At 54.1% G+C, this 56,752-nt stretch carries 56 protein-coding genes, 1 pseudogene and 1 riboswitch (2 of these 58 only partly in view); of the genes and pseudogenes, 41 read left to right on the top strand and 16 right to left on the bottom strand.

The window, feature by feature from the left end:
* A protein-coding gene (locus MKX63_RS01680; protein ID WP_341014837.1) for an ABC transporter permease crosses the window boundary here: on the top strand, positions 1–1,263 show its 3' portion. Its footprint begins 27 nt before the window's first position; the window shows 1,263 of its 1,290 coding nt (coding positions 28–1,290); its start codon lies beyond the left edge, outside the window; the stop codon is at positions 1,261–1,263.
* A gap of 40 nt (positions 1,264–1,303) precedes the next feature.
* Positions 1,304–1,504, top strand: coding sequence for a hypothetical protein (locus MKX63_RS01675; RefSeq protein ID WP_341014836.1), 201 nt, complete (start codon positions 1,304–1,306; stop codon positions 1,502–1,504).
* Between the two features lie 78 nt (positions 1,505–1,582).
* Here MKX63_RS01675 and MKX63_RS01670 read toward each other — a convergent pair whose 3' ends face one another.
* Positions 1,583–2,521, bottom strand: a complete 939-nt coding sequence (locus MKX63_RS01670) for an AraC family transcriptional regulator (RefSeq protein ID WP_341014834.1) — start codon at positions 2,519–2,521, stop codon at positions 1,583–1,585.
* Positions 2,522–2,615: 94 nt separating this feature from the next.
* Between MKX63_RS01670 and MKX63_RS01665 the strand changes: the two genes are divergently transcribed.
* Together MKX63_RS01665 and MKX63_RS01660 are read left to right on the top strand one after the other, a co-directional pair.
* Positions 2,616–4,274: a family 43 glycosylhydrolase gene (locus tag MKX63_RS01665; protein ID WP_341014832.1), complete on the top strand. Its 1,659-nt coding sequence runs from the start codon at positions 2,616–2,618 to the stop codon at positions 4,272–4,274.
* Between the two features lie 18 nt (positions 4,275–4,292).
* Complete coding sequence (locus tag MKX63_RS01660) at positions 4,293–4,499, top strand: hypothetical protein (RefSeq protein WP_341014831.1); 207 nt, start codon at positions 4,293–4,295, stop codon at positions 4,497–4,499.
* Positions 4,500–5,057: 558 nt separating this feature from the next.
* Here MKX63_RS01660 and MKX63_RS01655 read toward each other — a convergent pair.
* From MKX63_RS01655 to ytxJ, 4 genes are all read right to left on the bottom strand, one after another.
* Positions 5,058–5,510: a hypothetical protein gene (locus tag MKX63_RS01655; RefSeq protein ID WP_341014830.1), complete on the bottom strand. Its 453-nt coding sequence runs from the start codon at positions 5,508–5,510 to the stop codon at positions 5,058–5,060.
* A gap of 135 nt (positions 5,511–5,645) precedes the next feature.
* Positions 5,646–5,815: riboswitch (cyclic di-AMP (ydaO/yuaA leader) on the bottom strand.
* Positions 5,816–6,051: 236 nt separating this feature from the next.
* Positions 6,052–7,383, bottom strand: coding sequence for a WD40 repeat domain-containing protein (locus MKX63_RS01650; protein WP_341014828.1), 1,332 nt, complete (start codon positions 7,381–7,383; stop codon positions 6,052–6,054).
* A gap of 110 nt (positions 7,384–7,493) precedes the next feature.
* Positions 7,494–7,736, bottom strand: a complete 243-nt coding sequence (locus MKX63_RS01645; protein WP_341014826.1) for a glutaredoxin family protein — start codon at positions 7,734–7,736, stop codon at positions 7,494–7,496.
* Positions 7,733–8,059, bottom strand: a complete 327-nt coding sequence (ytxJ, locus tag MKX63_RS01640) for a bacillithiol system redox-active protein YtxJ (RefSeq protein WP_341014825.1) — start codon at positions 8,057–8,059, stop codon at positions 7,733–7,735. The genes MKX63_RS01645 and ytxJ overlap by 4 nt, the downstream gene beginning before the upstream one ends.
* Positions 8,060–8,239: 180 nt before the next feature.
* Here ytxJ and MKX63_RS01635 point away from each other — a divergent pair, with 180 nt between their 5' ends.
* Together MKX63_RS01635 and MKX63_RS01630 are read left to right on the top strand one after the other, a co-directional pair.
* The gene (locus MKX63_RS01635) at positions 8,240–9,010 is read left to right on the top strand and encodes an SDR family NAD(P)-dependent oxidoreductase (RefSeq protein ID WP_341018475.1); all 771 of its coding nucleotides are present in this window, start codon (positions 8,240–8,242) and stop codon (positions 9,008–9,010) included.
* Between the two features lie 48 nt (positions 9,011–9,058).
* Positions 9,059–9,694 carry a ThuA domain-containing protein gene (locus MKX63_RS01630; RefSeq protein ID WP_341014824.1) on the top strand — a complete coding sequence of 212 codons (636 nt, stop codon included), beginning with the start codon at positions 9,059–9,061 and terminating at the stop codon, positions 9,692–9,694.
* Between the two features lie 97 nt (positions 9,695–9,791).
* Here the strand turns inward: MKX63_RS01630 and MKX63_RS01625 are convergent, their stop codons facing one another.
* On the bottom strand, positions 9,792–10,691 hold the full coding sequence (locus tag MKX63_RS01625; RefSeq protein ID WP_341014823.1) for a CHAD domain-containing protein: 900 nt from the start codon (positions 10,689–10,691) through the stop codon (positions 9,792–9,794).
* 224 nt (positions 10,692–10,915) lie between these two features.
* On the opposite strand from MKX63_RS01625, the gene MKX63_RS01620 reads away from it, so the two are divergent.
* Complete coding sequence (locus MKX63_RS01620; RefSeq protein ID WP_341014822.1) at positions 10,916–11,839, top strand: lipoate--protein ligase family protein; 924 nt, start codon at positions 10,916–10,918, stop codon at positions 11,837–11,839.
* 502 nt (positions 11,840–12,341) lie between these two features.
* On the opposite strand, the gene MKX63_RS01615 is transcribed toward MKX63_RS01620, so the two are convergent.
* On the bottom strand, positions 12,342–13,124 hold the full coding sequence (locus tag MKX63_RS01615; protein WP_341014821.1) for a carbon-nitrogen family hydrolase: 783 nt from the start codon (positions 13,122–13,124) through the stop codon (positions 12,342–12,344).
* A 107-nt stretch (positions 13,125–13,231) separates the two neighbouring features.
* Here MKX63_RS01615 and MKX63_RS01610 point away from each other — a divergent pair, with 107 nt between their 5' ends.
* From MKX63_RS01610 to MKX63_RS01580, 7 genes are all read left to right on the top strand, one after another.
* Complete coding sequence (locus MKX63_RS01610; RefSeq protein ID WP_341014820.1) at positions 13,232–13,660, top strand: MarR family winged helix-turn-helix transcriptional regulator; 429 nt, start codon at positions 13,232–13,234, stop codon at positions 13,658–13,660.
* A gap of 39 nt (positions 13,661–13,699) precedes the next feature.
* Complete coding sequence (locus MKX63_RS01605) at positions 13,700–14,335, top strand: nitroreductase family protein (protein ID WP_341014819.1); 636 nt, start codon at positions 13,700–13,702, stop codon at positions 14,333–14,335.
* A gap of 30 nt (positions 14,336–14,365) precedes the next feature.
* Entirely contained in the window at positions 14,366–14,662 is a 297-nt protein-coding gene (locus tag MKX63_RS01600; RefSeq protein WP_209993686.1) for a putative quinol monooxygenase, read from the top strand.
* 187 nt (positions 14,663–14,849) lie between these two features.
* Entirely contained in the window at positions 14,850–16,478 is a 1,629-nt protein-coding gene (locus tag MKX63_RS01595) for a phospholipase D-like domain-containing protein (RefSeq protein WP_341014818.1), read from the top strand.
* 68 nt (positions 16,479–16,546) lie between these two features.
* Complete coding sequence (locus MKX63_RS01590; protein WP_341014817.1) at positions 16,547–16,927, top strand: hypothetical protein; 381 nt, start codon at positions 16,547–16,549, stop codon at positions 16,925–16,927.
* Between the two features lie 115 nt (positions 16,928–17,042).
* The gene (locus MKX63_RS01585; protein ID WP_036700195.1) at positions 17,043–17,369 is read left to right on the top strand and encodes an ArsR/SmtB family transcription factor; all 327 of its coding nucleotides are present in this window, start codon (positions 17,043–17,045) and stop codon (positions 17,367–17,369) included.
* A gap of 106 nt (positions 17,370–17,475) precedes the next feature.
* Positions 17,476–19,254 carry a SulP family inorganic anion transporter gene (locus tag MKX63_RS01580; RefSeq protein WP_341014815.1) on the top strand — a complete coding sequence of 593 codons (1,779 nt, stop codon included), beginning with the start codon at positions 17,476–17,478 and terminating at the stop codon, positions 19,252–19,254.
* Between the two features lie 114 nt (positions 19,255–19,368).
* On the opposite strand, the gene MKX63_RS01575 is transcribed toward MKX63_RS01580, so the two are convergent.
* Positions 19,369–19,680, bottom strand: a complete 312-nt coding sequence (locus MKX63_RS01575) for an ArsR/SmtB family transcription factor (RefSeq protein WP_341018473.1) — start codon at positions 19,678–19,680, stop codon at positions 19,369–19,371.
* 291 nt (positions 19,681–19,971) lie between these two features.
* Here MKX63_RS01575 and MKX63_RS01570 point away from each other — a divergent pair, with 291 nt between their 5' ends.
* Both MKX63_RS01570 and MKX63_RS01565 read left to right on the top strand, forming a co-directional pair.
* Positions 19,972–20,283 carry a nuclear transport factor 2 family protein gene (locus MKX63_RS01570; protein WP_341014814.1) on the top strand — a complete coding sequence of 104 codons (312 nt, stop codon included), beginning with the start codon at positions 19,972–19,974 and terminating at the stop codon, positions 20,281–20,283.
* Positions 20,284–20,530: 247 nt separating this feature from the next.
* Positions 20,531–21,238: a DUF1361 domain-containing protein gene (locus MKX63_RS01565; protein ID WP_341014813.1), complete on the top strand. Its 708-nt coding sequence runs from the start codon at positions 20,531–20,533 to the stop codon at positions 21,236–21,238.
* On the opposite strand, the gene MKX63_RS01560 is transcribed toward MKX63_RS01565, so the two are convergent.
* Positions 21,235–21,600, bottom strand: coding sequence for an MGMT family protein (locus tag MKX63_RS01560; RefSeq protein ID WP_341014812.1), 366 nt, complete (start codon positions 21,598–21,600; stop codon positions 21,235–21,237). The two genes, MKX63_RS01565 and MKX63_RS01560, sit on opposite strands and share 4 nt — an antisense overlap.
* 279 nt (positions 21,601–21,879) lie before the next feature.
* Here MKX63_RS01560 and MKX63_RS01555 point away from each other — a divergent pair, with 279 nt between their 5' ends.
* The 10 genes and pseudogenes from MKX63_RS01555 to MKX63_RS01510 all read left to right on the top strand — a co-directional run bounded on the left by MKX63_RS01555 (position 21,880) and on the right by MKX63_RS01510 (position 31,855).
* Positions 21,880–23,427 (top strand): spore germination protein, encoded by a 1,548-nt coding sequence (locus MKX63_RS01555; RefSeq protein ID WP_341014810.1) that lies wholly within the window; start codon positions 21,880–21,882, stop codon positions 23,425–23,427.
* Positions 23,343–24,581, top strand: coding sequence for a Ger(x)C family spore germination protein (locus MKX63_RS01550; RefSeq protein ID WP_341014809.1), 1,239 nt, complete (start codon positions 23,343–23,345; stop codon positions 24,579–24,581). The genes MKX63_RS01555 and MKX63_RS01550 overlap by 85 nt, the downstream gene beginning before the upstream one ends.
* 3 nt (positions 24,582–24,584) lie before the next feature.
* Positions 24,585–24,788 carry a hypothetical protein gene (locus tag MKX63_RS01545; RefSeq protein ID WP_341014807.1) on the top strand — a complete coding sequence of 68 codons (204 nt, stop codon included), beginning with the start codon at positions 24,585–24,587 and terminating at the stop codon, positions 24,786–24,788.
* Positions 24,789–24,815: 27 nt separating this feature from the next.
* A complete protein-coding gene (locus tag MKX63_RS01540) occupies positions 24,816–25,940 on the top strand; it encodes a GerAB/ArcD/ProY family transporter (protein ID WP_341014806.1) in 1,125 nt (374 codons plus the stop codon).
* Positions 25,941–26,061: 121 nt separating this feature from the next.
* Positions 26,062–26,682 carry a hypothetical protein gene (locus MKX63_RS01535; RefSeq protein WP_341014805.1) on the top strand — a complete coding sequence of 207 codons (621 nt, stop codon included), beginning with the start codon at positions 26,062–26,064 and terminating at the stop codon, positions 26,680–26,682.
* A gap of 14 nt (positions 26,683–26,696) precedes the next feature.
* A pseudogene (locus MKX63_RS01530) lies at positions 26,697–26,993 on the top strand (antibiotic biosynthesis monooxygenase family protein).
* A 15-nt stretch (positions 26,994–27,008) separates the two neighbouring features.
* Entirely contained in the window at positions 27,009–27,809 is an 801-nt protein-coding gene (locus MKX63_RS01525) for a phosphotransferase family protein (RefSeq protein ID WP_341014804.1), read from the top strand.
* A 41-nt stretch (positions 27,810–27,850) separates the two neighbouring features.
* The gene (locus tag MKX63_RS01520; protein ID WP_341014802.1) at positions 27,851–28,396 is read left to right on the top strand and encodes a DUF1697 domain-containing protein; all 546 of its coding nucleotides are present in this window, start codon (positions 27,851–27,853) and stop codon (positions 28,394–28,396) included.
* A gap of 174 nt (positions 28,397–28,570) precedes the next feature.
* Positions 28,571–30,787 carry a glycosyltransferase family 39 protein gene (locus tag MKX63_RS01515; protein WP_341014800.1) on the top strand — a complete coding sequence of 739 codons (2,217 nt, stop codon included), beginning with the start codon at positions 28,571–28,573 and terminating at the stop codon, positions 30,785–30,787.
* A gap of 84 nt (positions 30,788–30,871) precedes the next feature.
* Positions 30,872–31,855, top strand: a complete 984-nt coding sequence (locus MKX63_RS01510) for a glycosyltransferase family 2 protein (protein WP_341014798.1) — start codon at positions 30,872–30,874, stop codon at positions 31,853–31,855.
* 192 nt (positions 31,856–32,047) lie between these two features.
* Here the strand turns inward: MKX63_RS01510 and MKX63_RS01505 are convergent, their stop codons facing one another.
* The 3 genes from MKX63_RS01505 to MKX63_RS01495 form a co-directional block, all read right to left on the bottom strand.
* Entirely contained in the window at positions 32,048–32,614 is a 567-nt protein-coding gene (locus tag MKX63_RS01505; RefSeq protein ID WP_341014796.1) for an FAD-dependent oxidoreductase, read from the bottom strand.
* Positions 32,615–32,781: 167 nt separating this feature from the next.
* Positions 32,782–34,251: a sensor histidine kinase gene (locus MKX63_RS01500; RefSeq protein WP_341014795.1), complete on the bottom strand. Its 1,470-nt coding sequence runs from the start codon at positions 34,249–34,251 to the stop codon at positions 32,782–32,784.
* Positions 34,248–34,934 carry a response regulator transcription factor gene (locus MKX63_RS01495; protein ID WP_341014794.1) on the bottom strand — a complete coding sequence of 229 codons (687 nt, stop codon included), beginning with the start codon at positions 34,932–34,934 and terminating at the stop codon, positions 34,248–34,250. The genes MKX63_RS01500 and MKX63_RS01495 overlap by 4 nt, the downstream gene beginning before the upstream one ends.
* 428 nt (positions 34,935–35,362) lie before the next feature.
* Between MKX63_RS01495 and MKX63_RS01490 the strand changes: the two genes are divergently transcribed.
* The 3 genes from MKX63_RS01490 to MKX63_RS01480 all read left to right on the top strand — a co-directional run bounded on the left by MKX63_RS01490 (position 35,363) and on the right by MKX63_RS01480 (position 40,194).
* Positions 35,363–36,526 carry a glucose-1-phosphate adenylyltransferase gene (locus MKX63_RS01490; protein ID WP_341014793.1) on the top strand — a complete coding sequence of 388 codons (1,164 nt, stop codon included), beginning with the start codon at positions 35,363–35,365 and terminating at the stop codon, positions 36,524–36,526.
* 24 nt (positions 36,527–36,550) lie between these two features.
* Entirely contained in the window at positions 36,551–37,654 is a 1,104-nt protein-coding gene (gene glgD, locus MKX63_RS01485) for a glucose-1-phosphate adenylyltransferase subunit GlgD (protein WP_341014792.1), read from the top strand.
* Between the two features lie 107 nt (positions 37,655–37,761).
* Complete coding sequence (locus MKX63_RS01480) at positions 37,762–40,194, top strand: glycogen/starch/alpha-glucan phosphorylase (protein WP_341014791.1); 2,433 nt, start codon at positions 37,762–37,764, stop codon at positions 40,192–40,194.
* Positions 40,195–40,524: 330 nt separating this feature from the next.
* On the opposite strand, the gene MKX63_RS01475 is transcribed toward MKX63_RS01480, so the two are convergent.
* Positions 40,525–41,004, bottom strand: a complete 480-nt coding sequence (locus tag MKX63_RS01475; protein ID WP_341014790.1) for a GAF domain-containing protein — start codon at positions 41,002–41,004, stop codon at positions 40,525–40,527.
* A 230-nt stretch (positions 41,005–41,234) separates the two neighbouring features.
* On the opposite strand from MKX63_RS01475, the gene MKX63_RS01470 reads away from it, so the two are divergent.
* The 3 genes from MKX63_RS01470 to MKX63_RS01460 all read left to right on the top strand — a co-directional run bounded on the left by MKX63_RS01470 (position 41,235) and on the right by MKX63_RS01460 (position 43,826).
* A complete protein-coding gene (locus MKX63_RS01470; RefSeq protein WP_341014789.1) occupies positions 41,235–41,534 on the top strand; it encodes a hypothetical protein in 300 nt (99 codons plus the stop codon).
* A gap of 180 nt (positions 41,535–41,714) precedes the next feature.
* Positions 41,715–42,293: a GNAT family N-acetyltransferase gene (locus MKX63_RS01465; protein ID WP_341014788.1), complete on the top strand. Its 579-nt coding sequence runs from the start codon at positions 41,715–41,717 to the stop codon at positions 42,291–42,293.
* 18 nt (positions 42,294–42,311) lie between these two features.
* On the top strand, positions 42,312–43,826 hold the full coding sequence (locus MKX63_RS01460; RefSeq protein ID WP_341014787.1) for an MDR family MFS transporter: 1,515 nt from the start codon (positions 42,312–42,314) through the stop codon (positions 43,824–43,826).
* 308 nt (positions 43,827–44,134) lie between these two features.
* On the opposite strand, the gene MKX63_RS01455 is transcribed toward MKX63_RS01460, so the two are convergent.
* The gene (locus MKX63_RS01455) at positions 44,135–44,602 is read right to left on the bottom strand and encodes a MarR family winged helix-turn-helix transcriptional regulator (RefSeq protein ID WP_340757330.1); all 468 of its coding nucleotides are present in this window, start codon (positions 44,600–44,602) and stop codon (positions 44,135–44,137) included.
* Positions 44,603–44,937: 335 nt separating this feature from the next.
* Between MKX63_RS01455 and MKX63_RS01450 the strand changes: the two genes are divergently transcribed.
* The gene (locus MKX63_RS01450) at positions 44,938–45,735 is read left to right on the top strand and encodes an ABC transporter ATP-binding protein (RefSeq protein WP_341014786.1); all 798 of its coding nucleotides are present in this window, start codon (positions 44,938–44,940) and stop codon (positions 45,733–45,735) included.
* Complete coding sequence (locus MKX63_RS01445; protein ID WP_341014785.1) at positions 45,732–46,982, top strand: ABC transporter permease; 1,251 nt, start codon at positions 45,732–45,734, stop codon at positions 46,980–46,982. The genes MKX63_RS01450 and MKX63_RS01445 overlap by 4 nt, the downstream gene beginning before the upstream one ends.
* Positions 46,983–47,117: 135 nt before the next feature.
* On the opposite strand, the gene MKX63_RS01440 is transcribed toward MKX63_RS01445, so the two are convergent.
* Positions 47,118–48,377 (bottom strand): BaiN/RdsA family NAD(P)/FAD-dependent oxidoreductase, encoded by a 1,260-nt coding sequence (locus MKX63_RS01440; protein WP_341014784.1) that lies wholly within the window; start codon positions 48,375–48,377, stop codon positions 47,118–47,120.
* 161 nt (positions 48,378–48,538) lie between these two features.
* Between MKX63_RS01440 and MKX63_RS01435 the strand changes: the two genes are divergently transcribed.
* The 3 genes from MKX63_RS01435 to nadE all read left to right on the top strand — a co-directional run bounded on the left by MKX63_RS01435 (position 48,539) and on the right by nadE (position 51,828).
* Complete coding sequence (locus MKX63_RS01435) at positions 48,539–50,260, top strand: ATP-binding protein (protein ID WP_341014783.1); 1,722 nt, start codon at positions 48,539–48,541, stop codon at positions 50,258–50,260.
* Between the two features lie 181 nt (positions 50,261–50,441).
* Positions 50,442–50,876, top strand: coding sequence for a BrxA/BrxB family bacilliredoxin (locus tag MKX63_RS01430; RefSeq protein WP_341014781.1), 435 nt, complete (start codon positions 50,442–50,444; stop codon positions 50,874–50,876).
* A 142-nt stretch (positions 50,877–51,018) separates the two neighbouring features.
* The gene (nadE, locus tag MKX63_RS01425) at positions 51,019–51,828 is read left to right on the top strand and encodes an ammonia-dependent NAD(+) synthetase (RefSeq protein WP_341014780.1); all 810 of its coding nucleotides are present in this window, start codon (positions 51,019–51,021) and stop codon (positions 51,826–51,828) included.
* Between the two features lie 302 nt (positions 51,829–52,130).
* On the opposite strand, the gene MKX63_RS01420 is transcribed toward nadE, so the two are convergent.
* A complete protein-coding gene (locus MKX63_RS01420) occupies positions 52,131–52,949 on the bottom strand; it encodes an alpha/beta hydrolase family protein (protein WP_341014779.1) in 819 nt (272 codons plus the stop codon).
* Between the two features lie 290 nt (positions 52,950–53,239).
* On the opposite strand from MKX63_RS01420, the gene acpS reads away from it, so the two are divergent.
* The 4 genes from acpS to MKX63_RS01400 form a co-directional block, all read left to right on the top strand.
* The gene (gene acpS / locus MKX63_RS01415) at positions 53,240–53,644 is read left to right on the top strand and encodes a holo-ACP synthase (RefSeq protein ID WP_341014777.1); all 405 of its coding nucleotides are present in this window, start codon (positions 53,240–53,242) and stop codon (positions 53,642–53,644) included.
* A gap of 31 nt (positions 53,645–53,675) precedes the next feature.
* Positions 53,676–54,995 (top strand): A/G-specific adenine glycosylase, encoded by a 1,320-nt coding sequence (gene mutY, locus MKX63_RS01410; RefSeq protein ID WP_341014776.1) that lies wholly within the window; start codon positions 53,676–53,678, stop codon positions 54,993–54,995.
* 322 nt (positions 54,996–55,317) lie between these two features.
* The gene (locus MKX63_RS01405; RefSeq protein ID WP_341014775.1) at positions 55,318–55,605 is read left to right on the top strand and encodes a hypothetical protein; all 288 of its coding nucleotides are present in this window, start codon (positions 55,318–55,320) and stop codon (positions 55,603–55,605) included.
* A 209-nt stretch (positions 55,606–55,814) separates the two neighbouring features.
* Positions 55,815–56,752 carry the 5' portion of a LacI family DNA-binding transcriptional regulator gene (locus MKX63_RS01400; RefSeq protein WP_341014774.1) on the top strand. Its footprint extends 100 nt past the window's final position, so only the first 938 of its 1,038 coding nucleotides appear in the window; its start codon is at positions 55,815–55,817; its stop codon lies beyond the right edge, outside the window.

The following is a 56,752-nucleotide window of genomic DNA, read 5'->3' as shown; positions in this document are numbered from 1 at the left end:
TTTACATTTAAGAACAAGGTAAGAACGAAATCCTTCATGATTACCACCCTGATTCTGGTGCTTCTGCTCAGTATCGGGATGAATATTCCCTATTTTATCAAGGTATTCCAAGGAGAAGATGGGGCCAAGGACGCTACACAGATTGGAGTTGTTGCCGAGCAGGGCTTCCGGCCTGCCGAGCTGTTACTCGCTTATACTCCGCCGGCTGAGGCCGAAGATAAAGTCGTATTTACCGCTTATCCTTCCGCTGAGGATGCTGCGCTGAAGCAGGGGCTGGAGGATGAGAAGATCGAGGGATATCTCACCTTTGCCACAGAGGGAACGGAAGGCGTGCCTCCGGTAACGTATCACAGCAAGGACGGAGACATCAGCAGCAAGCTGAGAACGAATCTGCAAGCTGCCTTGCAGCAGGTGAATACCGGGCTGATTGTCGGCGATAAGCTGACCGAGAGCCAGGTGGCGGCAATCTTCGCTCCGGTGTCGATTGATACCGCACAGCTCAGTACGGACGGGGCGGCAGGTGACGCAGACCAAGTTCGGGATAAACCGCCCATTAACTATGTTGTGGTCTATATCCTGCTGATTCTGTTCTTCATGTCGGTGATGATGACCGGCAACATGATTTCAGCCGAGATTACCTCGGAGAAAAGCTCGCGCATTATGGAGATTCTCATCACCAGCGCTTCGCCACTCACCCAGATGTTCGGCAAGGTCATCGGAATCTTCCTCGTCGGCCTGATGCAGATCGCCATTATCTCGGCTGCCATCGCCGTCAACCTGATGCTGCCGCATAATTCCACGATCCTGAGCGATTTCGATCTGAATCTGGGACAGCTTAATGTAAGCATGATCGTCTATGGCTTCATCCTGTATATCCTGGGCTACTTCCTATACGCCCTGATGTACGCCGCTGTAGGTTCAATTGTCAGCCGGACAGAGGATCTGGGACAGGCCGTGATGCCGGTCATGATGCTGGGCTTCGTCAGCTTCTACCTGCCGCTGTTCAGTATCTCGAACCCGGATACCCTGCTGGTGAAGGTCGCCAGCTTCGTGCCGTTCACCTCTTCGCTCAGCCTGCTGCTGCGGATCGGGGTCGGGGAGGTCGCCTTCTGGGAGATCATGGTCTCGCTGGCGATCCTGTTGGCGACAACCTTCCTCTTCGGCTGGCTCGCCGCCAAGATCTACCGCACCGGCGTCCTGATGTACGGCAAGCGCCCTAGCATCAAGGAGATCAGAAAAGCGATGAAGGCTTATAAAATCTAGGATTGTATTTAAAATAAAACTATACTAAGGAGTGTTTCATATGATTAAAAAACAATTCAAAAATCAACAGGTGTCTACGTTGTTTCTGGCCTCAATTGCAGCCATTGCTGCGAGCCAGTTCATTCAGCCTAACGGAAGCAATGTGATGGATTTCTCGCAAGGCTTGCTGTTAGGGATGGGCCTGGTAGGGATGATGATGACGATTGTGACCCTGGGTAAATCTAAGAAACGCAGCGAATAAGACGAAGCTATAGCCATGATATATAAAGCGCGCAACAACAAAACACCCATCCGCCCCATAAAGGCAGATGGGTGTTTGCTATACACCATTATTTTTACGAAAGTCAGAAGGGTTAACTCCCGTCCATCTTTTGAATTGTCTGCTGAAGTGGGAGAGGTTCTTGTAGCCTAGACGGTTTGAAATCTCATTTAAAGATATTCTGGGCTGCTGGAGTAATATTTTGGCTTCCTGCAGCTTTAAGTCTGACAGATAGGTACGGGGCGACATTTTATATATTTTTTGAAATACCTCTAATCCGTAGTTGGGGCTGATCCCAAGCGCAGCGATGATGGGCTGGATGTGAAGGGTGTAATCTGAATTTCCCTGGGTGCAATTTTTCTTGAAAGCCCGCTTGATGGCTTCGGCAATTTCTTTGGCGTATTTCGCAGTGGTCATGGACTGCTTAGCACGTATCTCCGTCTGGACCGGCTGGATATCTATCAGCACCTCCAATAATTCGAATAGGACCATTTGTGCTTTTAGCTTCGCTTTGGTGAACGACAGCTCAGGCTCATGCAGAATATCTATCCATTTTTGAAGGCACTTTTTCAGCTTAGGATGATACGAACTGGAGGGCGTATAGACCCAGTCGCAGTTTTTCATGATTTGCATCCGCAAGGAGGGCTCGTCTATATCGAAATGAGCACAAAAATAAGTCATCGATGCAGCGGAAATGCATTTATTCGTATGCTCGAACCCGGGCGGAATCAGCAGAATATCATCACGGTTTACAACGAATTGTTCATAATCCATCCTTGTCTCCTGAGTCCCATCCAGCACAATTAGAATCTCAAAGGCATGGTGGGATTCTGTCGTCATGCTCCAATCGGCAGGAACGGTCTGTGTATGTGCGCCAAAAAAGCGTATATTCCAATCAATGCGCGGCAACAGCAGCGTCTGTGCACCTGTGAGATAGCTATTCATCTGTTCCAATTTGCAGCACCTGCCTTTGATTTGGGTAAATCTAGCCGTAATCATCCCATCGCATAAGGACGTTACTAGTTATTATAATATACATAGACAACAGGAAAAGGGTAAATAATATGGCTAAACAGCGAAGGGAAGCAAATCAATGACGAAGATTAATAATCCTATAATCCCTGGAATGGCACCAGATCCCTCTATTATTAGAGTAGATGATGTGTATTATATTGCGACATCTACGTTTCATTGGAATCCCGGCATTCAAATTTTCAAGTCAAACGATTTAGCGGATTGGGAGTTGACGGCCTTTGCCCTGAATAAAGGGGAAGTGAATCTAAGAGGCACAAATACTCCAGCCGGGATCTGGGCCCCGCATCTCTCCTACGATTCCAGGACGAACCGGTACTGGTTAGCCTATTCACATATGTTAAACATGGCAGGCCGTGAATTTAACTCGGATTCCTATGCCATGTGGGCAGAAGATATCCAGGGACCCTGGTCGGAGCCCATCTATCTGACATCCATCGGTTTCGATCCGGCGCTCTTTCATGATGAAGACGGCAAACACTATGTGTCCATTCTTGAATGGGAGACCCGTGAAGGGTATCAGGCGCCTGGACATATTGTGATCGCTGAATTTGATTTGAATGTGGGGAAGATCGCTGGACAATGGCACCGGGTGACGCAAGGCTTCACCAGCCGCGGCTGTGCGGAAGCACCGCAGATCTATAAATATAGAGATATGTACTATCTGCTATTAGCAGCTGGCGGAACGGGTTATGCTCATGGTGTGGAGCTGGGACGTTCGGAGAATATTTTTGGCCCCTATGAAGCGCATCCGTCGGGAGAGCCTATTATCACTTCCTCGCCGCGTCATCTATTCTCACTGGGCAATCCGGATGCCGGGCATTTTGAGATGTATAATCCAGGTTCAATCATGCAAAAAGCAGGTCACGGCTCATTAGTTCAAACCCAAACAGGCGAATGGTACATTGCCCATTTAATGTCACGGCCTGTGGAAGGAACGCTTTTAAACCCATTAGGCCGTGAAACCTCTATACAGAAAATGCATTGGACAGAGGACGGCTGGCTGGAAATGAAGGACGGATCGAATGTAGCCAAAATGGAGGTTGAGGGGTTAACAGGTGTTGAACTAGAGGGGGACAGACTCTCTCATGACGTATTTGATGATTTTAACCGGGAGCACTATGATCTTCACTTTCTGACTCCATACCGGGACCAGCAAGCAGCATGGGTGAATACGGTTGAACGTCCCGGTTACTTGCGCATTCATGGAGAGAATTCTTTCTTCTCGCAGATCAATCCGGCGATGTTGGCCACACGTGCTACCTCCCTTCATTATGAAGTTCAGACCAAGGTGGAGTTTCATCCCGATCATTACTCGGAAACGGCGGGGATGGGGCTATACTATGATTCGAATAATTGGCTGTACGTTCACTTGACCCACTCCGAATCAAAGGGCACTGTTCTATCTGTGCTGCAGGCCAAGCTGGGGGAACGCACCGAGCGGGTCCACCATTACATTCCAGTCCCTGAAGACACAGCGGAGCTCAAGCTGATCTACCACTCAGGCATCGCGAGTATCCTTTACCGCTTGGGGGATAACGGGGATTGGCAAGCTTTTGTAGAGAATATCGATGCTCTCTATCTGTCGGATGAAGGCGTGAACGGGGAGCCGGGGGAGATCGGCGGATTTACAGGCTTGTTCAATTTCATCGGTTCTGTTGATGCCCACCAGCATGACTCCTTCGCTGATTTCGAGTACTATAGAGTGAAGAATTACTAACAGGAGTGGTGAATGGTTGTGAAGAAAAGCAGACAAACCCCAATGCTGGTTGGGGCCTCTATCCTGCTCATTATTGTCAGCAGCTTGATCCCCTCGGATCAGTCGACATGGCTGGGGGCGTTACAGACCCTAATGCTGGGAGCCGGATTACTCGGCTGCTGTATGGCTTTTTGGCGGTTTGCCAAGGGCGGCAAGGGTGGTAAGAGCGGGAAAGGCAAGAGCTGAGTTCTATGTACTGAACAGTTGGCGGAGACAGGATCGGTTCATGGGATGGTTGAGCTATGAAAGGTGAGCCAGGCACAGTATGGGTGCGTGATGGCGCTGAGAGTCAAGGACTAAGTCGCGGCGGATGCTGCGGCTTTTTTTGATATGCTGTGGGGTCCCGCAAAGTACCTCAGTCATCATCGAAGCCAGAGCCCCATTTTGAGGGGCGGATTTTGTTTTGTAGGCGGACTCAGAGGCCTTTATTTTGTGAAAAAGACCGATTATCTCCCCGTTGCGGACTGAGAGGACGTTAACGGGCTGTTTGGAGCGCCAAATGAGGCAGAATGGGTTAATTAAGCGCCTCTCAGTCCGCATGGACTTCAGAACAGTCTCATTTGCCGAAATAGCGGATTTGTAGTCCGCAGCCCGCCCGCCACATCAGACTCCTTCTGCCGCATCCGTATCCTGATTCCGCCACATCAGACTCCTTCTGCCGCATCCGTATCCTAATTCCGCCACAGCCAACTCGTTCCGCCGCACTCATTCCTGTATCCCACGAATCCCGCGTTATTCCCAGTCTCATCCCGCCGAAGGGCGGTGGACCGCAGGCAAGGCCGAATGTGCGGCTGCCATCTGTTCGCGTATTCCTCTAAGCCGGGCCTTCAGCTCGGGGATGCTGCACTCCAGGATCTGGCTGATGTCGGGCAAGGGGAGCTGGATGCCGTACCATAAGGCACTGGCAACGTGATCGTCCCAGTTGAGCACAGAAGCGGAGCGGCTATGGTTCCGCGCGAGCGCGGCACATTGGCGGATGCACTCTCTGTAAGCAGACGCAGCAGCGCTGTCTCCAGTGAGGCTGCCCTTCAGCCACAGTGGATGGAGGGCAGCGAAGGTGGCGGTGGTTGCTTGTTCGGCGCGGGCGCCTTTGTCCAGCAGCAGGCAGCTAAGCGCATAGACGGGACCGCTATATTGCTGGGTGTAGTGGTTGAACCCGGCAGCAGCTGTCAGTTTGGGCGGTAAGGGGTCAGGCATGTGGTCACGTTCCTTTCAGAATCTATACTGTGCAGTTCATTCCAGCGCGCAAAAAACCGCAGGCAGAGGAGGACCTCTGCCTGCGGTTGTGGGTAACAGGGCGTAAGACGCCTGGCACAAAAGCTTGGCGGATCAGGACTCTCTCCTTACGCTTACGAGGTTAGCTGTCGGATTCGGACGGTGAGAGTCGCCCTACCTGCCGGAGACCTGCGCGTGGCATTCTCCTTCGGATTCACCCCAAGTCGGCCTGACGGCCGGATGGTTCCCCCGTTTTCCACATGACGGAAATTCAGCGTGCATGCATATGCTCATTTTCATGAATGCATTCATTTGCTTTCAACACGAATCATACTCTCTTCGGAGGGGGTTTGTAAAAATGGAAAAGAGTGCTATTCGCCTTGTTTTCAGCAAATGCCTGAATAGCTGCGCATAGGAAAGCCAAAACACCTATATGTAGCAGATTATCCGCCATTTATCTCGCTCAAGCGCTGTTTTTTATTTTTGGCAGACGGCGGTGGGGATGAAGGCCCCTTGTATTAGACTACCACCACAGCGGAACCTTCTGATTCTTCCAGGCAATAATCCGCTTCACCTCACGAACGGCTCCTGTTGTAATCTCATAGCCGCTACGCTCGGTGGCATGAAGGTCCAGGAAATGCAGCATCCCTCCATAAGTCCCCACGGCCAGCAATGTCTCATCCGCATTGACAGCTAAGCCTGATATAGTGCTTCCGGCATAATAACGCCACAGCTCCCGCCCCTCTAGGTCAATGAGCGTCAAGTAGCCATAGGCGTCGCCAATGACAACACCGTCCTTCAGCGCTGCCGCCGCATATACCCGGGCCTCCTCGTTGACAAGCGGATATTCCTGATCTGGCAGAAGCTTGCCTGCTTCCGCATCTTCAAGGGACACGGCGAGGGTAACGCCATTATAGAAGTGGCAGGCATTGTACCATACGCTATGCTGGTCCTTCGTAAATATAGTATAGTGCGGGTAGCTCGATTCCGGATTGAATAAGTGAACCTGTCCTGAAGTTGTGTCATATAAAAGATGGTCGCTGCCCTGGCTGCCGTAGGCAATCCATCTTCCGTCCGGTGAGACGGCACCATGCGGCATGTCAATTTCAATATGCTCCATCTCATCTGCTTTATATTCTTCGAGATCAGGATGCAGCAGCTTCACCTCCCAGGGCTTATCCAGCGCTTGCTGGACCAGGAAAATTCCCTGGCTCGTAACAAGCAATAACGCCCCGCCCCCGTTAAAAGGAATGATCTCCTCCAAGGGTAACTCCTGGTCCAGGCTGTCTAAGTTCAAAACAGTAAAGTCCGGGTCCAGCGCTTGAATCGTTCCATTTAGCTCACGCCATGAAAGCTCGGCAACGACCTCTCCCTGCAACTCGCTGTTCATGGATTGCATAATGGTAATGCCTTGAGTTCCGGCGAGCGCATAGAACTGATTATCAGGAGATGCCCCAACCAGGCTAAACTCGTCGAATACGGAAATAACATCCTTATACACAGCCACAACTGCATTCTTCTCCCAGGGTGAGCCTATGCTGAACACCACAGCATCATCACTGATGAAATGGATACCGCGAACCGCCTGCATCTCCTTCTGAAAGTGGCCGGAGAGCGGCCACGTTGCCGCCGGCAATTGCGCCCGCAGCTCAGCAATTTCACCATGCTCATTAGCTCCCCGAATCATCTTATAGATTGTGGCGGCGAGGGCCCCGCGTGTATCCTCTACGGGTTCATCTCCCGCCTTGTCCCAGCCTTCAGTCAGTCCCTTATGTACGAATTGATTGACGTCGCTCGCATAACGCTGTCCTTCTTCACGCCATTTGGCGGCCTGCTCATCTTGTAGCCAGTTCAATTAATCAGTCCTCCTGTTCCTCCAGATATATATAAATATACATATTTTACATCAATGAATCGCAAAAAAAAGGTGCTGCTCCTGTTGAGAGGACAGCACCTTTGTGTATATTACAGAACAGCAGCATCCATAAGCTCCTGGAGCTCAGGAAGATTGAAGCCCTTGACTGCCCGGTCCCCGGATACGGTGACCGGAATGCCCATGAAGCCCAGCTTCTCCACTTCCTCCTGATAGACGGAGCTTGTCATCACATCCCGCACCTCGAAGGGAATGCCTTTGCTCTCCAGCAGCTGCTTGACCTGATTGCATTCGCTGCAACCGGAGGTCGAGTAGACAATTACGTTCCCGCTCATTGTTCCACTGCTTCCTTTATCGCTTTTTGGGTAATCTTCCAGTGTGAGGTGTTCCAGCGGACTTGGCTGTCCTCCAGCAGGAAGATTTGCGGGGATTCATGCTTGATTCCGAAATCCTCAGCAATCTGATTGGAGACAGGACGGTCTTCGATTACATGGACAACGGCGGCAGGAGTATCTGAATGCTGTGCATAGGCCTGGAATTCCTCGTTGGCCTTGGCGCTGATCGGGCAGGTGGTGCTGTGCTTGAAGAGCAGTTTTTTGCCAGGCTGCCCGATATATTGCTGTAATTCTTCCTTAGTGTGAATTTGTTGAATAGACATCGGAGGATCACCTTCCTGGGTAAGAGTTAATGAAACCTGTTGTCAACAATTGTGTTGTTAACAACTATTAATCTTGATTGTAGCATAGTTCAAAATTAAAGCAAAAATAAAGTTCAGCTTAGCCCGCCCCTCCCTTGCAGGATGTTGTTAACGGCCTCAGGCCATGCTAATGTGAGAGGGATGAACCTAGGCTCGGTGCATAATCATGCAGATATGAGGGGGGAGCTCATGAAAAGGGTTGCTTGTGTTACCGGTGCTGACCGTGGACTGGGATTGTGCCTCGTTCGATCTCTTTTGGAGAGTAAGTACATGGTGTTTGCCGGACAGTATTTGCCGGACCTTGCGCTACTTGAAGCTTTGAAAGCGCAATACCCGGATAGCCTGAGGATGGTCCCTCTTGATATCGGCAATGCAGGGAGCGTAAAGGAGGCGGCACGGAGTATTGCCGGAAGTACAGGGCACCTTGATATGATAGTCAATAACGCGGGGATTATCCACCGGTCGGATGATGCAACGGTGCTCGTGGATATGGATGATGAAGCGATGGCGGAGATCTATAACGTGAACACGCTGGGTGCGCTGAGGGTAAGTAATGCATTAATGGGCTTACTGCTGCAAGGCCGCCAGCGTCTGGTGGTTAATATCTCGTCGGAGGCCGGAAGCATCGGACGGAACAAGCGGATCAATATGTATGGCTATTGTATGTCCAAGGCCGCGCTTAATATGCAGTCTTCGCTGCTGCACAATCATCTGCGTGCGATGGGCGGACAAGTGCTGGTCTTCCATCCCGGCTGGCTACAGACCTATATGAACGGGGAGAAGGATGCGCAGGCGTCTGTAACTCCTGAAGAATCAGCAGGCAAGATTATGACGATCGTTCATAACCATAAGATGTATCTGGCTGAAGAACCGGCTTATATCGATCTGGACGGCAATCTCTGGCCCTGGTGATACGAACATTCAGACAGGCTATCTTGGCAAAAGAGAGGTGTGTACATCATGTCTTCATACAAAGCACTGGCGTTCGGCAGCTATACCGAAGTGAAGTATCATCCCTTCGAGGGAGTGGACCGTGAACTGGAGCAGCTCCTTGAGCCTGAGCTCCAGGTGGTCTCTACGGAGGATTATGGACGGATGAACCGGGCAGAGCTGGCAGAGTGCAGCCTGGTGATCTCCTATACGGAGTTCTCCGAGGAGCAGATACCCCCTGCACAGAGCGGGGCCCTGCTTGCTTATGTGGCTGGCGGCGGCGGGCTGCTTGTCGTGCACAACGGCATATCCCTGCAGCGCAATCAGGAGCTTGGGGCGATGCTTGGTGCCCGGTTCACCCACCATCCGGCATTCTCAGCGCTGCAGATGAAGGTGGCAACGCCGGAGCACTCGATTATGCAGGGGGTCTCTGATTTTGTGATAGAGGACGAGCCTTACTATTTCGAGCAGCATCCCCACTTCAAGACAACGGTGCTGGCCGAATATCCGCATGACGGGGCGATGAGACCGGCGGCATGGTGCCATCCCTTCGGCGAAGGACGGGTGGTCTATCTGATGCCTGGGCACCATTTGCCTTCCTTCTCCTCAGAGCCGCTGCGCCGGATGATCCGCAGAGGCGGATTGTGGGCTGCCGGAATGCTATAGTGCGTGTCGTTAACGGTAAAAGGCAGGATACCGCTTGGATAACATGCGGCGTCCTGCCTTTGTGTATATGATGTATGGGATGATCAGCTATGATGCCTTATTTCAGGGGTTCAGCATCAGCAACAGGGATGACCTCGTTCTGATGAAGAGCCTCCAGTACCTCTGCCCGCAGCGCACCGGTGAAGGCGGCCCAGACTTTTTTGCCGACATCCAGTTCTTCGCGTCCAATCGATTGCAGCGTCTCCAGCCATACCCGCTTGTCATTAATGAGTCCGAGCTGTTCCTGAATGTCCTTATAGAAGGCTTCATGGGCGTGGAATTTCTGATCCAGCGCAAAAGCAGCCGCATTCGCCGTATACCGCAGTTCCTTAGCGGCGATCCGCAGCTCATGCAGGGCTTCGAAGGCTTCCTGAGATTCGGCTGCCGGACCCTTGAACAGGGTTTTGCAGGCTTTTTTCTTCTGTTCAAAGGCGACTTCAAGCTCACGCATGGCGACATTGGCGTCTTTTTTGGCAGCGAGGGGTTCTAGCCCGGTATTGATAAAAGATGTCCACAGCGCTTCGAGCGCTTGGCCGGACAGCTTGGGCAGTGCCTTCTTCAGCTTCTTGCGCGCGGTCTTCCATGTATCCTTCTGGTGTTCGATTACCGCCTTCAGCAGCTTGGCAGTCTTCTTATCGCCCGCCGCCTTCGCTGCCTTGCGCCGGGCCTCAAATGACCCGATCAGCACATCTGCATCACGGACTCTGCCGAGCTTCTTCTGGGCTTGCTTGAAGCTGTCGTACAAGTCTGCTGTTGCAGTATGGCCCGGATCAAGAATAGACAACAGGGTCAGCAGCTTGCGGCTATTGACTCTGGCCTGATGAATATCCTCATCGTTGAATCCTTTCCGTGCATCCTTGCTGTAGTCCTGAAAATTAATGTACAGCTTATTCATGGCCTGTTCCCATTGCCTGGATTTACTTAGTTGCCTGTCCTTTGCCTGTGGTTCGGTTGTCATGCAGCATCACTCCTAGAGGTTGTCTATAGCATGAGCTTATGCGCGAATCTTATGGCTGGTATATTCTTCTGTACTACATTAAGGATAACGGGTTCGCTCCGCCATTTCAAATTTGTACGGGCATACGCTGGCGGTTGTACGGTGCGGGGAGAGATCGGTTACAATGTGAATAGTTAACGGAGTTAAGATCAGCGCAGGTCTTATAGATAGAAAGGGGAATCAGCATGCAGAGTGAACCTTATGATGTACTGGAGAACGGGGCGGCGGGAAGGCTGCCGGAGCAGATGGTCCTCTTCACACATACCGGCGGTGAGGCTGGGGAAGAAGGGAGAGAGGGGGGGAAAGGAGGAGGGGCATCTGCGGAGGATATGCTGATTCCGTTCGCTTTTGAAGAGGTGCTGTGCCGGGATGTCGGGGCCGGGAGGGTCCCGCCGGTGCTGCATCTCTGGAGCCACCCCGGCGGGGTCGCACTGGGGCTGCGGGACAGCAAGCTGCCCCGCGCAGCAGAGGCGATGCAGGTGCTGGAGCAGCAGGGCATCCGTACGGCAGTCCGCCATTCGGGCGGGGCTGCGGTGCCGCTGGATGCGGGAGTCATCAACGTGTCCCTGCTGCTGCCGAAGCCTGCGGGCAAGCTGGACTTCCACGATGATTTCCGGCTGCTGGCTTCGGTCATTACCGAAGCGGTAGCGGCGGGCTATCCGCAGGCAGCGGCGCAGATCCGGGCGGAGGAAGTCATCGGGTCGTATTGCCCCGGTGACTTCGACCTGGCGATCGGCGGCCGCAAGTTCTGCGGCATCGCCCAGCGCAGACAGAGCAGCGCGTACTTCGTCCACGCGTTCGTGATTGTGTCCGGCTCGGGGCGCGCGCGCGGAGAGCTCGTCCGCCGTTTCTATCAGGATGCAGCGGACGGCGGTGCTTCCCTGGACTATCCGCGCGTGCGGCCGGAGACCATCGGCGCGCTCGCAGAGCTTGGCGGCCCGTCTTCGGCGGCCGAATTCACCGCAGGTATCCGGCAGGCGCTTGCCGGCCGGGGAACCCGCCTGCTGCCTGCGGAGCTGCTGCAGCAGAAGACAGGCTACAGCCTGCGGTACAGCGACCCGCAGGTGCTTGAAGCAGCGCGTATGCTGCGCGAGAGGTACGCCCGCTGAGGCGGGCGGCTTCTGGCGGCAGCTGGTGGCGGGCTGTATGCTGAAAACAGCATACAATGGGCAGGCTGGGGTGCGCGCGGCCCGAATGTAATCGAAAAACCGATCACATTCGGCGTGCCGGAAGCGCGTGGGGCAAATGTAATCGAAAAACCGATCACATTCGGCGTGGCGGAGGCGCGTGGGGCAAATGTAATCGGTTTTTCGATCACATTCGGCTTCCCGGAAGCTCGTGGGGCAAATGTATGCGAAAAACAGCATACAATGGGGAAGTTGGGGTTTGTGCGGCCCGAACGTATGCGGAAAACAGCATACAATGTGCAGGCTGGTGTGCACGCGGCCCGAACGTATGCGGAAAACAGCATACAATGTGCAGGCTGGTGTGCACGCGGCCCGAACGTATGCGGAAAACAGCATACAATGTGCAGGTCGGGGTGCGAGCGGCCCGAATGCATGCTAAAAACAGCATACAATGTACAAGTCGGGGTGCGCATACCACCCCCACCTACATATACAAGTCCGGACGCCGGTCCGCAAAGACCGGGATTTGCTCCCGTACCTCATGGACACGGGCGAGGTCAAGCTCGCCGCAGAGGATCTCTTCGCCGCCGGAGGCTTCGCTCACAATCTCGCCCCACGGGTCGATGATCAGGGAATGCCCGGCGAAGGTATTCGCCGGATCGGCGCCTGCCCGGTTGCAGGCGACCACGTAGCACTGGTTCTCAATCGCCCGGCTGATCAGCAGCGCGCGCCAGTGGGCGAGGCGGGGCAACGGCCATTCGGCGCTGATGAACAGGATCTCGGCCCCTCCCGCCATATGGACCCGGACCCATTCCGGAAACCGGATGTCGTAGCAGATCAGCCCGGCACAGAGAATGCCGTCCAGCGTGAACAGTCCTTTCGCACCGCCGGGCTGGAGGTAGAGATGCTCCTCCATCAGCTTGAACAGATGCAGCTTGCTATACTCGCCCATGCACGCCCCGCTGCGGTTGAAGACATACATACTGTTCGTAATACCGCCGTTCTCCTGCCTGACGGCAATGGAGCCGGCAACGATATTCACGCCGTATTCCCGGGCCAGACCTGACATCAAGGCGCCGGTGGTATGTCCGCGGGGGTCAGCGATTTCGCCCAGCCGGGTCAGATCATATCCTGTTGTCCATAGCTCGGGAAGAATAATGCAGTCCGGCCGTCCAGCGGCAGCCTCGCGAATTTTGCGCCCGGCGGCAGCATAATTTACCTCCGGTTTGCCGAATGCTATATCAAGCTGAATCAGGGCTATTTTCATACAGCAGCCTCCACCAAAAATTATTAGTTGACGGGTCAATGAATTCGGTGTAAAGTATGTTTTGTCGAAAAGGTTTTGCACAATTTACTTGCGTGAGGGGGTTAATCTTGAGCAAAGTTCAGCCGGATGAACATAAGATTTTTCAACTGCTGCAGGCCCTGCACAAAGACATCGGTCCCAAATTCGAGCGCTGCGCCGGCATGACGCCAACCCGCTTCAGGCTGCTGCAAGAGCTGTACCGGACTTCCGAGATCAGTCAGATTGCACTGCAAAAGCTTCTGGAAATCGACGCAGCAGCAGTTACCCGCCATCTGAAGGGACTTGAAGAGAACGGGATGATTGCCCGCCGCAATAATCCATCCGATAACCGGGTGACGCTTGTCTCCCTGACCGGTCAGGGCCGCGATCATATCCATGACTACTGGGAGAGCAAGACTGAGTTCATCAGCGATCTGCTGAAAGGATTCAACGAACAGGAGCGCACGGTGCTCGCAGAGATGCTTACCCGGCTGCGGCATAATATCAATGTACTGTAGCCGTAACCTATAATCAAACCCATAAAGGAGCAATTTCACATGAACACTACCAAAAACAATGATTTCACCAGCATTATTACAGGACGTCGCTCGATCCGCAAATATGATCCATCGGTTAAAATCAGCAAAGAGGAAATGACAGAGATTCTTACAGAAGCTACGCTGGCTCCTTCATCCGTGAATATGCAGCCTTGGCGTTTTGTGATCATCGAAAGTCCGGAAGCGAAAGCCAAGCTGGCTCCTATTGCCAAGTTCAACCAGCTTCAAGTTGAAACCTCTGCAGCCATGATTGCTGTATTCGGTGATTTGAAGAACTTCGATTATGCTGAGGAAATCTTCGGAACTGCAGTAGAACGCGGCCTTATGCCTGCTGAAGTTAAAGAAAGACAAATGGCCGCTCTAGGCCCCCACTTCGCCAATCTGCCGGCCGATATTAACAGAGAGACTGTGATGATTGACGGCGGTCTGGTCTCCATGCAACTGATGCTGGTTGCCCGCGCACACGGATATGACACCAATGCCATCGGCGGATTTGAAAAGGATCAAATTGCTGAAGTGTTCGGTATGGACAAAGAACGCTACATTCCGGTTATGCTGATCTCGATCGGCAAAGCGATGGATGAAGGCTACGCCTCCGTCCGTCTGCCAATCGACAAGATCGCCCAGTGGAAATAAGCCCAAGCCTAACTTAGGAGGAATACGTCAATGTTAATTATCCATGCGCTGCTTCATGTGAATCCTGCACGGGAGGAAGAGTTCCTGGCCACAGCGAAGCCGCTGATTGCTGCCACGCACGAAGAAGAAGGGAACTTGTCCTACGAGCTGTATAAGCATGCAGCAGACGGAAGTCTATATATTATGGTTGAGACCTGGCGTGACCAGGCCGCCGTTGCCGCTCACAACACAAGTCCTCACTTCACCGGCTTCGCCGCCAAAGCGGGCGAGTTCCTGACCGCGCCGCTTGATGTTAAGGTGTACAGCGCTGAGGAATTGAGCAAATAATGGAATCCGGGGATGCCCCGGCAGTCTAATGACTGCTGCGGCATCCTTTTTTTGTTTTGTGGGGGGATTTTGCAAGAGGTTATGCCGTTTATAAAACCTGCAAGCCGGGTATCTTACCTTACCCTGACTTGACTTGTCATTTGCTGGCGATACAAGGCGCGGGAAGAACGAAGGAGATGAAGACAGCATGACAAGTGTACATAACAATCACCGGTTAACCTCAATTCCTGCTGCTGCGGACCAGGACAAGCAGCTCCAGCAGGATCTAATAGACTACGTGAATTATCATATTTCGGGCGGCTCCCTGGCCTCGCTGACCGAAGGCACGGAGGAGGCTGAGCCGGCGTTTGCCCCTCTTTTGCAAAGTGATGCTGCGCGCGCTTACCGCCAGGAATGCGGGGGCGTCATAACGGATATGCAGCAGCTCAGGCAGCTGCCGGGTATAAGCCAGGAATGGCTTGATCAGCTTGCGGATACAGTAGCGGGACTCGATTCCGGCAAGCTCAGAGCCCTGGCCCCGCAGACCACCCGGCATAACCGGGTAGATCCTTATGTGAACGGGCCGCAATGTCTGGACATGCTGCTCGGCGAGATCCGCAAGGCTGAAAGTTATATTCATCTATCCGTGATGCTTTTCTTCAACGACCATTCGGGGAACCTTATCGCGGATGAGCTGCTTCATGCGCTTGAGCGCGGGGTCCAGGTCAGAATCATGGTGAATTATACGGTCACTGCGCTTGGATACGGACAGAATCTGGAGGTGGGGCAATTCTCCGGCATTGCCGGGCGTCTGGAGCAGGCGGGTGCGAAGCTCCTGGATACCTTCCACTCCTATTACGGTGCGGAGGAATGGGCTGCGAAGCGCAAGGTGCTGAAGTCGCAGGGCGTGCCTGAGAGCATCCTTTTTCTGCAGGATAAGGTTCAAGAGGATGTGGAGGTGACCGGACTGAATGTGATTGACCACCGCAAATTCATGATCATAGACGGAATAACTTCCGTTATCGGCAGTCTGAATATCGGGGACCAGTATACCTTTGCCACTCCCATTAAGGAATCCCCGGATCAGCAGGTGGATGGACGCCCGCTAGGTATCCCTGTCAAGGAAGAGGAATGGCATGACGGCTGCTTCCGCATTCAGGGGGCTGTGGCCCAGTCGCTGAACGCTGTTTTTCACTCCAGATGGCTGCTGCTTGGGGGAGATCACTTTGACCTTGCGTCACCCTTCTATCGTCCTGCGGTGGACTATGCGTTCGGGGAGGAGGAGTGTACGCTCTTCGCGAGCTTTCCCGGCAACCCGGTGAATCTGATTCAGCAGTATATTCTGGATGTGATCACCTATGCGGCGGATGAGACTCTTATTGTAAATCCGTATCTGATCGATCAGGCCTTCTGGAACCGGCTGGGTGAGGTGGGGCCGGAGCAAGCCAGCCATCTTGTCATTTGCAATCCGCTGGAGGTTAATGACCATCCGACGAACCGGGCGGCGGTGCGCAGCAATATGTACATCCCCTTTTGTAACGGCGTATCCTTCTATGATTATAGTGCGACAGAACACTTCTCCCACTGGAAAATCATCTACGACCACAGAGCGCAGGCGGTATTTCACGGCTCTTACAATATTAATGAACGGAGTGCCTGCCATGATTATGAGCTGGGCCTGCTGGTGAAGGGCAGAAAGCTCGCGGAGAAGGTGAAGCGCATGATTGATTATGACCTCAGCGTCTCCCGCAAGATCACCGATAAACACGAGTTCTTCAAGCATCCCTGGCTGCATCCCAGCACGTATCTGAATAAAGCAACGCAGAACTACACCTGATATCCTCATCCTACGTCCGGTCATGTATAATGACGTTATACCAATGAACGAAGATGGAGCTAATGAAGATGAACATACACATTCTTGGACAAGGCCCCCGGACCGGGGAAATCAGATTCGCGGCAGCGGAGTGGGGGGAAGCCAGAGCCATCTGGTGCGGGCCGCCTGTACAGACGGGAGAGGTCTGGGAAGCTGAATGGGAGCTGCCGGCGCTGTTCATGAGCTGGGTCGATATTGTGCCGGCTCCGGGCGGTTCTTTCGGCCTGCGTATCGAGGGAGACACGGTTATCCTGACGGGCGTTCTGGAAAATATTGAGGAGGACGGCGCGGGTTATCTGCGGATCGGCCGCGACCTAATTATGTTCGAATGTCTGGGTGAACCCATGGCACTGGGCGGGTTCGTTGAGCTGAGGACCCGTGAAGCGAGGCTGTATCCCGTGAATCTGTAAGGGCCGCAGGCCCCCCGGCTTACGAACGATTTCCTGCCCCGGCATAGCCACCTTCAGGCAAATGCGCTAATATATATAGATTGAAACAAGTAACAGCATAAGGAGCAGAAGTCTGATGAACAGCGATATTCAACAATTTAAGACGGAATTCTTCAAGGCGCTGGCTCACCCGATGCGAATTCGGATTCTGGAGCTGCTTAGCGAAGGCGAGAAGAATGTGAACGAGCTGCAGGCGATCCTGGGCTCCGAGGGCTCTGCGGTATCCCAGCAGCTGGCCGTCCTCCGGGCCAAAAATGTGGTCACCAGCGTCAAGGAAGGGACCACTGTCATCTATGCTCTCCGTGATCCTCTGATCAAGGAGCTTCTGGCTGTAGCCAGACAGATTTTCGACAATCATCTGGTGAGTACCATTTCCCTGCTTGAAGGCATCCGCAGCGAATAACCCCGGCTTCCGGGGGCGGATTACCCCGTTGACAAGAGCAGCGGGCAGGAGTAATGTGGGTATTATATTCAAATAATCAGATATTCAGAGAAAAGAAGGTTATAGGATGACAGGGTGGGGCCGATTCAAAGGCTATAACATTGCTTCGCTGCGCAAAGATATCATTTCAGGGACAATCGTCGGCGTTATTGCCATCCCGCTCGGGATGGCATTTGCTATTGCTTCCGGTGTGAAGCCGGAGTACGGAATTTATACAACCATTGTGGCCGGAATACTGATTTCCTTATTCGGCGGGTCCAGATTTCAGATTGGCGGGCCTACGGGTGCATTCATTCCTATTTTGTTCGCTATTGCCATGCAGTACGGGTATGAGAATCTGCTGATTGCCGGAATGATGGCCGGGGTGATTCTTGTCTTGATGGGTGTTCTGCGGCTGGGGGTATTGATTAAGTTCATTCCGAAGCCGGTGACGATCGGCTTCACGGCCGGGATTGCCGTTATTATTTTCAGCGGGCAGATTGCGAACTTCCTTGGCCTGAGGGATATGAAGCGGCATGAGAGCTTTATCGACAATATGAAGGAGATCGGTGCGCATCTCGCGACCATCAATCTGTACAGTATTCTGACTGCGGGGATATGCCTCGCCGTAGTGGTGCTGGGGTTGCGGTTTGCCCCGAAGGTGCCGGGTTCTCTGTTCGGACTGTTGTGTGCCACGGTTATCGCTGCCCTGTTCTTCAGCGGCAAGGTGACGACCATCGGCTCTGCCTACGGAGATATTCCGAATACACTCCCTAGCTTTCACTTCCCGGTCATTACGTGGGAGAAAATCAAGCTGCTGATCCGTCCGGCCTTTGTCATTGCGCTGCTGGGGGCCATTGAGTCGCTGCTCTCCGCAGTCGTGGCCGACGGCATGTCGGGCACACGCCATGACAGCAACCGGGAGCTAATCGGCCAGGGGGTCGCCAATATCGCTGCGCCGCTCTTCGGCGGGATACCGGCTACGGGTGCGATTGCCAGAACCGCTACCAATATCCGCAGCGGTGCCGCTTCTCCACTATCCGGGATCATTCACGGCGTGGTCGTGTTCCTGATCCTGCTGCTGTTCGCCCCGTACGCCTCCAGCATTCCGCTGGCAGCGATGGCCCCGATTCTGATGGTCGTAGCCTGGAATATGAGTGAACGCAAGGAATTCCTCCACCTGCTGAAGCTGAAGACCGGGGATTCGCTGGTGCTGGCGATTACCTTCCTGCTGACGGTATTCGCCGATCTGACCGTGGCGGTTGAGGTGGGGCTGATTCTGGCTGTTGTCCTCTTCGTGAAGCGTATGGGCGAGGTACACAGAATCTCCAAGGTGCTGCCTGACCCGTCTTCCGTCAAGGTTGAGGCCCATATGGTAACCGAGAGCCACGACTGTCCGCAGATCGGAATCTACAATGTGGAGGGACCGCTGTTCTTCGGAGCCGCTTACCGCTTCGACCACACCATGCCCGGGCTCGGCCCGGATCAGCCTAAGCTTATCCTGCTGCGCATGGGCAAGGTGCCGCTGATGGATACGACAGGCGAGGCTAATCTGGCAGCACTGGTGAAGGAATTGCAGGCGGCAGGCGGCAGGCTGATGATCTCAGGTATCCAGAGCCAGCCGCTGGAGCTGCTGAAGAGAACAGGACTGTATGACCGGATCGGTGCCTCACAGTTCTATGATCATACCGGCGAAGCGATCAATGATGCGCTGGGCAGCGTGAATCCCAGCCGTTGCCGGGGCTGCGCGCATGCGGCCTTCAGAGAATGCAGCGCCCTCTCGGGGCTGGAGGAATCTTCTTCGCGCAGCGCTGCTTTCAAGGGCCGCACTCCGGCAGTGGCCCGCAAGCTGAGCGGCGGGGTATAACCCTTATAATCAGCACAAAGAAATCGCCTTTTTGGTACAATGGAGGGTCACCTTCCATCCCCAAAGGAGCGATTTCTTTGTCGTTTACTATACATGTCCCCACTGTATCCTATATTATCCTAAGTCTCCTGTGTGCAGAATCATATCGACCAGACCTGGGAAACGGGTATTTAAATCATCTTTTCTGAGCGAATAAAAGTGTTGTTTGCCTTCTATGCGCGGCTGGATAATTCCAGCTTCACGAAGCATTTTAACGTGGTGGGACAATGTTGATTTTGAGATGTGGTCGACTTCAAAAGCGGAGCAGTGTCTCTCGCCAGAACTGGCTAAACAATAGGCAATCTTCATGCGCAACGGGTCACCTAATGCATTACAGACCGTGGTCAGATGCATCTCTGAAACTGCAGGTATCGGTAAATGTCTCATAAGGTAGATACTAGCATATTCAATATCTTCTTTCAATGTTCGATAATTTTCGAATTATCATTTACGTTGCTTTAGAAGTGTGATATAGTTCTTCTTGTGTTGAATAGTTCGAAAATATTCGAACTATAAAACCCGACTAAGTATAACACTACAGAAACTTCAGGAGGTAACAAAATGTCTAACACAACAACTGCCGGTAATACCACTAACGCTCAACACACGGATAAGAACATAACCATGTTAAATAACTATTTCCGTTTGTATGATGCCTCTCGCACCGACGATCGGGCTATGCAAGACTTATTGTCACTGTTCACGCCGGATGCTGAAATTGTGTCGGGCGGGAGAAGCCGCACAGGATTCGAGATAGTGATTAAGACTTTTTATGAACATAACAAAGACATTAAACATATGTGGGACGCATGGGTACTTCAGCCTGACGGCAGCTACCTGACCAACTGGGCAGTATGCGGACAAGCTGCCGATGGCACGGTCTATGCGAAGGCGGGTATAGATATTATGCGTGTGAATGATATGGGGCAGATTACGTATCTGAAGAACGTGCAGACGACTGAGGATGAGTACAGTCAATATAATTCGTAAGCGAAAAGTAATTCATATGAGGGTTGCTGCATAAGCCTGCGGTTAGGCAGTAACAAATTAGCTCAAAGCAAAAACCGGCGGGGAATTTACAGACGTAAATTTCCCGCCGGTTTTATTATGTCTTGTCCAATTGTCACCAGATTCCCCGTGAACCCTCCCGTATTAAACCCTCCCATATTGGACACTCCTGCCCCATATTTGTACAATTACATCATTCGACTATATCAAGGTAAGGGGATTATCCTTCATGAAAGAACTGAATTATACCAAGGTCTTCATCCTTCTGGCTGCTATGACGGGGGCAACGCTTGCGGTGTACCGGGTAGTTTCGCTGCAGACGGATACGTTCTATGCCTTTCTGCTCTGGAATCTGTTTCTGGCCTGGGTGCCGTTCTTCTTCTCCATGGCCGCGCATGAGCTGGATAAGCGGAAGATCGGGGGACTGCTGATTCTGCCGCTGGGCGTAGCCTGGCTGCTGTTTTTTCCGAATGCGCCTTATATTATGACTGATCTGATCCATCTGACCGTCCGCAAAAGCAAGTATATCGTTGGCGGAACGATCCAGAACCGGTACTGGTATGATCTGACCACCCTCCTCCTGTTCACCTGGAGCGGCTGGCTGACCGGCTTCTTCTCCCTGTACCAGTTCCAGCACGTGATCTACCGCAAAAGCAACATGCTGCTCTCATGGATATTCGTTCTGTTCGCCTGTGTCATGGGCGGCTACGGCGTCCTGCTCGGCAGAGTCTACCGGCTGAACAGCTGGGATGTGCTGACGGACCGCCATCAGCTCTACCGGCTGGTCATGGACAGTCTGAACCGGCAGTCTGTGTTCTTCAGCCTGTTCATCGCCTTTGTGCTGCTGGTGATCTATGCCACGATGTATTGCCTGCTGAACGGGCTGGCGGGCGGGAGCCGCAGGAGTTATTCCGAGGGCAGGAGGAAGGCAGGTTAAGCTTCCCCTTCATCGCCGGAGTCAGCCGGAAGCTCCAGTTCCATGTCCAGCTCAAGAGCAGGAATATACTGGTAGCGGTCCAGGTCAACCACCCCCCGTTCATCAAAGACAATGCCCTCTCCGGTTAAGTACAGCCGCTGCAGGGAGGCGGATTCGTCTTCGGTGAGCGAGATCATGCCTTTGGCGTTGATGACCCTGTGCCACGGCAGTTTGTACTTCCTGCTCATGGAGTGCAGAATGCGCACGACCTGCCGTGCTGCCCGGGGGCTTCCGGCTGCCCGGGCAATTCCGCCGTAGGTCATGACGGAGCCTTCCGGGATCGATTGAATGATGAGGATAACCTTTTGCGTGAATGGTGTCATCTTACAGGCTCCTTTATTGTTCGTTCTCTGCTAATAACATACTGTACTAACCATAACATAAAGCGGCTGCTGTAAGGAGCTTTGGCACTAGTGGAGCAGCAACTGACGATCTTATATGAAGCTTGGCATAAGCCGGCCCCTCTGTTACAGAGCGGGCTTACTTGCTGTGCCGTTCAAGGGCGGGCGGCTTCTGCTCTTTTATCCAGCAAATTCTGGCGAATAGGAGTTAGAGAGACGGGGGATAATCAGAGCAATAGATCTCTGACAGGAGTGAGAGCGGTGAAGAACAAGCATCCTGCACTGAACAGTGAAGCTGCCGGTACCCTGTCCGCGCATCCTCCGCTAAGCCCTTTGCTGGAGGAGACGGTGGAACGGCTGCGGAAGATTTTCAATAACGACGGGACACTGAGAGTAAGGATCATAGAGAATAGCCAGGGAGCTCCCGTCCGCTGCGGATTAATCTATGTCGATGGAATGGTAGACCGGAATCTGATTCAAACAGGGATCATCAAGCCGGTACTTGCTTACCAGCCCGCAGAAGAAGAGTACCGGGACCCCAAAGTTCTGATGGAAAGAATCCGGATGACCGTTATTGATACGCCTGATGTCACGGCCACCGGGGAGCTGGAGGGATTGATCGGAGCGGTCGTCAGCGGGAAGGCGGTGCTGCTCCTTGATGGCTATGCCGGAGGGCTGGTTATCAATGTTCAGGGATGGGATTCCAGAGCGATAGAAGAGCCTACTACAGAAAAAGCAGTGCGCGGCCCCCGTGAGGGGTTCACCGAATCGCTGCTTGTCAATCTGACCCTGATCCGCCGCAGAGTGCAGGACCCGGATCTGAAATTTGAATTCACGCAAATCGGAACACGCAGCAGGACACAGACCTGTATCTGCTATATGGAGAGCCTGACCTCTCCTGCCATTATTAAGGAGCTGTATGACAGGCTGGAGAAGGTGGAGCTTGATCTGATTCTGGATACGGGTTATTTGTCCGAGCTGATCCGTGACGAGCCGTACTCTCCGTTTGAAACTGTCGGAAATACCGAGCGGCCGGACACACTGGTAAGCAAAATCCTGGAGGGCCGGGTTGCGGTTCTTATCGAAGGCACTCCTTTTGCGCTGACTGTCCCTTATGTATTCGTAGAGAACTTCCAGGCCAGCGAGGATTATTATATCAATTATTATTTTGCATCGTTTAACCGTGTGCTTCGAGTGATGGGCGCCTTCATGTCGATCAGTATCCCGGCCGGGTATATTGCCCTCGTGACCTATGCCCAGGAGATGGTCCCCACTCTGCTGCTGCTAAGCATTGCGACTGCGAGGCAATCGGTGCCGTTTCCAACCATAGTTGAAGCCCTGCTTATGTTGACCATCTTCGAGGTGCTGCGGGAAGCGGGGGCGCGGATACCGACTTCGATTGGGCAGGCGGTAAGCATTGTCGGAGCGCTGGTGCTGGGCCAGGCTGCTGTGGATGCACGGATTGTCAGTGCGCCGATGGTCATCGTGGTGGGCTTGACAGGGATAACGACTCTGCTGAATCCAAGGCTGACCGGCCCGCTGATCATCGCCAGACTGGCGCTGCTGGGCGCCACCTTTTTCCTCGGTCTCTACGGATATTTCTTCGGTCTGCTCGGTCTGGTCATTCATCTGATGAGTCTGCGCTCCTTCGGGGTCTCTTACATGCTGGGAGTCGGCTCGATCCGCCCGCAGGATATTAAGGATACAACGATCCGTGCCCCCTGGTGGGATATGAATCTGCGGCCGGCGATGATTGGAATGCGCAACCGGAGACGGAAGCCGCCGAAAAGACCGGCGAAGCGGTCATGAGGTCTCTGCGAAGAGGGGGGGCCTCTCTGATCTCGCTACTGCTGCTGCTGAGCCTGGGACTCACCGGCTGCTGGAATTATGCCGAGGTGGATGATATGGCGATTGTAGCCGGGGTGGCCATTGATAAGGATGAGGATGGGAAGCTGCTGCTTACAGCAGAGATCGTAGATACTGGCGGGGCAGCCGACAAGGCTCAGGCGGGCTATAAAATGGTCAGCCTCAGCGGGAATACGATGTTTGAAATCGTCCGCAATATGATCTCTATGACCGGCAAGAAGCTGTTCTGGAGTCATGCCAAGGCCATAATCATCAGTGAGGAAGCCGCCAGAGAGGGGCTGGTGAAAGTCATTGACTGGTACAGCCGGGACACGGAGACCCGTTCAGATGTGTTCATCTTCGTGTCAGGAGAGAAGACGGCCCGCGAGGTGCTCAATCTGAACAGTACCACGGAAGCGATCCTGTCTTTTGAATTGGCCCAGATGATGCGTGACGAGAAGTATACGAACATCGCTCCGGCTGTGGAGATCTGGGATTTCATTGACAAGCTGGAGACTTCGGGGATTAATGCAACGGCCCCAATCATTCATATTCACCGGAAAAATGGTGAGAGGAGCGAGAGGGTGGCAGGCACCGCCTTATTCTTGAAGGACCGGATGGTGGGCAAACTGAGCGGCGATGAGACGAAGACGATGCTTATGATCAAAAATGTACTGCAGGGAGGGGTGCTGGTTGTGGATGATAAGCGGGGGAACCCGGCGTATTCCCTGGAGATTGTCTCCAATCAGACCAAGCTGAAGCACCAAATGGTAGATGGCAGGCTTCGGATGGAGATTCGAACGGAAACCAAGACAGGGCTGGATGAGGTGATGACCACGGACGGATTCTTACAAAATGAGACGATTCATGATATTGAGCAAAGGGCGGCTGAGGAGCTGCAGGCAGATATTCTTACGTTAGTTCATAAGATGCAGCAGCAATATGACGCTGATATTTTTGGCTTTGGCGAGAGCCTGTACGAGAACCAGCCCAAGCTCTGGGCGGAGGTGAAGGATCACTGGCCAGAGGTCTTTGCCGGTCTTGAAGTGAACGTCAAGTCCAAGGTGACGATACAGAGCAGTGCCAAGACATCGCGGGCCATCCGGCTGGGGGATTAAGCTATGGTTATTTACGTGGTGTTGATCTATGCCTTGATCGCTGTCATTGATCCATATGGGCTGCGGAAGAAGGGAATGAAACGGGATTTCCTGGTCTGCTCTGCCCTGTACCTGATCTCCTTCGCGCTGGCCTTCGCACTCTCGATGAGCTGGGAGATACCCAGTCCGTCCCCGCTGTTTGTGGATTGGATCAAAAGGTTATATTAGCGCGTGACACTGAAGGAGGAGGAGAGTGTGAGCAAAGAGATTATCCCGGCTGGCCAGTCGATCAGCATCGCTGTATTATTTATCACCGGCGCTTCCCTGTTCCTGGGCACCTCGTCACAATCCGGCAACAGCAGCTGGATTGCCCAACTGCTGGCGATTATGCTGGCCCTTCCGCTTATGCTGATCTATGCGAGACTCCATGTCCTGTTTCCGGGCAAGGATCTGTATGATATGTTGATTGCAGTGTTCGGCTCCGTCCTGGGACGGATGCTCTGTTGTCTGTATATCTGGTATGCTTTACATCTGGGAGCGCTGGTGCTGCGTAATTTCGGGGAGTTCAGCAAGACCGTGGCTTTAACTGCAACTCCGATGCTCGCACCCATGCTTATGATTGGCCTGCTCTGTATCTGGGTGGTCCATGCCGGGATTGAGGTGCTTGGAAGAAGCGCCAAATTCCTGCTGCTCTTCTCGCTGATTGTAATTGTGGTCCTACAACTGCTCTCTGTACCCAAGTTTGAGTACCATCATCTGAAGCCGCTGCTCCATACCAGATTTGGCCTTATTCTTGCAGATACAGCTGGCTCGTTCACCTTCCCTTTTGCCGAGATTGTAGTCTTCCTGGGCGCGTTCAGCGCCATTCCGGCCAAGGGCTCTGCCAAGCGGGTGCTGGTCAGCAGCACACTGATTGCCGGGGGGATCATTATTATGATTACACTGCGCAATCTGCTGATGCTGGGTCCTGATATTCTGTCCGGTCTGTACTTCCCCTCTTATGTGGCGGTCAGCCGGATAAATATCGGCGATTTCGTTACGAGGATCGAGGGCTCGGCGGCCATTGTGTTTGTTACCGCGCTCTTCGTCAAGGTCAGTCTGTGTCTGTATGTAACCTGTAACGGGGTAGCGAAGGTATTCAAGCTTGGGAGCTACCGGTCTGTAGTGCTGCAGATGGGACTGATCATGATCTATCTGTCGGACTTCATCTATTCCAATATTATGGAAATGGAAGAGTTCGCGTATCACATCTACAAGGTATATGCCCTTCCGTTCGAAGTGGTGATTCCTGTGCTGCTGTGGCTTACAGCTGAGCTTGTTGTCCGCAAAAGGAGCAGCATTCACAAGGCTCTTCCAGAGCAGCAGCCGGATGGTTCATAGAGTGGCGCCATCTTCAGACCCGCCCTGTGGGGCTGTCCGGTTTTCAACCTGTGCTGAAGTTAGCTATAATGAGAGGCAAGAGAGAATCTCATAGAACAGGTAAGAAAGGCGTGGATTATAGATGAGCGTATCAAGCATTGTAATGTCCTCACATTGGGGCAGAGAGGTCAGACATAAGCTTATTACGCAAGGCTCCAAGGTGCTGGCCGTGGTGTTTCCGGGACAGAATTATTCCGCCGAGCGGCCGCTGCTGGATTATGCAGGCAAGCTGGCTCGGGAATACGGCTGTGACCTGCTGCTGCTCGAATACGGATATCAGGCTGCCAGAGTAGCCTTTAAGCGCGAAGAGATTGATATTGTTGCCGAGGAATGCAAGATTGCGCTTGCTTCGCTTCCCGACTACGAGCAGTTCCTGTTCATCAGTAAGAGTATGGGCACGATTATTGCCGGTAAGGCGGCGTCGGAGCCTGGAATGGGCGAGAAGGTCTCGCATCTGTTTCTTACGCCTGTTCCCGAGAGCCTTCCGTTCATCAGGCAGAGCCAAGGCAGTGTAATTTACGGCGGAAGTGACCCGATGTTCACCGGGCAGCATCCTGCTGAGCTTAGCAGCATGAAGCAGGTAAGGGTCTACAGAATTGACGATGCCAATCATGCGCTGGAAGTGGATAGCGTCAACGAATCGCTGGCTGTGCTGCTGGTTATTATTAATTTCTATCATGAGTTTTTCCGGGATTCACTATAAAAGGAGATGGGAGCATGATTACAGAAGCGGCAATGCTGCAGGTAAAGCCGGGTTCAGACTGATTCCTTCGAGCAGACTTCAGGGAGGCTTCCCCGCTGATTGCTTCGATTGACGGGTATTTGGGCCATGAGCTTCAACACTGCATGGAAGATGACCACAAGTATCTGCTGATCGTCAGATGGCGCAGCCTGGAGGATCATACCGTAGGCTTCAGGGAATCGCCCCAGTATCAGGAGTGGAAGGCGCTGCTGCATCATTATTACAGCCCTTTTCCTATAGTAGAGCATTATACGAAGGTTAGTCTGGATTAGTGGAGAGGGTACGATATGCAGGGGAAGGTAATCGGTCAAGGCAGAACGGCTGAAGTGCTCGAGTACGGGGAAGAGACAATTCTTAAGCTGTACCGCGAGGATGTTCCGGAAGGGCATGTGGACTTGGAATACCGCATCAGTAAATGGGTCTATGAACAAGGTGTTGCTACTCCGCAGCCCCATGAGCGGGTAGTTGTAGAGGGTAGACAGGGAATTCTATATCAGCAGATCGCCGGTCCTACCCTGCTGCAGCAGATGAACCGGAAGCCCTGGCTGAACTTCAGCGGCTTCAAACAGATGGCCGGCCTGCATTACAGCCTCCATCAGCTGGGTGGCATGGGCGAAGCCGGGGCGCAGAAGAAGCGCCTGGAGCAGCATATTATCGCCGCACCCATGCTTGAGACAGACGAGAAAACACAGATTCTGTCCCGGCTTGCCCGGCTGCCGGACGGGGACAAGCTATGCCATGGCGATTTCCACCCGGATAATATCCTGATGGACGATAAGCTATGGGTCATTGACTGGATGACCGGCGTCCGCGGCAATCCTGCGGCAGATGTGGCACGGTCAGTAATCATGTTCAGTATCGGGGCCATGCCTCCGCAGGCTTCCGTGTTCGCTAAGGGGTTCCTGGGTTTCGCCAGAAAACGGCTGACCGCCCAATATGTCGGCAGGTATCTGAAGCTGTCAGGCTTGACGCTTGCGGAGATCGAAGCGTGGATACTGCCGGTAGCGGCGGCACGGCTGGTAGAAGGCCTTCCGGTTCCCGAGAAGGAGCTGCTGGTCCGTGAGATCCGCAGACGCCTGAGAGCATAGACCTGCGGGTAACAGATTGTACTTGGGAAGGCGGAACACAGATGAATACATACATTGCATGGTTGCGCGGCATCAATGTCGGCGGCAACAAAGTGATCAAAATGCAGGATCTGAAGGCCACCCTAGGGACGCTTCCATTCAGGAATGTACGCACCTACATCCAGAGCGGCAATGTTATATTTGAGAGTGAAGCATTAACCGGCGGCGGGCTGGCGGAGATGATTAGCGGGAAGATTCAGGAGACCTTCGGCTTTGAGGTTCCGGTGATGATCCGGTCTCTGGAGGAACTGGAGGCGGTGATTGCCGGCAATCCGTTCCCGCAGAGTGAACCGGAAGCCTACAAGCGCCTGTACGTCTCGTTTCTGGCAGCGGAGCCAGCCGCTGAAGCGCTGGAGAAGCTCCGCCCCTATGAGAATGGAGCCGATAAGCTGCGGGTGATCGGTAGGGAGCTATATGCCCTCTATGAAGTGAGTGTAAGCGAGTCGCCGCTGTTCAAGGTGCCGTTCGACAAGCTGCTGGGAACGGCGCTTACCGCGCGCAACTGGAACACCCTGAACAAGGTAGCAGCGCTGGCCCGTAAGCCGTAAAGGAAATAGTAGCTCTACCAAATACCCCGCTGGGATAATCTCCTGGTGGGGTATTTGTCATGCTGTCCCTTGCTTCCGGCACGTTCAGCAAACATTCAGCGGGCATTCATTACGGGTTAAGGTACGGATGCCATAATACACCTAAGAAATGAACGAATCGGAGTGGATCAAACGATGAAATTACTGAAGAGGCCGGGTACCGATGTTGTCCTGCTAATGATTATGCTGCTGGCAGCCGTCCTGTACGGATACGGAATCTGGAATGACCAATATGCCAATACGTACTATACAACCGCAGTAGGCAGCATGCTGCAGAGCTTTCATAACTTCTTCTTCGCTTCCCTGGATTCAGCAGGTTCTGTAACGGTCGATAAGCCGCCGGTAACCTTCTGGATACAGACCTTAAGCGCGCTTGTCTTCGGCCTGCATGGCTGGAGTGTCATTCTGCCGCAGGTGCTGGGCGGCATGGGCTCGGTACTATTAGTCTACCTGCTGATGAAGCCAACCTTCGGACGGGCGGCGGCACGGCTTGCAGCGCTTGTTATGGCCGCTACTCCTGTAGCAGCGGCGGTAAGCCGGACGAACAATATTGATGCGCTGCTGGTATTCACACTGCTGCTGGCGGCATGGTTTCTCTTCCGAGGCACCCGGACCCACCGGCTTGGCAGCCTGCTGGCAGCCTTCGGGCTCATCGGTGTCGCCTTCAATGAGAAGATGCTGCAGGCTTATATGGTTCTTCCGGCCTTCTATCTATTCTATCTTCTTGCAGCCAAGGTGAACTGGAAAAAGAAAGCCGGCACCCTTGCCGCTTGCACCGCTGTACTGCTGGCAGTGTCTCTGTCCTGGGCGGTCATTGTGGACTCCATTCCGGCGGATAAGCGACCATACATCGGCAGCAGCGGCACCAACTCTGTGCTTAACCTGGCTTTTGGCTATAACGGGGTATCCCGGTTGACCGGCGACCGAAGTACTGGCGGCGGTGGGGGCGGCTTCGGTGGCTTTGGCGGTGGCGCCATGCCAGAAATGAACGGGGAAATGCCGGACGAAAGCGGCCAATTCCCGCCCATGGATGGAGCTGGCGGACAAGGGGGCGCTGACGGGCAAGGGATGATGAACGGCCGTGATTCCGCCGCCGGGGACAATCAGAGCCGTGACAGCGGCGGGACTGCTTCAGGCCAGGACGGACGCGGTGGCGGAATGGTGCCGGGTAGTCAGGACGGCGGACGGCGCGGAGAAGGAGCGAACGGCGGCTCAGGCGGGTTCGGAAGCCCGAACGGACGCGGCGGGATGGGCGGTGGCGGCATGTTCAACACAGGCACAGCCGGTCCGCTGCGGCTGTTCCAGCAGGAGCTGTCCGGCCAGGCGAGCTGGCTGCTGCCGTTTGTACTCTTCGGCAGCATCGGGATCTTGGCCAGCCTGCGGCGCAGGAATTTTACCGGGCAGCATAAGGAGGCCTTGTTCTGGCTGGCCTGGCTGGTTCCGGTCATGGGATTCTTCAGCATCGCCGGCTTCTTCCACCAGTACTATCTGATTATGATGGCTCCGCCGGTGGCGGCGCTGGCAGGTGCAGGCTGGTCTCAGCTCTGGAGCTACTATAAGGAGCGGAAGACCTGGCTGTCCTGGTTGCTGCCCGCAGCTGTGCTGGCTACAACGGCGCTTGAGGTGTACATTATCCGTCCGTATGACGATACCATCGGCAGCGGGTGGTCCGCGGGCATACTGGCAGCAGGTATTGCAATGACAGTAGTGCTAATCATTCTGCGGCTGCTGAAGGCGGTACGGGGTAAGCATTCCTGGTTACATGCTGCTGCGGTAACAGGGTTCCTGGTGCTGCTGATTGGCCCGCTCTACTGGGCATTCACACCGATTGTCTATGGCAATAACAGCATGACGCCGGCAGCGGGACCGGATAGCGGCAGCTCCTTCAGGAGGGGCGCAATGGGCAACATGCCCGACATAGCCAATATGCCGGGCATGTCAAATATGCCCAACATGGGCGGCATGGGGGGAAGAAATAACGCCGCTGGTATTAATGAGTCTCTGCTGGGCTATCTCAAGGAGCATAATACCGGCGAGAAATATCTGTTCGCAGCGATGGATTATGGAACAGCAGGCCCGTATATCATCGACGAAGGGGAGCATGTTGTTATCCTGAACGGCTTCAATGCGTCAGATACACCTTACACCCCGGACACCCTGAAGGAGCTTGTAGAGAGCGGGCAAGTGAAGTACTTCCTGGTTAGCGGCGGAGGCATGGGCGGGATGAGAGGCGGCAGTTCGGAGATTACGGAATGGATCACCAAGAACGGCACAGAGGTTCCGGCCGCAGACTGGCAGGGAACGCAGAACAGCGGCAATGCCGGAACCCTTTATGAGATAACCCTGAACTAACCTGCGGAGGCAGGAGATCGGGAAGCGCGTGTATCCGGCCGTGTGCCGGCGCGCTTCCTTACTACTTTTGAGGAGGAGCTGCCCATGAGTGTTCAAGTGCGCTATTCCATTATTATACCGATGTTCAATGAAGAGGCTGTTATTCAGGAGACTTACCGGCGCATCAAAAAAGTAATGGGAACAACAGGCGAGCCCTACGAGCTGATCTTCGTCAATGACGGCAGCACCGACAACTGCGCACAGATGATCGAGGAGTACAGCTATTGGGATGAAAGTGTAAAGCTGATCGATCTGTCCCGCAATTTCGGGCATCAGGTTGCTATTACCGCAGGGATGGATTATGCGCTGGGCGATGCGGTTGTGATCATTGACGCGGATCTCCAGGACCCGCCCGAGCTGATTCCGGAGATGATTGCGGAGTGGAAGCAGGGCTACCAGGTCGTGTATGCCAAGCGGATCAAGCGAAACGGAGAGTCCCTGTTCAAAAAATGGACGGCCAGCTTATTTTACCGGGTGCTGCGTTATTCGACAGATATCTCCATTCCGGTGGACACCGGCGATTTCCGCCTGATGGACCGCAGGGTCTGCGACGAGCTGAAGCGTCTGCCGGAGAAGAACCGCTTCGTCCGCGGTCTCGTCAGCTGGGTTGGATTCCGCCAGAAGGCGATAGAATACGAGCGGGAGGAGCGTCTGGCCGGAGAGACCAAATATCCGTTCAGAAGGATGCTGAAGCTGTCGCTGGACGGCATTACCTCCTTCTCTTATAAGCCGCTGAAGCTGGCGGGTGTTCTTGGAGCGCTGCTGTCCGTATCCGGTTTTCTGTACCTGATGTATGTACTGTATCTCGCGCTCTTTACGGATGCGGCCGTGAAGGGCTGGGCATCGATGATTGGAATCACCTTGACCTTCAACGGGTTCGTGCTGCTCATGCTGGGTATTCTGGGTGAGTATGTCGGACGGATCTATGATGAATCGAAGGGCCGCCCCCTCTACATCGTTCAGGAGCTCTACAGCGGCAGGCCGCAGCAGAGCGCGCAGGAGCAGAGAGTCGCCAGTCTCAACAAGTAACTATTTAATACAACTGAATGCTTTAGGGCGAATTAAAGTGAAATCTATTGTAGAAAATGCAATTGGAGTTAGTATACGCACTTCAGCCGCAGAGTTTACTCAAATAGAAAAGCATGTCTTACTCAAGTAAAAGGCTGTCCCAAATAGTCATGTAATGACCATTGGGACAGCCTCTTGGTGAGCAGCCGCAACCTAAGCCTTCAGCAAATCATGATCGACATAACGTGCGCCGTTCAGCTCACTGATAATGTTGACGGCCACCTTGGCTCCGTCCCCGGCAGTGATAATCGCGTGAACACTCATCCCGGCAACGGTTCCGGCAGCCCAGATCCCGTCGATATTGGTTCTGCCTTCCGGTGTGGCGGCAATCACCGTCTTGATTCTTGGCTCCGTCCCCTCCTTGGTCGTTACCCCGGCTGCGGCAGCCAGATCCGTCAGAACACCTGTCGCCAGCACGACATGCTTAGCTTCATAAGCAGCCCCGCTCTCCGTCCCGATGACGAAGCCCTCACTGCTGGCTTCAAGCGACGTCGCCTGTCCGGCAACCAGCTCGGCCCCGAACTTCACGGCCTGCTTATGGCCGGTTTCTACCAGCTCAGGTCCGCCGATCTCGCTAATTCCGTAATAATTCTCATACCAGCCTCTGCGGGTCATACCTTTGTCATTGTCAATCAGCAGTGTTTTTTTGCCGGCCTTGGCAGCGAACAGGGCGGCGCTTGCACCGGCAGGACCGGCACCGATAATGGCGATTTCGTACATGAGATACCCTCCTAAAAGTTTTGATAGCATACACTTCATTGAATCACTTCGCAAAACTCGCTTCGGAAGCATACGCTTAAGTTTTGATAGCATACACTTCGTTGAATCACTTCGCAAAACTCGCTTCACACCTGCCTACTATTATATCGCTATTAACAGCTCATTGGCTAATCCCGCAGGCATGGGAGAGAGACCTTGAAGGCAGCGCCCTCACCCGGAGTGCTGGATACCGTCACTTCCCCCTGATGCGCTTCGGCAATGGACCTCGTAATCGATAATCCAAGCCCGGAGCCGCCGTATTTGCGCGTACGGGAGGAATCGCTGCGGTAGAAGCGGTCGAAGACATGCGGCAGATGCTCCGCAGCGATGCCGGAGCCGTTATCCTTCACAGTCAGCTCTGCCAGTTCTCCCTCAGCGTGCAGCGATATATGGATGATGCCCTTGAGCGCATCGGTATGCTGAACCGCATTGTGGAATAGATTAAGGAGAACCTGTCTGATCTGGTCCGGATCAACCAGGCACCGGATGCCGTAGGCCAGGTCGAAGACAACCTGACGCTCTTCGGCCAGCACCCGGAGCTGCGCCTGCATGTCATCGATCAGCTCAGCCAGCAGTACCTGCTTGACCCGCAGCCGGGGCGCGCCGTCCATCCGGGCGAGCAGAAGCAGGTCCTCCACCAGCTTGTTGATCCGCTTGGCTTCACCGTGCATGCTGTTCAGCGCGCTGTAGAGCTGTTGCCGGTTATCGGCAGCTCCGCGCAGCAGCACCTCCAGGAAGCCGTAGATGGACGTCAGCGGCGTCCGCAGCTCATGGGAAGCATCGGCGGCGAACCGGCGCATCTGCTCTTTCGCCTCCCGCTCATTCTTGAACGAAATCTCCAGCCGCTCCAGCATGCCGTTGAAGGACTGGGCGAGCTGGTCGATCTCAAGCTGGCCCTGCTCCTCAGGGAACCGCACATTCAGGTTGCCGGCATCGATAATCTGGGCCGAATGCCCCATGTTGGATAAGGGGACCAGCGTTTTGCGCAGCGCAGGTAAATACAGCAGCAGCCCGGCCAGCAGAGCCGTCACCGACAATGCGCCGAAGATAAGCAGCTGCTGCAGGATGACATCCTTCAGCGGTCCGGTCTCCACTGTCATCTGCAGGAGCATCCGGGCAGCACCCGGCCTGCCCAGATTCATGAAGACCGCCAGCTGCTCCTTGCCATCCCCGGCGGTAATCAGCTGGTAACTCCCGCCTTTCTTGTTCTGGGGGAGCTTCAACAGTTGGTCATAGGCCTCATTACTCATTCTTGGTGCAGGCGAAGCGGACAGAGTCTCTTCCTTCAAATCCACGAAGCCGCCGTCCTGATTGTAGATAGCGAGGGTAGTATGGGCGTCGAGCAGGAGGGGACGCCGGTCTCCCCCGGGCCGTCTGTTACCTGAATTATTGAAGATTTCAAATGGCACAGAACGTATCTGGGTCTCCATCGCCTCTGCCCGGTTGCTGTATATGAAATTCCGCATGAGTACATACTGGAGTACGCCGATCAGTATAAGCAATCCTGAGAGAATGAGCAGCGAGGCGGCGAGCAGCTGCTTGCGCAGGGAACGCGGAGCATGGAATCTGCCCGTGAATCTCCGGGGCCGGGCAGTCATACCAGATCCACCCGGTATCCCGCCCCGCGCAGGGTGCGGATAATCCGGTGCTCCTTGTCACCGAGCTTCTCCCGGAGAGAGCGGATATAGACCTCCACGATATTCTCTTCTCCGCCGAAGTCATAGCCCCACACCTTGTCGAGAATCATCGGCTTGCTCAGGACCAGTCCGTGGTTGATCACCAGATACTGCAGCAGCTCATATTCGGTCGGAGACAGCTCCAGCACCTCCTCCTTATGGCGGATTTCCTTACGGCGGCCGTCAATCCGGAAGGGGCCGCACCGGACCTCGCCGAGCAGACCGGGGAACTGGTTGCGCAGCCGGGCCTGAATCCGGGCCAGCAGCTCCTCGAAGCTGAACGGCTTCACCATGTAATCATCTGCGCCCAGAGACAGGCCCGCCACGCGGTCGTCCACCTCATCCTTGGCAGTCAGCATGATGATCGCCACCTCCGCTTCCTCGGAACGGAGGCACCTGCAGACCTCAAAGCCGTCCATGCCGGGCATCATCACATCAAGGATAACAACATGCGGCTTGAAGTCGGCTGCCGCTGACACGGCTTCAGCGCCATCTGCGGCGGTTTGTACCTCGAAGCCTTCATTCATTAGGCCCAGCTCCAGAAACTGAAGGATATGAGGCTCATCATCCACCAGGAGTAGCCGGACACCTTGTGGCGCTTTCATTAGCATTTCCTCCATTTTAAGTAAGTGTAGTTAGTGTAGTATGTCCATAGTATGAATTCCCCGGTTGAACGTTTGCTGAAAATAGGCCTTTGGAGCCACGGATTCGATTCATCCCGGCTGTTTGCGGTTAATCATAATGGTTAATCTAATTATAGTGATTTATCGCGCCATGAATATGAAATATAGTTATAAATTTAAACAGTTTAGTTCAGGTAATAAAGGGTTTTTGACGGCGGGTATAGAACACTAATAGAATATAAGGATACAATATATCCGTTCAGCTGTTATCCTCCCCGAATAACCCGTATTCATCCTGTCTAGGCATTTCTTTAGGGCTACATCATTTCATTTCATTACACTTCACAGCATCACTCATTCAACCTAATTTATTACATGTTCCATTACCCATAAGTCAAGGAGGCTCTTCCATGAAGAAAAAAGAGATGGTAGCCATGCTATTGGCGGGAGGCCAAGGGAAAAGATTGAAAGGATTGACTAAATCAATTGCCAAACCGGCTGTTTATTTCGGAGGAACGTACCGGATTATCGACTTCCCCCTGAGTAACTGCTCGAATTCAGGCATTGATACCGTGGGTGTGCTGACACAATATGAACCGCTGGTGCTGCATTCGTATATCGGAGTCGGCAGCGACTGGGATTTGAACCGTAAGGATGGCGGCGTATTCGTCTTGCCTCCGCATGAACGGGAGAACGGAAGCAGCTGGTACCGGGGAACGGCAGATGCCATTTACCGCAATCTGAAGTTCGTGGACCAGTTCGACCCGGAGCATGTGCTGATCCTGTCGGGAGACCATATTTACAAGATGGATTATCATGCCATGCTGCAATATCACAAATCCAAGAACGCGGACTGCACCATCTCGGTCATTGACGTTTCGCTGGAGGAAGCAAGCCGCTTCGGCATACTGAATACAGAAGATGACCTGAAGATCTATGAGTTCGAAGAGAAGCCTGCCAAGCCTAAGAGCACACTTGCTTCGATGGGTGTATATATTTTCAAATGGGATGTTCTGCGCAAGCATCTGCTGGAGGACGGAGAGAACGCCGGCTCCTCACATGACTTCGGCAAGGATATCATCCCGATGATGCTGGATGAAGGCCAGTCCCTTTACGCTTATCCATTCGAAGGCTACTGGAGGGATGTAGGTACGGTTGACAGCCTGTGGGAAGCGAATATGGATCTTCTGAGCGATACGCCTCCGCTGAACCTGAATGATACCGGCTGGAGAATCTTCACCCGCAATCCGAATCAGCCTGCACAATATGTGGCGCCGGGAGCCAAGGTGTCGAGCTGCATTATTAATGAGGGCTGCATCGTGCATGGCGAGGTGAAGCACTCCGTTCTCTTCTACGGGGTAGAGGTGGGCGAAGGCAGTGTCATTACCGATTCTGTCATTATGCCCAAGGTGAAGATCGGCAAGAACGTGAGAATTCACAAGGCGATCATCAGTGAGAACACGGTCATTGAGGATAATATGGAAATCGGCGCCGACCGGGAGAATGAGAACGAAATTCTGCTGATCGACAAACGAAGCAAGAAGCTCAAATCTGTAGCAGCCAAAACCATATAACCACAAGAGGGCGGGGGATTAACGATGAAAGAGCTTATGGGCGTAATTAATCTTGATCATGAATTGGATAATCTAAATGAATTGACCTATTTCCGCTGCGGGGCAGCGGTCCCATTTGCCAGCCGTTACCGGCTGATCGATTTCGTCTTGTCCAATATGATGCGTGCGGAGCTGGAGAGCGTTGGGCTGTTCGTCCGCCGCAAGTACCGTTCACTGATGGATCATCTCGGCGACGGCAAATCGTGGGATATGAACCGCAAGCATGGCGGATTGTTCATCCTGCCTCCGGACTGGAATGACCCTACAGATACCTCTCTGGGTGATCTTCAGCATTATCATAACAATCTGGATTTCTTCAAAAGGGCTTCGGCCAAATACATCGTCTTCTCCGGCAGCCAGCATATTAACACGGTGGATCTGCAGGACCTCTATCAGTATCACCTGGAGCAGGGTGCGGATGTAACGATGGTCTACAAGCAGATTGACGAGCTTCAGCCGGAGCATGACCCGTGCCTGCGGGTCGAGCTTAATGACGATAACATTGTGACGAATATTCACCATGAGAAGCATCACCCGAATGTGTATCTGGACATCTTCATTATGGAGAAGAAGCTGTTCCTGGAGCAGGTGGAGCATTGCATCGCTCATGGCGAGAGCTATTTCTTCCGCGATGCCATTCAGAAGAACCGCCACAAATTCAAAATCTCCGCCTATGAATATAAGGGTTACCATGCCGTGATCAATTCGCTGGAGAGCTACTATAAGAACAGCCTGGAGCTGCTGAAGCAGGAGAATTACTTCGGCCTGTTCAAAGAGAATCCGGTGCAGACCAAGATTAAATACGAGGCGCCTACCCGTTATCTGGACAGCTCGTCGGTCAGCAACTCGCTGGTAGCCAACGGCTGTGTCATCGCCGGGACGGTGGAGAACAGCGTTATTTTCCGGGGTGTACAGATTCGTAAGGGTGCCAGAATTATTAATTCTGTGATTATGCAGAAATGCGTCATCGAAGAGAATGCCGTGATTGAGAATGTGATCATGGACAAAGATGTGCATCTCAGCAAAGACCGGATTCTCGTTGGAGACAGCAGGCGTCCATTTGTCATAGCCAAGAGCAGCAAGATATAATATCTGGATCAGAGGAAATGTGCCGCTAGGGGCATTTCTTCTGATCCAGTGTTGTAATAGGCATTATTATCAACCAATACATGCACCCTGTAAGGAGGAACCTGCTGTTGTTCAACGATAAAGAGACTTTCAAACAAGTGTTCCGTGAGAAACTCATCGGGAAATTAGGCAAGCCGCTGGAAGAAGCTTCGAACGCTGACATTTATAATATTCTCGGCAACATGATCCGCGAGAATGCCGGTAAGGACTGGGCGGACACCAATCAGAAGTTCAAGATCGATAAGGATAAGCAGGTATACTATTTCTCCATGGAATTCCTGATCGGCAGGCTGCTGGGCAATAACCTGCTGAATATGGGCGTGCTGGAGGTTGTCCGCGAGGGTCTCGCGGATCTGGGATTCTGTCTGCAGGATATCGAAGAGGTGGAGGCCGATGCGGGTCTTGGCAACGGGGGCCTGGGCCGCCTTGCCGCTTGCTTCCTGGATTCGCTCGCTTCCCTGCAATATGCAGGACACGGCTGCGGCATCCGTTATAAATACGGCTTGTTCGAGCAGAAGATTGTAGACGGCTATCAGGTGGAGCTGCCGGATTACTGGCTGCAGAATGACAACGTGTGGGAAGTCCGCCGCGAAGATAAGCAGGTAGAGGTGCACTTCTGGGGACATGTGGATACCCGCTGGGAGAATGATGAGCTTGTATTCGAGCACAAGGATTATGAAGCCGTACGGGCGGTTCCGTATGATATCCCGGTGATCGGTGCAGACCGCAGACATGTCAACACGCTGCGGAACTGGAGTGCCGAGTCCATCACCCAGCCATCGAGAGTCTTCGGCACTCAGGGCGGTACGGATTATCACAAGTTCCTGGAATACAAGCGTTCGGTGGAATCCATCTCTGAATTCCTGTATCCCGATGATTCCCAGTACGAAGGCAAGCTACTTCGTCTGAAGCAGCAGTACTTCATGTGCAGTGCCGGCCTGCAGAGTATTATCCGGACCTTCGCCAAGACAGGCCTGCCGATTGACAGCCTGCCTGACAAGGTAGCCCTGCATATCAATGACACTCACCCTACGCTGGTGATCCCTGAGCTGATGCGCATTCTGATGGATGTCTATAATCTGGGCTGGGATCAGGCCTGGAGCATGACTACCCGGATGGTGTCGTATACCAACCATACCATTCTGAGCGAAGCCCTGGAGAAGTGGCCGATCAGCATGGTCAGAGAGCTGCTTCCGCGCATCTTCCTGATTATTGAAGAGATTAACGCCCGCTTCTGCGGCGAACTGATGAGCAAATATCCCGGAGACCAGGACCGGATTAATCAGATGGCGATCATCCACGACGATCAGGTACGGATGGCACATCTGGCGATTGTCGCCAGCCACAGTGTGAACGGTGTAGCAGCGCTGCATACGGAGATTCTGCAAAAGCGTGAGATGCGGCTGTTCAATGAGATGTATCCGCACCGCTTCAATAACAAGACCAACGGCATTACGCACCGCCGCTGGCTGCAGCATGCCAATCCCGGGCTTGCCGGACTGATCAGCGAGTCGATCGGCACCCGCTGGATGCATCAGCCGCAGGAGATGATCGGACTGATCAAATACAGTGAGGATGCCTCCTTCCAGGAGCAGGTGGCTGCCATCAAACGCCGCAACAAGCTGCATCTGGCTGAATATATCACGAAAAAACACGGTATTGCGGTAGATCCCGACTCGATCTTTGATGTACAGGTCAAGCGCCTGCATGCCTATAAGCGTCAATTGCTGAACGTGCTTCATATTATGCATTTGTATAATCAGATCAAGGATAATCCATCCATTAATATCGTGCCGCGGACCTTCATCTTCGGGGCCAAGGCTGCTCCGAGCTATCATCTGGCCAAGCGGATCATTAAGCTGATCAATACGGTGGCTGATGTAGTCAACAAAGACCCGGACATTAACGGGAAGATCCGGATCTTCTTCCTGGAGAATTATTCGGTATCGCTGGCGGAGAAGATTATTCCGGCCGCTGATGTCAGCGAGCAGATCTCCACGGCGAGCAAGGAAGCCTCCGGTACCGGCAACATGAAGTTCATGATGAACGGTGCGCTGACGATTGGAACCATGGACGGGGCTAACGTGGAGATGCATGAGATGGTAGGGGACAATAATATGTTCCTGTTCGGTCTACGGGCGGAGCAGGTACTTGATTATTACCAGTACGGCGGATACCACGCCCGCGATATCTATAATGGCGACGGCCGGGTAAAAGAGGTCTTGGATCAGCTAATCGTCCCTGGTCCCTTCAGCTCCCATGCCCAGGAGTTTGATACGCTCTTCCAGTCGCTGATTGACAACAACGACGAATTCTTCGTGCTTAAGGATTTCGCCAGCTATGTGGAGACCCATGTCAAGATTGACCTGGCTTACCGGAACCAGAAGGAATGGCTGAAGAAGTCGATCATCAATATTGGCCATTCCGGCAAATTCTCCAGCGACAATACGATTAGCCGCTACGCCGCCGAGATCTGGCATATCGATCCGATCCGGCTGTAACACCATAGGTACGGGCTGCAGCTTCATAGCCGCATGTCCGGGTGGTGTAATCAGAACAGCAAAAGCCGCTCCATCCAGGGATCATTCCTGCGGTGGGGCGGCTTCTTTGATTAAGAATTGATATGTTTTGGGGTCCCCGCAAAGCACCTGAGTCATCATCAAAGCTAAGCTCCACTTTGCGGGGTTATTTTGAAAGATAAGAATTTATATGCTTTGCGCTATAATTATCCTTCTCTTTCTCGCTGAAACGGTACCGTCCTTTAAAAGGACGGCAATGCCGTTTCCACTTGCGGTTCAGGACTTACTTGCTGCTGATGACGAAGGCTAGCCTTAGAGCACCTCGGATACCATGGCTGCGAACCGTTCGAGGAAGCGGCGCTCCTCGTCGTCGAAGCGGTGCTTAAGCGGGCTGTCGATATCCAGTACGCCATAGAGGGTGTCCCCTTTGAGCAGCGGAACAACGATTTCACTGTTGGAGGCAGCATCGCAGGCAATATGTCCGGGGAAGGCATGAACATCGCCGACCACTAGCGTGCGGCGTTTAGCGGCTGCTGTTCCGCAGACACCGCGGCCCAGCGGAATCCGGATGCAGGCCGGAAGTCCCTGGAAGGGGCCGAGCACCAGCTCTTTGCCGTCAAACAAGTAGAAGCCGGTCCAGTTGGTGTCCGGCAGAGAGAGCTTTAACAGCGCCGAAGCGTTGGCCAAGTTGGCAATGGCGCTGGGTTCACCCTCCATCAGTGCCCCGAGCTGGCTGAGAACGGCTTCGAACCGTTCGCTGCGGGTGCCATCATAAGGCATGGCTTGAAACATGAAGCATCACCTTCCTGTACCTTGAGTCAGTATGAATCCCATAACTGTTAACTATCAAGATAGTACAGGGAAGCGCGATACGTCAAGTACAATCAAGGATTAACAGGTTTTCCCGCTTAGTGGAAGAAGAGGAAGAAGTAAGAACCCTGGAAGTGAGGATGTTTCCGGGAACTCAGGGCAGGGTAATGCTTTTATAAATACAGCAGGCTAGTAGCCAGAAGGAGTGAAATATGCGCGCCGACGTACAGAACTTGTTTATTGGAATCCATATGCTATATTGTGCACATGAGAAGGATCTGACACTAACGGAAATGCTGCCGGAGCTGGAGAGCCTGGGGTACCGGGTGGCGGAGCGCGAAGTGAAACAGGAGCTGGAACGGCTGACCCAGGAGAATTTCCTCACCGCCCATGGCGACGCTTATAGTGTCACGGGAACGGGAATCGAAGAATTCAAAGCTATTCAGGCCAAGCTTGGCGTGCTGTGCACCGAGGTGCTTAAGCCGGTTAAGGCAGCGGGTGCTTCAGGTTAATTCTGAATGCTGCTGCACGGAATATAACATAACACTTGGGTATAAGGTACAGCGTCTGACCGTGTGGCGGGAAGCCATAGGGTCAGACGCTGTTTGTGATGGATAAGCGGGAGTGACAGGTAAACGCGCCGCCCGGGCAGAATAAGATGTATACTGGTAGGGTTGAAAGGGGACGGGGACATGTATGTGTGCGGAGGGGTTATCCCGGAATTAAGCGGACGGAGGGTGCGTCTGCGGGCGATGCTGCCTGCGGACGCGCAGGCGCTGTTCGGGATTTGGAGCCATCCGGCGGTAGCGCCCTGGCTGGATGGCCCGCCTCTGTCCTCTGTGGAGGATGCAGAAGCACTGATTGCCCTGCTGGCGGAGTGGGCCGTGGAGGAAGAGAGCCTGCGCTGGAGCATCCTGGACCCGGAAGGCAGTGTCATCGGTAGCTGCGGCTATAACCACTGGCAGCTGCAAGGCGCTTACCGGGGAGAGATCGGCTTCGAGCTGTCACCGGCAGCCATGCGTCAGGGGTATATGCGGGAAGCCCTGGAGCTGGTGCTTGCGTTCGGCTTCCAGAGCATGGGGCTGAACCGGATGGAAGCCCTGTGCCATCCGGACAACCTTCGCGCAGAGCGGCTGCTCACGGGACTTGGCTTCCGGCAGGAAGGGCTGCTGCGGCAATACCGGCATACGGCATCCGGCTATCAGGATGTAGTGATGTATTCCCTGCTGCAAGGAGATACGGGCGTAGAAGATAGAGCAAAGAGAACATAGAGAACATAGAGAGAAGGTATGGATTCATTGAGTTCACTGGGGGAAAAGCAGCGGAAGTTAATATTGACAGGCGTACTGCTGGCAACATTTCTGGCAGCGATTGAAGGGACGGTAACGGGTCCGGCGGGTCCGGCTATCGTAGGGGATTTTCAGGGGATGCAGTGGCTGAGCTGGATCTTTACAGCTTATCTGCTGGCGATGGCAGTGACCACGCCGATTTTTGGCAAGCTGAGTGATCTGATCGGGAGGAAGCCTGTGTTCATAGGCGGCGCTGTAGTCTTCCTGGCAGGCTCGCTGTTATGCGGAGTCTCGCAGAGTATGCAGCAGCTGATTATTTACCGGGGTATTCAAGGGATCGGTGCCGGGGCACTGATTCCGATGACTTTTACCATTATCGGAGATATCTACAGCCTGAAGGAACGGGCGAAGACGCAGGGGCTGCTTAGCTCGGTGTGGGGGATTTCTTCGCTGGTCGGACCGCTGCTAGGCGGTTATGTAGTTGATTATTTAAGCTGGCGCTGGGTATTCGTGTTCAATCTGCCGTTCGGCCTGCTGTCGATTATCTTCATCTCACGGTACCTGAAGGAAGAGAAGGTCCGCCGTAAGACGAAGATCGATGTAGCCGGAGTGCTGCTGTTCGCTGCAGGGATGGGAGCGCTGCTGTTTGGCCTGACAACTGGGGGTCAGAGTCTGCCTTGGACTTCTCCGCTGCTGCTGGCCATTCTCCTCGCGGCTGTCCTGCTGCTGGTGGTGTTCCTGGTCGTGGAGCGCCGGGCCGCCGAGCCCATGCTGCCGCTGGAGCTATTCTCCATCCGTAATATTGCAGTCTCTACAGGTGCGAATCTGCTGGTCAGTACGCTCATTATCGGGCTGTCTACGTATGTTCCGCTGTGGGTGCAGGGTGTATTCGGCAAAAGTGCCGCGCTCTCAGGTCTGCTCCTGGCGCCGATGTCAGTCGGCTGGATGCTGGGCTCCATTGCGGGCGGGCGGATGATTCTGCGTGCAGGCACGCGCCGCACGGGGATGCTCGGCCTGTTGCTGATAGTTATCGCGGCTGTGGGGCTTACGCTGATGAATGCAGACTCCTCGCAGCAGCTGCTTCTGGTGCTGATGCTGTGCTGCGGGGTGGGCTTCGGCTATGCCTCGACCGTCTTCACCATTATCGCCCAGTCCTCGGTGCAGCATGAGCAGCGCGGTGCGTCTACTGCACTGAACACCTTCACCCGCTCACTCGGGCAGACCGTCGGGGTGGCGATCTTCGGCTCGTGGCTGAACTTCAGTATTGACCGCAAGCTGGCGGAACAGCCTGAAGCTGCCGCCTCCGGCGCAGATATTAACCAGCTGCTTAACCCGCATAGCGGAAGCGTGCTGCCCAAGGAAGCCTGGAGCAGTCTGCAAGGTGCGCTGGAGGGCGGTCTGCACTCCCTGTTCATCGTAATGGCGGTGTTCGCTGTGATCTCTCTGGTGATCTCGGTGCGTCTTGACCAAGGGGTGCCTTCCATACAGGAAGCAAGCATACCGTCGAAGCGTTAAGCTATAAATTTTATTCGGAAAAAACGCTCCTTTGGGCATGGATGGCGGACCTTCCATTTACCAAATGAGCGTTTTTTTTGAAAGCATACAACCGAATACAATGGGCGGGTACGGGGCATATGGACTAAAGCAGGTACACGGCCCGAATGCGGTACGTTCACGCAGCGTCCACCCGGGTGCTTACGTTAATCCTGCTCAAAACAAAGGGTTGTTCCAAGCAGCCAGTTCATGCTCTTTGGAACAACCCTTATTCTGATAACCGGCCAGATTAGTGAATAGATTCACAATCCCCGATTCCTCAACTACCCTTATTTGCGCGGGAGCGGGGAGAGCTTCTCGGCCTGCAGGCCCATCTTCTTCAGCAGCACAATCATCTGTTCCTTCTCTTCGTCGCTGAGTCCGCTGAAGGCCAGATGCAGGCGCTCCGAGTACTTCGGATACATCTCGTTCATCAGGCGTTCGCCCTCTGTAGTCAGCTCGGCAAAAATAACGCGGCGGTCACTTGGGCAAGGCTTGCGCTGCAGGTAGCCGCGTTCTTCCAGCTTGTCGATCACATAAGTAACGTTGCCGCTCTGAAGCAGCAGCTTGGCACCGATCTGCTGGATCGGCTGCGATCCTTTGTAATAGAGAACCTCCATGACTGCGAAGGCGGTCGGGTTGAAGCCTTCGATCTTGCTGCCGGTTACAGCATGCTCATTAATGCTCTTGAAGGACTTGGCAAAAACTCTGTACAAATGCAGGGTCAACTGAGTATCGCGTTCATAGGATTGTATCATGCTTCTCCACCTCTATTGTTAATCGTACGGGGTTATCCGCACGGTTTGGAATACTTGCTTCCTGATATCTAGTTTTACAATACGTCAAACAAAGATTGAAGAACATGTCATTTGTCACAATAAGCACACTTTTAATAATAAAAAATTGAACAATCTTTTGAAGGTGCATAAAAAATGTATACCTGCACGAAATTTGAAGTCAGTCACTGGTTATCCGTATAATGAAAGCTACAGACCGGGGGACAGGTGAAGGGTGAAAATTATTGCAGCAAAGGCTCGTCTATGGTGCTATGATCGCATTATATTTAATGATGATACAGGGGATGGAGATAGAGATGGAAGAGACAGAAGGCTCAGAGGAACAGAAGGCTCCGAAGCAGCCGGAGGACCGGCTCAACAACTATTACGATGACGATGATGACTACGATGAAGAGGATACCGTGCTTGATGTGGTGATTGAGGAAGCGGGCTATGAGGCAGGCGACATCCGTATCTCAGGAATCTCCTTCCAGGTGCGGAAGGGCGAGCTGCTGGGACTGATCGGACCGAACGGGGCCGGCAAAAGCACTACAATCAAGACGCTGCTTGGTCTGCTGAAGCATGCCAAGGCCCGGGTGAAGCTTGGCGGCGAGAACCAGTCCTACGCCTACGTACCGGAGCAGCCGGTATTCTACGAGGACCTTACGCTGTGGGAGCATCTTGATCTGGCTGCCGCTGCCTATGGCTTAAGCTATGAAGCCTTCGAGTCCACGGCCGAACAGCTGCTGGTACAGTTCAGCATGACCCATGTGCGGGATGATCTGCCGGCGGGCTTCTCCAAGGGGATGAAGCAGAAGATGATGCTCATGCTTGGCTTCCTGGTACAGCCGGATGTCTATATAGTGGATGAGCCGTTCATCGGGCTTGATCCCAGGGCGACCAAGGATTTCCTGCGCCTGCTGGAGGCGGAACGGGAACGCGGTGCCGGAGTGCTGATGTCCACACATGTTCTGGATACAGCGGAGAAAATCTGCGACAGCTTCATTCTGATCTCCGGAGGCAAAATTGCCGCCGAGGGGACACTTGCGGCGATACGCGGGGAAGCGGGGCTGCCGGAGGGATCGCTGTTTGATTGCTTCGACGAATTAACATGAGCCGGAATTCATTTGCGTTCCCGGCTGCAAGAAATCTTTTAAGACGAAGACTGTTCTCCCATTTCCGGGAGCAGACTGCTATTATCCGTACGGCTGTAGACTGGACAGTACTGCTGTATATCCTCATCCCGGGGGGCTTACTCGGCGGCCGCTTCTATTATGGCTACTGGAACGGCAATCTTCCGGGCTGGTTCAGCCATGTACCCTTTGTGGTCGTGCCTTCGCTGCTGGCTATTCTGCTGGCTACGGGAGGCATCGTGCTGCTGCTCCAGGAAGGGGATCTGCTGTTCCTGCGGCAGCGGCAGAACTGGATCAGCACGATCCTCAAGGGCGGCATGGTCTATAGCCTAGCGGTAACTGCGCTGAAGATGGCGGCGGTGTACGTCATTCTGCTGCCGTTTCTGATCCGCGGCTATGAGCTGAGCGCGGCAAGCGCCTATGGCCTGCTGGCGCTAACGATAGCCTGCAGCTGGGCCGTTAAGCTGCTGGGCCATATCGTCAAGGTGCAGCGGCAGGGCTTCCGCCGCCGGCTGTGGCTGATCCTTGCGGTGGCCGTACCCTGCGGGATCTACCTGCGTCTCGCGCTCTTCTGGAAGGACAGCCCGGCCCTTCTGTTCCTTGCGGCTGCCGCCTACGCGGCAGTGACCGTCCTGGCCTTCAGAGCCCGCCTGCGCTTGCGCGGCACGTTCATGAATGATGTGCGCGAAGACTACAAGCAGCGGATGAGCATTGCAGCGATTCTGCTGCGCCGTGTGCTGGATAAGCCGCGCCCGACACGCTACAAGCCCTGGATCTTCCGCAAGTCACAGCCGCTGCTGGCTTCGAAGTTGCCCGAGAGCCGCTTTGCCGCCGCAGGGATAAAGGCGATGCTGCGCAATCCGGCCCATCTCAAGCTGTATTTGCAATTCACCGGGGTGTCGCTGGTAGCCATTCTTATTGTGCCTGTAGTACTGAAATGGCTGCTGTACGCCACCTTGACATGCCTGATGGCCTACTGGCTGACCTCCTTCTGGAATCTGTTCTCCGGGGATGATTATATCGGCATTCTGCCGTTCACCAAGGCGCAGAAGGCGGACGCCGGTTCCAAGGCGATGCCCATTCTGCTGACGCCCTTCGCCGTCCTGTGCTCCGCTATGGTCTGCATTCCGGCCTACGGCTGGTGGGGCCTGCTGATCTTTATCCCTGTCGGGGCTGCCGGCGGAATCTGGATCGGCCGTATATTCAGTGTCATAAAGTTTGCAAGATAACAGCAAAGAGCCTTCCTCCGTAAGCCGGGGAAGGCTTTTTGCTGTTCCGGCTGTTCCGGCTGTCACTGGCAGCATCCGGGATGCTCTCGGATCACAGGCCAGACAGAAGCTGACTATCTGCGCTGCTTATCAGCCTTATTGCTCCGCCGCATGCTTGCCGGCCGTATAGCCGGTGGAGAAGGCAGCGGTAATATTATAGCCGCCGGTATACCCGTGAATATCAAGAATCTCACCGCAGAAATAGAGGCCTGCGGTCAGCTTGGACTGCATAGTCTTGGGGTCGATTTCCTTGAGCGCAACTCCCCCGCCGGTCACAAAGGCTTCCGCCAGGGAACGAGTCCCATGAACCTGAACGGGCATCCGCTTCACCAGGGAAGCCAGCGCCCCCAGGCCAGTTTTGGGCAGATGATGGCCTGTAATCTCCCCGTCAAGCCCACCCTTCGCCAGCAGCAGCGGGATCAGGCGCTCGGGCAGGAGTCCCTTCAGCGAGTTGCGGATAGCCTTCTTTGGCTCCAGATCGAGCTTATTCTGGAGCATAGATTCCGCCTCCTGGAGGGACAGGTCCGGGAACAGGTCGATGGACATCTCCACGGTATCGGTTCCCGACTTCTGCTGAACCTGGCGCAGGAACTGGCTGCAGCGCAGCGCAATCGGGCCGGACAAGCCGAAGTGGGTGAAGAGCATATCTCCCCGGTGGGAGATCACCCTCTTGCCCCTCAGATTCCAGACGGTAAGCGTGACATCGCGGAGGGACAAGCCCTGCAGCTCCCCGGATTTGATCCACGGCTCCCGGGAGAGAATAGGGACTTCAGTCGGGAACAGCTCCGTGATCGTATGTCCGGCAGCGGCAGCCCAAGGGTATCCGTCGCCGGTAGAGCCCGTCTGCGGCACTGACTTGCCTCCGGTGGCGATGATGACAGCCTTCGCACTGAAGGCTTTGCCTGACTCCAGGCGGATGCCCCGGACGGCTCCTTCCCCGTAGAGAACCTCCCGGACCGGGCTGTCCGTCATGATCTGCACGCCAAGGCTCCGCACTTTGCCGATCAGAGCGGATACGACGCTTGCGGCCTTGTCCGATACAGGGAACATCCGCCCGTTATCTTCCTCCTTCAAGGCGATGCCCAGTCCCTCAAAGAAATCTATAATATCCCGGTTGTTGAAATGGTCAAACGAGCTGTATAAAAAACGGCCGTTGCCCGGAATATGGGCGATCAGCTCCGAGGTCTCCTTTATATTGGTAACATTGCAGCGCCCGCCGCCCGAAATCCCCAGCTTGCGGCCCAGCTTCGCCCCTTTGTCGATCAGAAGTACAGACGCTCCGTGTCCGGCTGCGGCTACGCTGGCCATCAGCCCGGACGGACCGCCTCCAATGACGATTACATCATAGCTATTCATTCATTTGCTCCTTTTGCTTATTGCGACACTCTATTAACGGCATCATACCATTCCAGGCCGGGTGTAGCCAGGTCCAAAATGTCGAAACCTGATTATCGTTGTCAGGAATGCGCGGGTATGCTTTAATCTAAGTGGAAAAGGAATTTTAACCAATATGAGGAGTGATTGCAATTATTTATGCGGTAAAGGATATTTTATTGCAAATATCGGCTGCCTGCATGTTCCTGTTTCTTTTTCAGTGGAGGCTGGACCGGGGCGATCCCCTACGCCGGAATATCAGGTTCCCCGATGATCATACCTTTCTGATGATCTGCTGCGCGCTGGGCATTACGCTGTGCATGGCCCTATCGGCTACGATGTTCGGAGTGGTCTATTTGAATCTGGCGGTTCTCCCGGCCTATCTTGGGATTTTATATGGCAACCTGCCCTCCAGCGTGTACCTGGCACTGTATTTCTTCTTCTGTACTGCATTATTCTGGGTGCCGTCAGGAATAGAGCATCTTTTCTTGAATACAGGGGTGCTGATGTATCCGCTGCTCTTCGGTATGTCCGGACTGTTCAAGAAATCCGCGATTCCCGGCAAAATCGGCATTCTGTGGGGCGCGCTTTTTCCGAGCATGCTGTTCATTGTCATTGTACCGAATATGCAGGGCCGGAGCATCCTTAATATCCATCCTGCTGAAGCCGCCTTGGCCGGGCTATATGCCTTGACGGTCTTAATTCTGGGCGCCTTGTTTATCATCTATATCGATAAGGCGTGGGACAAGCTGCAAGTCAGGATACAAATGCAGGGGATCTCGGAGAAATTCCAGTGGGAGTCGGAGAAGCTGCAGCAGATCACGAATGTGGTTCCGCTGAATATTATGGAATTCGATGACAACGGGTATGTGACAGAGCTGAATGAATACATGCTGAGCCTGATGCAGCGTCATTGCCCCCTGTTGACCAGAGAGATTATTTTGTCCAGTCCGGCCAGTGAGCTCTTCGGCAAAAGCATGGATGAGGCCGCCCTCACCCGGTTACATGAGGTTCTGCGCAGCAGGCAGCGTTCCAATACCAAGATCAGGGTTGATTCGATGACCTATCATATTTTTACTGCGCCGCTCCAGCATGAATCGGGGCAGCCGGGCGGAATCGTCATGATTATTCAGGATTTGACGGAAGAGGAGAAAATCCGCAATGAGCTTGATAATGTCGAGCGTCTGTCGCTGGTGGGGCAGATGGCTGCGGGAATTACGCATGAGATCCGTAACCCGATGGCGGTAGTACGCGGCTTCCTGCAGCTGATGCGGGAAAAGAGCCCGGAGGACCTCCACTCCTATTATCATATTGTCATGGAGGAGCTGGACCGGGCCAACAGCATCATCAATGACTTTCTGTCGCTGGCACAGACCCGTGTATCGGACAAGGAGCCGTCCGGGCTCCAGCCTATTCTGGAGGAGCTTGCGCCGCTGATCTGGGCGGATGCCAATCTCCGCGGCCAGAGCGTGGAGCTGAAGATCAGCCCGGCCATGCCGCTGCTGCAGCTCAATGTCCGGGAGATCAAGCAGCTGATTCTGAATCTGGCCCGCAACGGGATGGAGGCGATGGAGGCCAAGGGCGTGCTGACGCTGGCCGCCTGTGAGCATGAGGATACCGTGCTGCTGATGGTTACCGATACCGGAGGCGGCATGCCCCAGAGCCAGCTGAATCAGCTGTTCACCCCGTTCTTCACCACTAAGAGCCAGGGGACAGGCCTTGGCCTGCCGCTCTGTCTTAGTATTGCGGAGCGGCATAACGGAACGATCCGGGTGGAATCGGAGGTAGGGACCGGGACCTCGGTCATCGTTACTTTTCCGGTAGAGTCCAGAGAGGAAGCGCTCAAGAGCCCTGTATATATGTAGCGGACTAAAAGGGGAAGAGGCCCGTTTCGGGGCTATGCAGCGGCAGGCTGGAGCAGGCTGCTTCTCTTGCTTTCGCAGAGTATGTATGTATAATAAAGTTAGCAAGTAGTGCTGGAACGCGGTAACGTTATCCGGGTTCTGACCTTATCTCAATTCAAGTGATGAAGGAGAGTGCAGAGAAATGTCCATGTCTTTTAATCAATATATGAGAGATTCTATTCAACCTATGCGCGACGATCTGACAAGCATCGGCTTTCAGGAGTTATTGACCCCGGAGGATGTGGAAGCAGCCCTTCCGGCAGCCAAGGGAACTTCGCTGGTCGTTGTTAACTCCGTATGCGGCTGTGCCGCAGGACAGTGCCGTCCAGGGGTAGCGCAGGCGCTGCAGAACGAGATTCTGCCGGATCACCTGTTCACCGTATTTGCCGGTCAGGAGAAGGAAGCTACCGCCAAGGCGCGTGAATATTTCGCACCGTATCCGCCATCTTCCCCGTCCATCGCCCTGATGAAAGACGGCGAGCTGGTTCACTTCATCGAACGTCACGGTGTGGAAGACCGTTCGGCCGCCGAGATTGCTGCGGAGCTGAAGGAAGTTTTTAACCGCGTGTGCCAGTAATATTGTCCTGCAGCCTATGGGCTGCAGCATGAATATGTAATGATCCCGCATCAGCCAGCCGTCAGCCGGAGGCTTGGCTTATGCGGGATTTTTTTCTAATGTTAAGGATAGGGATTACAATTCTAAGAAACGGGGTGGTCCTGTGAGTCTGCAGGAAGAGATTATTGCTACGCTTGGAGTGAAGCCGGTAATTGATACGGATGCGGAGATACGTAAGCGTGTGGATTTCCTGAAAGCGTATGCGCTTCAGGCAGGGGCCAGAGGTCTGCTGATTGCAATTAGCGGTGGGGTGGACAGTGCGGTGGCTGCGGGTCTGTGCAAGCTGGCTACGGACGAGCTGACGGCGGAGGAAGGCAAGGAGTATATGACACTCGGGGTGTTCCAGCCTTACGGGGAGCAGGAGGATATTGAGCACAGCTATGCGGTGGCCCGGGCTTTTGAGCTGACCCATACGGTGGAGACCAATATTGAAGAAGCGGTGAACGAGATCGCCCTGGAGGTCGAGCATAGCCTGAAGGCCCTGGGACAGCACAAGCATATCACCCATCAGGGCAAAGGGAATGTAAAAGCGAGAACGCGGATGGTGATGCAGTATGCGCTTGCTTTTGAGAACAATCTGCTGGTGGTGGGTACCGATCATGCTTCTGAAGCCATTACAGGATTCTATACGAAGTGGGGCGATGGCGCCGTCGATATAACACCGCTGTCATCCCTGAACAAACGGCAGGTGCGGCAGCTGGCTGCGGCGCTTGGCGTGCCGGCGGATATCGTAACCAAAGCGCCGACGGCCGGACTCTGGCCGGGCCAGACGGATGAGACAGAGCTTGGAATCACCTATGAGGAGAACAGCGATTATCTGGAAGGGAAGACCGTCAGCCCTGAAGCGGCTGAGAAGCTGGAGCGCTTCTTCCGGAGAACGGCGCATAAGCGCGATCGTATTCCGGGGATCTAAGCAGGTTATGCCGGGGCCGCCGGAGCGCTGCGTTTGATGCAGACGCTCCGGCGGTTTTTGTTCAAATATAAGAATTTATATGCTGCACACGATACATTATCCTTCTATTTCTCGCTGAAACGGTACCGTTCTTTACAAGGACGGCAAAGCCGTTTTCACCTGTGAAAGCAAGAATCTGAATGGTCTGGGCTCCTCCAAGGCAGTGGGCTGGTGCGAAGGTGCATGGGCCGGATATATGCGGAAAACCGAACACATTCTCAATTAGGCAGCCATGTATGTGGGACTAACTATAAACTATGCTGTTATTCTACCAGCACCCGGTCGATGAATTCTCTGGTAGCGGATATCGCCTGTTCTAACTGGGGGGTTGTTCCGGCAAAAGGATGAACGGTGCCAAAGGTATGATTTCCGCCGGGAATCTGCACCCATTCAATATCCGGCCGCAGCCGGATCAACTGCTCGGAGCCGCGCCGCAGATGCTCGCCGTCCTCACTGCCTTGAATCAGGACAACGGGGAAGCGGGCCTGCTTCATCCGCTCTAGAATCTGATAACGCTCCGCCTGCTGCTCAAGGTCCTCTATAAGGATGGCATCCAGCGGCATTTGCTGTCCGGTCCGGCCGTTGAGCACGTGGGTCCGGCCCTTTTCCCGCATTTCCCTCTTCTGCTGCTCTGTGAACAGATCCAGGTTAGTGATCCCGTTCCAGGAGATGACCCCGGTGATTTCTCCCGGATGATCCAGTGCGTAGAGGAGCGAGTCGCCCCCGCCGCGGCTATGCCCTAGCAGGAAGAGCGGGAGGCTGCCGAACCTGTGGTGCTGGCTCAGATAAGAGAGCAGGATCTCCATATCCTTGATCTCGCGCTGGTAGGTGTTGCGGGCGAATTTGTCCAGCTCGGTGAAATTCTGCAGATCCTCGCCGATGCCGGCATGGGAGAAGTTGAAGGTGATTACTTCATGCTCGCCGCTGAGCGCCTGTGCCGTATACGGGAACATCCCCCAATCCTTGAAGCCTTTGTAGCCGTGAGCGATAACTATCACACTGCGGGCCTCTCCCTGGGCGGGAAAATGGGAACAGCGAAGCACTGCATCCTCTCCTGCAGGTAATTCAAAATTACGGGACATAAGGTATTCTTCCTTTCCTGGATATCTTGGAACTTCTTGTTTTACCTTAATTGCTGGATTTACCTGATATGTGTGTTTAGGTGTATTAGACTTTCAGTTTTTTTTCTTTTAAGATAGCAGAAAGCTGACGCTAAGACTATTATTAATAATACTTGGTCAAGATGCTGACAGCCTTCACTGTTACATGAGATCTGTGGAGTCCTAGCAAGATCATATCATTAGACGCAGGGTAAGGATAGAAGGTAATATAAGAGGGTTAAGGAATGCTGAGCCAGGAGAGGTGTGGGAGTGTGATCTACGGAATCGGGCATGATGTGCTGGAAATCGGCAGGGTTGCCGGGATAACAGAGGGCAGCCTGGGCGGCCGGTTCTCCCGGAGAATTCTGACCCGGCAGGAGCTGGCGCTGGCCGCAGGCAAAGGCGCAAAGACAGCGGAATTCATCGCCGGGAGATTCTCGGCCAAGGAAGCGGTTGTGAAGGCGCTCGGCTGCGGAATCGGGCAGATGGTGGGTTTTCAGGACATTGAGATTCTGCCGGATGTACTGGGCAAGCCAGTAGCCATACTGTCGGAGGAGGCCTGGTCCCGGCTGGGTCTGCCGAAGGAGGAGTATGTTATTCATCTCACTATTACGCATAGCCGCGGGCTGGCCTCGGCCTTCGCGGTGGTAGAGCGGATACCCGGTTACCGCCTGTAATTATATCAATTGAACGGCAAGGAGAATAGCGATGACCACAGATGAGAAGCACATAGAAGCGCAGCAGGAAGCCAAGTTATTCTTCAGCCGGTTCCTGCTGGAATGGTACCACCTCCAGAAGCGGGACCTGCCGTGGCGGCGCCACCGCAACCCGTATTACATCTGGATCTCAGAGATTATGCTGCAGCAGACCCGGGTAGATACGGTAATTCCTTATTTCAACCGTTTCATTGAGCAATTTCCAACCGTGGAGGCGCTCGCAGATGCACCGGAGGAAGAGGTGCTGAAGTGCTGGGAGGGACTTGGCTACTACTCGCGTGCCCGGAATCTCCAGCATGCCGCGAAGCAGGTCAAGGAGCTGTACGGGGGACAAGTGCCGGATGACCGCGATGCCGTATTCGGCCTCAAGGGCGTAGGCCCGTATACAGCCGGTGCTATTCTCAGCATCGCGTTCAACCGGCCGGAGCCGGCGGTGGATGGCAATGTGATGCGCGTCTTATCCAGGTATTTTTTGATTGAGGATGACATTGCCAAGGGCCCGACCCGTGTGAAAATGGAAAAGCTCGCTGCCGAGCTCATCCCCGAAGGGGAGGCGGGCAGCTTCAATCAGGCGCTGATGGAGCTTGGCGCGCTCATCTGCACGCCGAAATCGCCGCGCTGCCTTCCGTGCCCGGTGATGGAGCACTGCGCCGCGCGGCTGGCGGGCTGCGAGGCCTCGCTGCCCGTCAAGACCAAGGCGAAGCCGCCGCGTCCGGAGGAGCGGCTGGCCGCCCTTGTCGAGGGCCGCGGCGAGCACGCGGGCCGGGTACTGATCCGGCAGCGGCCGGCTAGCGGGCTTTTGGCCCGCATGTGGGAGCTGCCGCACTGGCCTGCGCCGCCTGCTGAGGCCGGCGGCGCGCGCGGTGCGCTGCTGCCGGAAGCGGCAGCGCTGGACCGGCTGCGCCGGTCCATGAGCCAGGCCGGGATTCATGCCCGGCCTGAGGGGCACTGGATGGCTGCGGAGCATACATTCAGCCATATTGTGTGGACCCTGCAGGTGTACCGCTGCAGGGAAGAGGCGGCGCTGCCGCTGGCAGCGGAGAGCCGCGCCGTGTACGGAGCGGCGCCTGCGGGGCGCGGCGACAGCCCGCTGGGCGCTGAAGCGGCACATGCGGAGCGTGTGGCTGCGGCGCTGGGGGCACAGCCAGCGGAAGACGCACCGCTGGCGCTGTTCGACAGCGGGGATGCCGCAGCCGATGCGGCAGACAGCGGAGCACAGCGCTGGATCAGCCGCGAGGACATGAAGAATTACGCCTTTCCGAATGTGTTCCTCAAGCTGCTGAACAGCTATTTCGATGAGCAAGGGATGTAGACTCCCAGCCACCGCTGTGATGCTGTTCCCCGCTGTGCCAGTCCACCGGGATATGAGCAGCACTGCTGCCGGTTGCAGTGTAAAGATTAGTATGTTTATTGCTAAACGGGGGTACTTCTCTCATCCTCTCATCAACGCTGCAACGGCTGCCGTCCTCTTAAAGAGAATGCCGCCGCTTCCGTGTGCTGTTGAGCAAATGTGGGGGCATCGGATGTGGACAAACTGAAATTATAAATTACCTGACCTCAACAGCCGAAAGTATAGTATATGTGCGCCACTAACTAAAGTAAGCCGCATGGCACAATCAAAGGGATAAATCCCATTGAATGTGCCGAAAGTGGAGCTGCATGGCACAATCAAAGGGATAAATCCCATAGAATGTGCCGAAATTGAGTCGAATGGCGCAATCAAAGGGATAAATCCCATTGAATGTGCCGAAATTGAGTCGAATGGCGCAATCAAAGGGATAAATCCCATTGAATGTGCCGAAAGTGGGCCGCGCGGTGAAATTAGAGGGATAAATCCCATTGAATGTGCCGAAATTGAGTCGAATGGCACAATCAAAGGGATAAATCCCATTAAAAATACTCAAAGTAGGCAGCAGGCCTAAATGAGGAGCACAAATGCCCCTGAATTGGCCCAAAGCGGGCGGTGGAGTAAAATGAGTCCAAAATACCCCTGAATTCGCCGCGCCCACCCCCTCGCATCCTGCCAACTCTAACCGCTCTGCCCTATCTCCTGCTCACCCCAACCCCCGCACCCATCCGCCCCGGATATAAGTTGCCATAAGTCAAGAACGCTAGACCAAGGAGGTAAAGGATGAAGACGATTACCATATATGATATCGCTAAGGAGGCCCAGGTGTCCGTAGCCACAGTCTCCCGTGTCCTCAACAATACAGCTCCGGTCAAGGAGAGCACCCGGGAGATCATCATGGCTGTGATTGAGAAGCACCAGTTTCAGCCGAACGCGCTGGCCCGCAGTCTGCTCAAGAAGGAGACCGGCACGATTGCCATGATTTTGCCTGACATCACCAACCCCTTTTTCCCGGAGGTCTTCTGGGGAGCCGAGAATGTAGCCAGAGAGAAGCGCTATACCTTCTTTCTCTGTGATACGGCTGGTGAGCATAGCCGTGAGTCGGAGTACCTCAGCATTCTGCGGGAGAAAAGAGTGGACGGGATTATTTTCCTGGGCGGCAGAATTAACCTGGATCATTGTCCGCCGGCGTTATCGCAGGAAGTCGTGGAGCTGTCGAAGCATGTACCGATTGTGCTGGTCAACGGTAATCTGCCCCGGAGCGGCCTGCACCGCATTTATACCGATGAAGAGGAAGGGGCTGCACTGGCCACCCAGCATCTGCTGGACCTGGGGCACCGGAGAATCGGGTTCCTCGGGGGAATGGAGGAGACCTCCACAACCCAAGTGAAGCTGAAGTCTGTGAGGATGAAGCTGAAAGAGTATGGGCTTACGCTGCGCAAGGATTGGGTCATGTTCCACGACTTCTCAATCGAGGGCGGGCGTGCGCTGATGGACCGGATGCTGGAGCAGGAGGACCGGCCGACAGCGGTGCTGTGTGTGAATGATTTTACAGCCATCGGGGCGTTGAAGTCTGCCACCCAGCATGGGCTGAAGATACCGGAGGATCTGTCGATCGTCGGGTTCGACAATTCGCCCTTGTCCAGAGCGGTAATTCCGGAGCTGACCACGGTATCACAGAACACCAACCAGCTGGGGGAGCTGTCTGTAGAGATGCTTCA

This window comes from Paenibacillus sp. FSL R7-0179 (assembly GCF_038002265.1).
Taxonomy (GTDB): domain Bacteria; phylum Bacillota; class Bacilli; order Paenibacillales; family Paenibacillaceae; genus Paenibacillus_AQ.
Note: the sequence above shows the minus strand (reverse complement) of the source record. Positions and strands in the feature narration are given on the sequence as shown.

What these genes read in the sequence shown, in the direction of transcription:
- MKX63_RS01675 (WP_341014836.1), top strand. Translation starts at nt 1,304, where the DNA reads ATGATTAAAAAACAATTCAAAAATCAACAGGTGTCTACGTTGTTTCTG.
- MKX63_RS01670 (WP_341014834.1), bottom strand. Translation starts at nt 2,521, where the DNA reads ATGATTACGGCTAGATTTACCCAAATCAAAGGCAGGTGCTGCAAATTG.
- MKX63_RS01665 (WP_341014832.1), top strand. Translation starts at nt 2,616, where the DNA reads ATGACGAAGATTAATAATCCTATAATCCCTGGAATGGCACCAGATCCC.
- MKX63_RS01655 (WP_341014830.1), bottom strand. Translation starts at nt 5,510, where the DNA reads ATGCCTGACCCCTTACCGCCCAAACTGACAGCTGCTGCCGGGTTCAAC.
- MKX63_RS01645 (WP_341014826.1), bottom strand. Translation starts at nt 7,736, where the DNA reads ATGAGCGGGAACGTAATTGTCTACTCGACCTCCGGTTGCAGCGAATGC.
- ytxJ (WP_341014825.1), bottom strand. Translation starts at nt 8,059, where the DNA reads ATGTCTATTCAACAAATTCACACTAAGGAAGAATTACAGCAATATATC.
- MKX63_RS01635 (WP_341018475.1), top strand. Translation starts at nt 8,240, where the DNA reads ATGAACCTAGGCTCGGTGCATAATCATGCAGATATGAGGGGGGAGCTC.
- MKX63_RS01630 (WP_341014824.1), top strand. Translation starts at nt 9,059, where the DNA reads ATGTCTTCATACAAAGCACTGGCGTTCGGCAGCTATACCGAAGTGAAG.
- MKX63_RS01625 (WP_341014823.1), bottom strand. Translation starts at nt 10,691, where the DNA reads ATGACAACCGAACCACAGGCAAAGGACAGGCAACTAAGTAAATCCAGG.
- MKX63_RS01620 (WP_341014822.1), top strand. Translation starts at nt 10,916, where the DNA reads ATGCAGAGTGAACCTTATGATGTACTGGAGAACGGGGCGGCGGGAAGG.
- MKX63_RS01615 (WP_341014821.1), bottom strand. Translation starts at nt 13,124, where the DNA reads ATGAAAATAGCCCTGATTCAGCTTGATATAGCATTCGGCAAACCGGAG.
- MKX63_RS01605 (WP_341014819.1), top strand. Translation starts at nt 13,700, where the DNA reads ATGAACACTACCAAAAACAATGATTTCACCAGCATTATTACAGGACGT.
- MKX63_RS01600 (WP_209993686.1), top strand. Translation starts at nt 14,366, where the DNA reads ATGTTAATTATCCATGCGCTGCTTCATGTGAATCCTGCACGGGAGGAA.
- MKX63_RS01595 (WP_341014818.1), top strand. Translation starts at nt 14,850, where the DNA reads ATGACAAGTGTACATAACAATCACCGGTTAACCTCAATTCCTGCTGCT.
- MKX63_RS01590 (WP_341014817.1), top strand. Translation starts at nt 16,547, where the DNA reads ATGAACATACACATTCTTGGACAAGGCCCCCGGACCGGGGAAATCAGA.
- MKX63_RS01585 (WP_036700195.1), top strand. Translation starts at nt 17,043, where the DNA reads ATGAACAGCGATATTCAACAATTTAAGACGGAATTCTTCAAGGCGCTG.
- MKX63_RS01580 (WP_341014815.1), top strand. Translation starts at nt 17,476, where the DNA reads ATGACAGGGTGGGGCCGATTCAAAGGCTATAACATTGCTTCGCTGCGC.
- MKX63_RS01575 (WP_341018473.1), bottom strand. Translation starts at nt 19,680, where the DNA reads ATGAGACATTTACCGATACCTGCAGTTTCAGAGATGCATCTGACCACG.
- MKX63_RS01570 (WP_341014814.1), top strand. Translation starts at nt 19,972, where the DNA reads ATGCAAGACTTATTGTCACTGTTCACGCCGGATGCTGAAATTGTGTCG.
- MKX63_RS01565 (WP_341014813.1), top strand. Translation starts at nt 20,531, where the DNA reads ATGAAAGAACTGAATTATACCAAGGTCTTCATCCTTCTGGCTGCTATG.
- MKX63_RS01560 (WP_341014812.1), bottom strand. Translation starts at nt 21,600, where the DNA reads ATGACACCATTCACGCAAAAGGTTATCCTCATCATTCAATCGATCCCG.
- MKX63_RS01545 (WP_341014807.1), top strand. Translation starts at nt 24,585, where the DNA reads ATGGTTATTTACGTGGTGTTGATCTATGCCTTGATCGCTGTCATTGAT.
- MKX63_RS01535 (WP_341014805.1), top strand. Translation starts at nt 26,062, where the DNA reads ATGAGCGTATCAAGCATTGTAATGTCCTCACATTGGGGCAGAGAGGTC.
- MKX63_RS01525 (WP_341014804.1), top strand. Translation starts at nt 27,009, where the DNA reads ATGCAGGGGAAGGTAATCGGTCAAGGCAGAACGGCTGAAGTGCTCGAG.
- MKX63_RS01520 (WP_341014802.1), top strand. Translation starts at nt 27,851, where the DNA reads ATGAATACATACATTGCATGGTTGCGCGGCATCAATGTCGGCGGCAAC.
- MKX63_RS01515 (WP_341014800.1), top strand. Translation starts at nt 28,571, where the DNA reads ATGAAATTACTGAAGAGGCCGGGTACCGATGTTGTCCTGCTAATGATT.
- MKX63_RS01510 (WP_341014798.1), top strand. Translation starts at nt 30,872, where the DNA reads ATGAGTGTTCAAGTGCGCTATTCCATTATTATACCGATGTTCAATGAA.
- MKX63_RS01505 (WP_341014796.1), bottom strand. Translation starts at nt 32,614, where the DNA reads ATGTACGAAATCGCCATTATCGGTGCCGGTCCTGCCGGTGCAAGCGCC.
- MKX63_RS01500 (WP_341014795.1), bottom strand. Translation starts at nt 34,251, where the DNA reads ATGACTGCCCGGCCCCGGAGATTCACGGGCAGATTCCATGCTCCGCGT.
- MKX63_RS01495 (WP_341014794.1), bottom strand. Translation starts at nt 34,934, where the DNA reads ATGAAAGCGCCACAAGGTGTCCGGCTACTCCTGGTGGATGATGAGCCT.
- MKX63_RS01490 (WP_341014793.1), top strand. Translation starts at nt 35,363, where the DNA reads ATGAAGAAAAAAGAGATGGTAGCCATGCTATTGGCGGGAGGCCAAGGG.
- glgD (WP_341014792.1), top strand. Translation starts at nt 36,551, where the DNA reads ATGAAAGAGCTTATGGGCGTAATTAATCTTGATCATGAATTGGATAAT.
- MKX63_RS01475 (WP_341014790.1), bottom strand. Translation starts at nt 41,004, where the DNA reads ATGTTTCAAGCCATGCCTTATGATGGCACCCGCAGCGAACGGTTCGAA.
- MKX63_RS01470 (WP_341014789.1), top strand. Translation starts at nt 41,235, where the DNA reads ATGCGCGCCGACGTACAGAACTTGTTTATTGGAATCCATATGCTATAT.
- MKX63_RS01465 (WP_341014788.1), top strand. Translation starts at nt 41,715, where the DNA reads ATGTATGTGTGCGGAGGGGTTATCCCGGAATTAAGCGGACGGAGGGTG.
- MKX63_RS01460 (WP_341014787.1), top strand. Translation starts at nt 42,312, where the DNA reads ATGGATTCATTGAGTTCACTGGGGGAAAAGCAGCGGAAGTTAATATTG.
- MKX63_RS01455 (WP_340757330.1), bottom strand. Translation starts at nt 44,602, where the DNA reads ATGATACAATCCTATGAACGCGATACTCAGTTGACCCTGCATTTGTAC.
- MKX63_RS01450 (WP_341014786.1), top strand. Translation starts at nt 44,938, where the DNA reads ATGGAAGAGACAGAAGGCTCAGAGGAACAGAAGGCTCCGAAGCAGCCG.
- MKX63_RS01445 (WP_341014785.1), top strand. Translation starts at nt 45,732, where the DNA reads ATGAGCCGGAATTCATTTGCGTTCCCGGCTGCAAGAAATCTTTTAAGA.
- MKX63_RS01440 (WP_341014784.1), bottom strand. Translation starts at nt 48,377, where the DNA reads ATGAATAGCTATGATGTAATCGTCATTGGAGGCGGTCCGTCCGGGCTG.
- MKX63_RS01430 (WP_341014781.1), top strand. Translation starts at nt 50,442, where the DNA reads ATGTCCATGTCTTTTAATCAATATATGAGAGATTCTATTCAACCTATG.
- MKX63_RS01420 (WP_341014779.1), bottom strand. Translation starts at nt 52,949, where the DNA reads ATGTCCCGTAATTTTGAATTACCTGCAGGAGAGGATGCAGTGCTTCGC.
- mutY (WP_341014776.1), top strand. Translation starts at nt 53,676, where the DNA reads ATGACCACAGATGAGAAGCACATAGAAGCGCAGCAGGAAGCCAAGTTA.